Source organism: Sphingomonas flavalba, assembly GCF_004796535.1.
GTDB classification, from domain to species: Bacteria; Pseudomonadota; Alphaproteobacteria; order Sphingomonadales; family Sphingomonadaceae; genus Sphingomonas_L; species Sphingomonas_L flavalba.
In genome coordinates this window covers 111,893-167,128 of record NZ_SPHY01000004.1, presented here as the reverse complement: position 1 = coordinate 167,128, position 55,236 = coordinate 111,893, and the positions used below count along the sequence as shown (strand labels likewise).

At 67.2% G+C, this 55,236-nt stretch carries 53 protein-coding genes and 1 other RNA gene (2 of these 54 only partly in view); 32 read left to right on the top strand and 22 right to left on the bottom strand.

What is annotated here, in order from left to right; translation table 11 throughout:
* Positions 1–425: the 3' portion of a PEPxxWA-CTERM sorting domain-containing protein gene (locus tag E4A53_RS06200; RefSeq protein ID WP_136162224.1), read on the top strand. It extends 277 nt beyond the left edge of the window; 425 of the gene's 702 nt are visible here — the last part of the coding sequence; its start codon lies beyond the left edge, outside the window; the stop codon is at positions 423–425.
* A 192-nt stretch (positions 426–617) separates the two neighbouring features.
* On the opposite strand, the gene E4A53_RS06195 is transcribed toward E4A53_RS06200, so the two are convergent.
* Positions 618–1,271: an alpha/beta hydrolase gene (locus E4A53_RS06195; protein WP_136162223.1), complete on the bottom strand. Its 654-nt coding sequence runs from the start codon at positions 1,269–1,271 to the stop codon at positions 618–620.
* A 104-nt stretch (positions 1,272–1,375) separates the two neighbouring features.
* Here E4A53_RS06195 and E4A53_RS06190 point away from each other — a divergent pair, with 104 nt between their 5' ends.
* The 3 genes from E4A53_RS06190 to E4A53_RS06180 are packed head-to-tail and all read left to right on the top strand — an operon-like array spanning position 1,376 to position 3,899.
* Complete coding sequence (locus E4A53_RS06190) at positions 1,376–2,452, top strand: cysteine desulfurase family protein (protein WP_136162222.1); 1,077 nt, start codon at positions 1,376–1,378, stop codon at positions 2,450–2,452.
* A 2-nt stretch (positions 2,453–2,454) separates the two neighbouring features.
* Positions 2,455–3,567 (top strand): cysteine desulfurase family protein, encoded by a 1,113-nt coding sequence (locus tag E4A53_RS06185; RefSeq protein WP_136162286.1) that lies wholly within the window; start codon positions 2,455–2,457, stop codon positions 3,565–3,567.
* Positions 3,564–3,899, top strand: coding sequence for a 2Fe-2S iron-sulfur cluster-binding protein (locus E4A53_RS06180; protein ID WP_136162221.1), 336 nt, complete (start codon positions 3,564–3,566; stop codon positions 3,897–3,899). Before E4A53_RS06185 ends, E4A53_RS06180 begins: the two co-directional genes overlap by 4 nt.
* A 59-nt stretch (positions 3,900–3,958) precedes the next feature.
* Here E4A53_RS06180 and E4A53_RS06175 read toward each other — a convergent pair whose 3' ends face one another.
* Entirely contained in the window at positions 3,959–4,693 is a 735-nt protein-coding gene (locus tag E4A53_RS06175; RefSeq protein ID WP_136162220.1) for a DUF1194 domain-containing protein, read from the bottom strand.
* A gap of 173 nt (positions 4,694–4,866) precedes the next feature.
* Between E4A53_RS06175 and ffs the strand changes: the two genes are divergently transcribed.
* The 4 genes from ffs (at position 4,867) to E4A53_RS06155 (ending at position 8,238) form a co-directional block, all read left to right on the top strand.
* An RNA gene (gene ffs, locus E4A53_RS06170) (signal recognition particle sRNA small type) lies at positions 4,867–4,964 on the top strand.
* A 97-nt stretch (positions 4,965–5,061) separates the two neighbouring features.
* The gene (locus tag E4A53_RS06165) at positions 5,062–6,663 is read left to right on the top strand and encodes a DNA polymerase III subunit gamma/tau (protein ID WP_136162219.1); all 1,602 of its coding nucleotides are present in this window, start codon (positions 5,062–5,064) and stop codon (positions 6,661–6,663) included.
* A 1-nt stretch (position 6,664) separates the two neighbouring features.
* Positions 6,665–6,997, top strand: a complete 333-nt coding sequence (locus tag E4A53_RS06160) for a YbaB/EbfC family nucleoid-associated protein (RefSeq protein WP_136162218.1) — start codon at positions 6,665–6,667, stop codon at positions 6,995–6,997.
* 86 nt (positions 6,998–7,083) lie between these two features.
* Complete coding sequence (locus tag E4A53_RS06155; RefSeq protein WP_136162217.1) at positions 7,084–8,238, top strand: glycosyltransferase; 1,155 nt, start codon at positions 7,084–7,086, stop codon at positions 8,236–8,238.
* Here E4A53_RS06155 and E4A53_RS06150 read toward each other — a convergent pair.
* The 5 genes from E4A53_RS06150 to E4A53_RS06130 all read right to left on the bottom strand — a co-directional run bounded on the left by E4A53_RS06150 (position 8,203) and on the right by E4A53_RS06130 (position 12,422).
* Entirely contained in the window at positions 8,203–9,192 is a 990-nt protein-coding gene (locus tag E4A53_RS06150; RefSeq protein ID WP_136162216.1) for a glycosyltransferase family 2 protein, read from the bottom strand. The two genes, E4A53_RS06155 and E4A53_RS06150, sit on opposite strands and share 36 nt — an antisense overlap.
* A gap of 40 nt (positions 9,193–9,232) precedes the next feature.
* Positions 9,233–10,723 carry a B12-binding domain-containing radical SAM protein gene (locus tag E4A53_RS06145; protein ID WP_136162215.1) on the bottom strand — a complete coding sequence of 497 codons (1,491 nt, stop codon included), beginning with the start codon at positions 10,721–10,723 and terminating at the stop codon, positions 9,233–9,235.
* Positions 10,724–11,026: 303 nt separating this feature from the next.
* Complete coding sequence (gene mtgA, locus E4A53_RS06140) at positions 11,027–11,737, bottom strand: monofunctional biosynthetic peptidoglycan transglycosylase (RefSeq protein WP_136162214.1); 711 nt, start codon at positions 11,735–11,737, stop codon at positions 11,027–11,029.
* 211 nt (positions 11,738–11,948) lie between these two features.
* Positions 11,949–12,119: a Flp family type IVb pilin gene (locus E4A53_RS06135; RefSeq protein ID WP_136162213.1), complete on the bottom strand. Its 171-nt coding sequence runs from the start codon at positions 12,117–12,119 to the stop codon at positions 11,949–11,951.
* Between the two features lie 132 nt (positions 12,120–12,251).
* Entirely contained in the window at positions 12,252–12,422 is a 171-nt protein-coding gene (locus E4A53_RS06130) for a Flp family type IVb pilin (protein ID WP_136162212.1), read from the bottom strand.
* Positions 12,423–12,490: 68 nt separating this feature from the next.
* On the opposite strand from E4A53_RS06130, the gene E4A53_RS06125 reads away from it, so the two are divergent.
* Entirely contained in the window at positions 12,491–12,913 is a 423-nt protein-coding gene (locus E4A53_RS06125; RefSeq protein ID WP_420822608.1) for a (deoxy)nucleoside triphosphate pyrophosphohydrolase, read from the top strand.
* Positions 12,914–12,936: 23 nt separating this feature from the next.
* Positions 12,937–13,374: a nucleoside deaminase gene (locus tag E4A53_RS06120; protein ID WP_136162285.1), complete on the top strand. Its 438-nt coding sequence runs from the start codon at positions 12,937–12,939 to the stop codon at positions 13,372–13,374.
* A 62-nt stretch (positions 13,375–13,436) separates the two neighbouring features.
* Here the strand turns inward: E4A53_RS06120 and E4A53_RS06115 are convergent, their stop codons facing one another.
* Positions 13,437–14,117 carry a YiaD family glycine zipper/OmpA-like lipoprotein gene (locus tag E4A53_RS06115; protein ID WP_136162210.1) on the bottom strand — a complete coding sequence of 227 codons (681 nt, stop codon included), beginning with the start codon at positions 14,115–14,117 and terminating at the stop codon, positions 13,437–13,439.
* A 128-nt stretch (positions 14,118–14,245) separates the two neighbouring features.
* Between E4A53_RS06115 and E4A53_RS06110 the strand changes: the two genes are divergently transcribed.
* Complete coding sequence (locus E4A53_RS06110) at positions 14,246–15,550, top strand: hemolysin family protein (protein ID WP_136162209.1); 1,305 nt, start codon at positions 14,246–14,248, stop codon at positions 15,548–15,550.
* A gap of 196 nt (positions 15,551–15,746) precedes the next feature.
* On the opposite strand, the gene E4A53_RS06105 is transcribed toward E4A53_RS06110, so the two are convergent.
* Entirely contained in the window at positions 15,747–16,391 is a 645-nt protein-coding gene (locus E4A53_RS06105) for a hypothetical protein (RefSeq protein ID WP_420822607.1), read from the bottom strand.
* A 142-nt stretch (positions 16,392–16,533) separates the two neighbouring features.
* Here E4A53_RS06105 and E4A53_RS06100 point away from each other — a divergent pair, with 142 nt between their 5' ends.
* Positions 16,534–17,451 (top strand): FkbM family methyltransferase, encoded by a 918-nt coding sequence (locus E4A53_RS06100; protein ID WP_168694320.1) that lies wholly within the window; start codon positions 16,534–16,536, stop codon positions 17,449–17,451.
* A gap of 111 nt (positions 17,452–17,562) precedes the next feature.
* On the opposite strand, the gene purD is transcribed toward E4A53_RS06100, so the two are convergent.
* Positions 17,563–18,825, bottom strand: a complete 1,263-nt coding sequence (purD, locus tag E4A53_RS06095) for a phosphoribosylamine--glycine ligase (RefSeq protein WP_136162206.1) — start codon at positions 18,823–18,825, stop codon at positions 17,563–17,565.
* Here purD and xseA point away from each other — a divergent pair.
* From xseA to E4A53_RS06080, 3 genes are read left to right on the top strand one after another with little or no spacing between them, the layout of a single operon-like run.
* Positions 18,824–20,203, top strand: a complete 1,380-nt coding sequence (gene xseA / locus E4A53_RS06090; protein ID WP_136162205.1) for an exodeoxyribonuclease VII large subunit — start codon at positions 18,824–18,826, stop codon at positions 20,201–20,203. The genes purD and xseA overlap by 2 nt on opposite strands.
* A gap of 13 nt (positions 20,204–20,216) precedes the next feature.
* A complete protein-coding gene (locus E4A53_RS06085; RefSeq protein WP_136162204.1) occupies positions 20,217–20,414 on the top strand; it encodes a DUF2093 domain-containing protein in 198 nt (65 codons plus the stop codon).
* A complete protein-coding gene (locus tag E4A53_RS06080; RefSeq protein WP_136162203.1) occupies positions 20,411–21,313 on the top strand; it encodes a M23 family metallopeptidase in 903 nt (300 codons plus the stop codon). The genes E4A53_RS06085 and E4A53_RS06080 overlap by 4 nt, the downstream gene beginning before the upstream one ends.
* Before the next feature lie 10 nt (positions 21,314–21,323).
* Here the strand turns inward: E4A53_RS06080 and E4A53_RS06075 are convergent, their stop codons facing one another.
* Entirely contained in the window at positions 21,324–21,863 is a 540-nt protein-coding gene (locus E4A53_RS06075; protein WP_136162202.1) for a hypothetical protein, read from the bottom strand.
* 321 nt (positions 21,864–22,184) lie between these two features.
* On the opposite strand from E4A53_RS06075, the gene E4A53_RS06070 reads away from it, so the two are divergent.
* Positions 22,185–25,184 carry a TonB-dependent receptor domain-containing protein gene (locus tag E4A53_RS06070; RefSeq protein WP_420822606.1) on the top strand — a complete coding sequence of 1,000 codons (3,000 nt, stop codon included), beginning with the start codon at positions 22,185–22,187 and terminating at the stop codon, positions 25,182–25,184.
* A gap of 223 nt (positions 25,185–25,407) precedes the next feature.
* On the opposite strand, the gene E4A53_RS06065 is transcribed toward E4A53_RS06070, so the two are convergent.
* Complete coding sequence (locus tag E4A53_RS06065) at positions 25,408–26,355, bottom strand: hypothetical protein (RefSeq protein WP_239018156.1); 948 nt, start codon at positions 26,353–26,355, stop codon at positions 25,408–25,410.
* Between the two features lie 164 nt (positions 26,356–26,519).
* On the opposite strand from E4A53_RS06065, the gene E4A53_RS06060 reads away from it, so the two are divergent.
* The 7 genes from E4A53_RS06060 (at position 26,520) to E4A53_RS06030 (ending at position 35,877) form a co-directional block, all read left to right on the top strand.
* Positions 26,520–27,809, top strand: a complete 1,290-nt coding sequence (locus E4A53_RS06060) for an aspartyl/asparaginyl beta-hydroxylase domain-containing protein (RefSeq protein ID WP_136162200.1) — start codon at positions 26,520–26,522, stop codon at positions 27,807–27,809.
* Between the two features lie 52 nt (positions 27,810–27,861).
* A complete protein-coding gene (locus E4A53_RS06055) occupies positions 27,862–28,092 on the top strand; it encodes a hypothetical protein (protein ID WP_239018155.1) in 231 nt (76 codons plus the stop codon).
* A gap of 227 nt (positions 28,093–28,319) precedes the next feature.
* Complete coding sequence (locus tag E4A53_RS06050; protein ID WP_136162199.1) at positions 28,320–28,934, top strand: TetR/AcrR family transcriptional regulator; 615 nt, start codon at positions 28,320–28,322, stop codon at positions 28,932–28,934.
* A gap of 374 nt (positions 28,935–29,308) precedes the next feature.
* Positions 29,309–30,583, top strand: coding sequence for an efflux RND transporter periplasmic adaptor subunit (locus tag E4A53_RS06045; protein ID WP_239018154.1), 1,275 nt, complete (start codon positions 29,309–29,311; stop codon positions 30,581–30,583).
* A gap of 24 nt (positions 30,584–30,607) precedes the next feature.
* Positions 30,608–33,793 carry an efflux RND transporter permease subunit gene (locus tag E4A53_RS06040; protein WP_136162198.1) on the top strand — a complete coding sequence of 1,062 codons (3,186 nt, stop codon included), beginning with the start codon at positions 30,608–30,610 and terminating at the stop codon, positions 33,791–33,793.
* A gap of 14 nt (positions 33,794–33,807) precedes the next feature.
* Complete coding sequence (locus E4A53_RS06035; protein ID WP_136162197.1) at positions 33,808–35,223, top strand: efflux transporter outer membrane subunit; 1,416 nt, start codon at positions 33,808–33,810, stop codon at positions 35,221–35,223.
* Positions 35,224–35,274: 51 nt separating this feature from the next.
* Positions 35,275–35,877 carry a peptidylprolyl isomerase gene (locus E4A53_RS06030; RefSeq protein WP_136162196.1) on the top strand — a complete coding sequence of 201 codons (603 nt, stop codon included), beginning with the start codon at positions 35,275–35,277 and terminating at the stop codon, positions 35,875–35,877.
* Between the two features lie 64 nt (positions 35,878–35,941).
* Here the strand turns inward: E4A53_RS06030 and E4A53_RS06025 are convergent, their stop codons facing one another.
* On the bottom strand, positions 35,942–36,841 hold the full coding sequence (locus E4A53_RS06025; protein ID WP_136162195.1) for a diacylglycerol/lipid kinase family protein: 900 nt from the start codon (positions 36,839–36,841) through the stop codon (positions 35,942–35,944).
* A 238-nt stretch (positions 36,842–37,079) separates the two neighbouring features.
* Here E4A53_RS06025 and hemB point away from each other — a divergent pair, with 238 nt between their 5' ends.
* The 4 genes from hemB to E4A53_RS06005 are packed head-to-tail and all read left to right on the top strand — an operon-like array spanning position 37,080 to position 41,463.
* Positions 37,080–38,075 (top strand): porphobilinogen synthase, encoded by a 996-nt coding sequence (hemB, locus tag E4A53_RS06020; RefSeq protein WP_136162194.1) that lies wholly within the window; start codon positions 37,080–37,082, stop codon positions 38,073–38,075.
* Entirely contained in the window at positions 38,075–40,357 is a 2,283-nt protein-coding gene (locus tag E4A53_RS06015) for a fused MFS/spermidine synthase (RefSeq protein WP_136162193.1), read from the top strand. The genes hemB and E4A53_RS06015 overlap by 1 nt, the downstream gene beginning before the upstream one ends.
* Complete coding sequence (locus E4A53_RS06010; RefSeq protein ID WP_338054976.1) at positions 40,354–40,890, top strand: GNAT family N-acetyltransferase; 537 nt, start codon at positions 40,354–40,356, stop codon at positions 40,888–40,890. The genes E4A53_RS06015 and E4A53_RS06010 overlap by 4 nt, the downstream gene beginning before the upstream one ends.
* A 21-nt stretch (positions 40,891–40,911) precedes the next feature.
* Positions 40,912–41,463: a gamma carbonic anhydrase family protein gene (locus tag E4A53_RS06005; RefSeq protein ID WP_136162192.1), complete on the top strand. Its 552-nt coding sequence runs from the start codon at positions 40,912–40,914 to the stop codon at positions 41,461–41,463.
* Between the two features lie 21 nt (positions 41,464–41,484).
* Here the strand turns inward: E4A53_RS06005 and E4A53_RS06000 are convergent, their stop codons facing one another.
* Genes E4A53_RS06000 through E4A53_RS05985 form a run of 4 tightly spaced genes read right to left on the bottom strand, consistent with a single transcriptional unit; the run spans position 41,485 to position 43,258 of the window.
* Complete coding sequence (locus E4A53_RS06000; protein ID WP_136162191.1) at positions 41,485–42,033, bottom strand: VOC family protein; 549 nt, start codon at positions 42,031–42,033, stop codon at positions 41,485–41,487.
* A 26-nt stretch (positions 42,034–42,059) separates the two neighbouring features.
* On the bottom strand, positions 42,060–42,611 hold the full coding sequence (locus tag E4A53_RS05995) for a nuclear transport factor 2 family protein (protein WP_136162190.1): 552 nt from the start codon (positions 42,609–42,611) through the stop codon (positions 42,060–42,062).
* Between the two features lie 54 nt (positions 42,612–42,665).
* Positions 42,666–42,962: a putative quinol monooxygenase gene (locus E4A53_RS05990; protein WP_136162189.1), complete on the bottom strand. Its 297-nt coding sequence runs from the start codon at positions 42,960–42,962 to the stop codon at positions 42,666–42,668.
* Complete coding sequence (locus tag E4A53_RS05985) at positions 42,959–43,258, bottom strand: putative quinol monooxygenase (RefSeq protein WP_136162188.1); 300 nt, start codon at positions 43,256–43,258, stop codon at positions 42,959–42,961. The genes E4A53_RS05990 and E4A53_RS05985 overlap by 4 nt, the downstream gene beginning before the upstream one ends.
* A gap of 331 nt (positions 43,259–43,589) precedes the next feature.
* Between E4A53_RS05985 and E4A53_RS05980 the strand changes: the two genes are divergently transcribed.
* Complete coding sequence (locus tag E4A53_RS05980; protein WP_239018153.1) at positions 43,590–45,989, top strand: TonB-dependent receptor; 2,400 nt, start codon at positions 43,590–43,592, stop codon at positions 45,987–45,989.
* Positions 45,990–46,063: 74 nt separating this feature from the next.
* Here E4A53_RS05980 and E4A53_RS05975 read toward each other — a convergent pair whose 3' ends face one another.
* On the bottom strand, positions 46,064–46,630 hold the full coding sequence (locus E4A53_RS05975; RefSeq protein ID WP_136162186.1) for a carboxymuconolactone decarboxylase family protein: 567 nt from the start codon (positions 46,628–46,630) through the stop codon (positions 46,064–46,066).
* Positions 46,631–46,820: 190 nt separating this feature from the next.
* On the opposite strand from E4A53_RS05975, the gene E4A53_RS05970 reads away from it, so the two are divergent.
* Positions 46,821–48,926 (top strand): PQQ-dependent dehydrogenase, methanol/ethanol family, encoded by a 2,106-nt coding sequence (locus tag E4A53_RS05970; protein WP_136162185.1) that lies wholly within the window; start codon positions 46,821–46,823, stop codon positions 48,924–48,926.
* A gap of 29 nt (positions 48,927–48,955) precedes the next feature.
* Here the strand turns inward: E4A53_RS05970 and E4A53_RS05965 are convergent, their stop codons facing one another.
* Positions 48,956–49,489 carry a VOC family protein gene (locus tag E4A53_RS05965; RefSeq protein WP_136162184.1) on the bottom strand — a complete coding sequence of 178 codons (534 nt, stop codon included), beginning with the start codon at positions 49,487–49,489 and terminating at the stop codon, positions 48,956–48,958.
* A 156-nt stretch (positions 49,490–49,645) separates the two neighbouring features.
* On the opposite strand from E4A53_RS05965, the gene E4A53_RS05960 reads away from it, so the two are divergent.
* Together E4A53_RS05960 and E4A53_RS05955 are read left to right on the top strand one after the other, a co-directional pair.
* Positions 49,646–51,004: an aromatic ring-hydroxylating oxygenase subunit alpha gene (locus tag E4A53_RS05960; RefSeq protein ID WP_136162183.1), complete on the top strand. Its 1,359-nt coding sequence runs from the start codon at positions 49,646–49,648 to the stop codon at positions 51,002–51,004.
* Entirely contained in the window at positions 51,001–52,347 is a 1,347-nt protein-coding gene (locus tag E4A53_RS05955) for an aromatic ring-hydroxylating oxygenase subunit alpha (RefSeq protein ID WP_136162182.1), read from the top strand. Before E4A53_RS05960 ends, E4A53_RS05955 begins: the two co-directional genes overlap by 4 nt.
* 69 nt (positions 52,348–52,416) lie before the next feature.
* Here the strand turns inward: E4A53_RS05955 and E4A53_RS05950 are convergent, their stop codons facing one another.
* Positions 52,417–53,175 carry an SDR family oxidoreductase gene (locus tag E4A53_RS05950; RefSeq protein ID WP_136162181.1) on the bottom strand — a complete coding sequence of 253 codons (759 nt, stop codon included), beginning with the start codon at positions 53,173–53,175 and terminating at the stop codon, positions 52,417–52,419.
* A gap of 317 nt (positions 53,176–53,492) precedes the next feature.
* Between E4A53_RS05950 and E4A53_RS05945 the strand changes: the two genes are divergently transcribed.
* Positions 53,493–53,807 (top strand): Rieske (2Fe-2S) protein, encoded by a 315-nt coding sequence (locus E4A53_RS05945; RefSeq protein WP_136162180.1) that lies wholly within the window; start codon positions 53,493–53,495, stop codon positions 53,805–53,807.
* A 4-nt stretch (positions 53,808–53,811) separates the two neighbouring features.
* Here E4A53_RS05945 and E4A53_RS05940 read toward each other — a convergent pair whose 3' ends face one another.
* Positions 53,812–54,477, bottom strand: coding sequence for a TetR/AcrR family transcriptional regulator (locus E4A53_RS05940; RefSeq protein ID WP_136162179.1), 666 nt, complete (start codon positions 54,475–54,477; stop codon positions 53,812–53,814).
* Positions 54,478–54,586: 109 nt separating this feature from the next.
* On the bottom strand, positions 54,587–55,236 hold the final stretch of the coding sequence (locus tag E4A53_RS05935; protein WP_239018152.1) for a class I adenylate-forming enzyme family protein. It continues 943 nt past the right edge of the window; only the last 650 of its 1,593 coding nucleotides appear in the window; its start codon lies beyond the right edge, outside the window; its stop codon occupies positions 54,587–54,589.

Below are 55,236 nucleotides of genomic sequence, written 5' to 3'. Positions count from 1 at the left end.
GCGGCCCGCTTGAGCTCGATTTCGATTTCCAGGCCGAATATGACCTGACAACGCTGCATTTCTGGAACTACCTGACCAACCAGTACAGCGTCGATACGATCGTGTTCACCTTCTACGACGCCGCTCGCAACCAGGTCGGCACGCTGACGGAATCGCCGCGCCTCGGCCGCAACGGCGCGAGCGGGCCGATCATCCCGGAAGATTATACGCTGAACTTCCCGTCGCGGGTCCGCTACGTCAACGCGGTGCTGAGCGGCAGCAACGGAGAGGTCGATTTCAACAATATCGGCTTCACCGCCCAGCTTTCGCCGCCGGTCATCGGCGGCGTGCCGGAACCGGCGACCTGGGCGATGCTGGTCGCCGGCTTCGGCATGATCGGTGCCGGGATGCGGAAACGGACACGCACCCCCGTCACCTGCGCCTGAAGGCCGGCGATACGGGCGCCGCCGGTTCGTGGGGGACCGGCGGCGCCCTTTTTCTGTTGCTGAAGCCTGTCCGCTTGAAGCGGAATTCGGCACCGGCCCTCTCCCCCACCCGGCCTCCCATTTCAGGATACTGTCGTTGGGAGGCCGGGTGGGGGAGAGGGCCGGTGCCGCCTGAAGCGGACAGGCTCTAAATCACTTGATCGGCGAATCCGGCGCCAACCGCATGTCGAGGTAATTGTCGACGCTGCGCATCAGGTCGGGCATCTCGTGCTCGAAGAAATGGTTGGCGCGCGGGATCACGTCGTGATGGATGGTGATGTGGCGCTGGGTCCGTAGCTTGTCGACCAGCTTCTGCGTCGCCGACGGCGTCACCACCTCGTCCGCCTCGCCCTGGATGATGATGCCCGATGACGGGCAGGGGGCGAGGAAGGTGAAATCATACATATTGGCGGGCGGCGCGATCGAGATGAAGCCGCGCACCTCCGGCCGCCGCATCAGCAACTGCATGCCGATCCACGCGCCGAAGCTGAAGCCGCCGATCCATGTCGTCTGCGCCTCCGGGTGAAAGCTCTGTACCCAGTCGAGCGCGGCGGCGGCATCGGACAACTCGCCGATGCCGTTGTCGAAACTGCCCTGGCTCTTGCCGACGCCGCGGAAGTTGAACCGCAGCGTCGCGAAGCCGCGCCGGACGAACGTCTGGTACAGCGCCTGGACGATGTGGTTGTTCATCGTCCCGCTCGACGGGTGGGGGTGGAGGATCATCGCCACCGGCGCGCGCGGGCGCGGCGGTGGGCTGAAACGGCCTTCGAGGCGGCCTTCGGGGCCGGGGATGATGACTTCGGGCATCGCACCTGCTGAACGAAAAAGGACAGAATGGCGCCGCGCGGGTGGCGCGGGGGAGAAAGCCTATATAATTGTGGGGGTGAAATTCGCAATCTTTGGGAACCGCCTTGACCACCCGCCTCTATCTCGATCACGCCGCGACGACGCCGGTGACCGCGCCGGCGGCCGCCGCCTATGCGGAGGGGGTCGCGCACTGGGCCAATCCCTCGTCCCCGCATGGCGAGGGTCGGGCGGCCCGCGCCGCGCTGGAGGCTGCCCGCGCGCGGATCAAGGCGGCGCTCGACTGGAGTGGCGAACTGATCTTCACCAGCGGCGCCAGCGAGGCGATCCATATCGCGCTGACCCGCACCGACGCCGATGCGCGGCTGGTCTCCGGGGTGGAGCATGATGCCGTCCACCGGGTGGTGCCGCAGGCGTTCTTCCTGCCGGTGCAGGCCGACGGCACCGTCGCCCGCGATGCGCTGGTCGGCCGGCTCGGCGCGCTCGGCGCGAAGCGGCCGCTGGTTGCGATCCAGGCGGTCAACAGCGAGACCGGCGTTGTCCAGCCGCTCGCTGATCTGGCGCCGGCGGTGCGCGCCGCCGGCGGCCTGCTGTTCGCCGACTGCGCCCAGTCGGCCGGCAAGCTGGCCTTGCCGCCCGCCGACCTGATCGCGCTGTCCGGGCACAAATTCGGCGCCCCGCCGGGGATCGGCGCGCTGCTGGTAAGCGATTTCGCGCTGCTCAGCCCAAGCGGCGGGCAGGAGCAGGGCTATCGCCCCGGCACGGAGAATCTGCCCGGCGCGCTGGCGATGGCTGCGGCGCTGGAGGCGCCGCGCGGCTGGATCGACCGCGCCCGCGACCTGCGCGCCCATCTCGACGGCGCGGTCGAGGCGGCGGGCGGCCAGGCGGTGGCGCGGCGCGGCGAACGCTCGCCGGCGATCGCCTCCTACCGGATGCCGGGTGTCGCCGCTTCCGCCCAGCTAATCCAGTTCGACCTTGCCGGCATCGCGGTGTCCGCCGGCAGCGCCTGCTCGTCCGGCACGCTGAAGCCGAGCCATGTGCTGGCCGCGATGGGTTGGGACGAAGCGGCGTCGCGCGAGGTGATCCGGGTCAGCTTCGGCCCCGACACCAGCCGCGCCGACGTCTACCGCTTCCTTGAACAATGGAAGCGGATCGCCGCCGACGCCCGCGCCCGCGCGGCATGACCATGCCCATCTATCTCGACTATCAGGCGACAACCCCGCTGGCGCCGGAAGCGCGGGCGGCGATGCTGCCCTGGCTCGGCGAGGCGTTCGGCAACCCGCATTCGGCGCACCGCATGGGCCGGGCGGCGCGTGCGGCCGTGGAGGCGGCGCGCGATGCCGTCCACGCCGCGCTGGCCCTGCCCGGCGGCCGGCTGCTGTTCACTGGCGGCGCGACGGAGGCGATCAACACCGCGTTGAAGGGCGCCGCCGCCACCGCCGCCCCGGGGCGCCGCCGCATCGTCACGGTCGCGACCGAACATGCCGCCGTGCTCGACAGTGTCACCTGGCTCGGCGGGCAGGGGTTTGAACCGGTGCTGCTCGGTGTCGACGCCGCCGGGCTGGTCTCGCTCGACGAAGCGCGGCGGGCGATCGATGAACACACCGCCATTGTCGCGGTGATGCTGGTCAACAACGAGATCGGGGTGCTTCAGCCCGTCGCGGCGCTGGCGGAGCTGGCCCGCGCCGCCGGGGCGTTGTTCCTGTGCGACGCGGTGCAGGGCTTCGGCCGGGTGCCGGTGCCGGCCGCCGACATGGTCGCCGTCTCCGCCCACAAAGTCCACGGGCCGAAGGGCATCGGCGCGCTGTGGATCGCCGACGGGGTGGAGATCGCGCCGCTGATCCACGGCGGCGGGCAGGAATATGGCCTGCGCTCCGGCACGCTGGCCCCGGCGCTGTGCGCCGGCTTCGGCGCCGCCGCCGGGCTGCTGCGCGCCCATGCGGCGCACGACCGGGCGCATGTTGCCGAACTCTGGGCGCTGGCCCTGGCCGCGCTGCCCGGCTGGACGCTGAACGGCGATGCGGAGCGGCGCTACCACGGCAATCTCAACATCCGCCGTGACGGGGTGGATTCCGCGCGGCTGATCTCGGCGGTGCGCGATGTCGCCTTTTCCGCCGGCTCCGCCTGTGCCAGCGGTTCGGGCCGGCCCAGCCATGTGCTGCGCGCGCTCGGGCTGGACAACCGGCAGGCGCGCGCCAGCATCCGCCTCGGCTTCGGGCGCTACACGTCGCCGGAGGAACTGGCCCGGGCGCTGGCGTTGATCGATGCCGCCGCCACGGCGCAGCGGGTGGCGGCGTGACCCGCGTCCGCTTCGTCAGCGCCGACGGCCGCTCGGCGCGGGAGGTGGAGGCGCCGCCCGGCGCCCGGCTGCTCGACATCGCCCAGGCGGACGGCCAGCCGCTGGAGGGGACCTGCGAGGGCCAGATGGCCTGTTCGACCTGTCACGTCATCGTCGACGCGGCCGATTTCGCGAAGCTGCCGCCGGCAACCGAGATGGAGGAGGATATGCTCGACCTCGCTGCCGGGGCGACGCGGACCAGCCGGCTCGCCTGCCAGATCCACCTCGACGCCGGCCTGGCGGACCTCACCGTCCGCATCCCGGCGGAAAGCCGCAACATGCAGGGCCGCTGACAAGGAAAAGCGGCCGTGCCCCCTGCCGAAGCGGGGGCACGGCCGCCATCAGGCCCGGCTCAGGCGAAGGTGACCGCGGTGGTCATCCGGCGCCGGCGCATCGCGCCGCCGATCAGGCCGAAACCGGCGATCAGCATCGCCCAGGTCGTCGGCTCCGGCACGCCGCCGGTCACTTCGCGGACGATCTTCTTGCGCAGCGCCGCTTCGAAATCCTCGAAGTTGTTGGCCTGCAGCGAGAAGGCGCCGGTGCCGGCGATCACGTTGCTGCAATTCGCGCCGTTGCCGATGCCGATGCAGTTGACCTGCTCGATGCCGGCCGCGATCGCGGCGTTGCGGGCGTTGGCCAGGTTGCCGATGTTGTTGGCACCGTCGGTCGACACGTCGATCAGCTGGCGATCAGAGGAGATGCTGTTGCTGAAGATGTCGTTGGTCGCGGTGGTGATCGCGCCGGCGATGTTGGTGTTGCCGGCGGGGCGGACCATGGCCTGGACGGCGGCGATCAGCGCGCCGTGGTTGGCGGCGGTGATCTCGGCGAAGCTGAACACGGTCTGGACGTTCGACGAGAACAGATAGACGCCGATCGCGACCGACCCGTCGCGCGGCAGCACGCTCAGATCGCTCAGCACGCTGACATAGGCATCGCGCTGCAGCGCGAAATTGCTGGCCGAGATGCTGCCCGAACCGTCGATGGCGAGGGCCAGCTCAAGGGTCGCGGCACTGGCCGGGACGGCGGAAACGCCAACGGCAAGCGCGGCGGCCATCGCCGTGCGGCGAAGGAATTTACTCGAAGACATACGTATTCCCCTAAATTGGTGTGCTTGGACGATTGGGCGGGGCGACCTTGGCTCTCGTTAACTTTTCGTTAGCTTTTGTTCATGTTTTTGTATTGTACAGGCGCGACATTCTGCGGTGCACGGGTCCCATCCTGGGACAGCTTGCGCCGGCGCGCGGGAGCCTCCATATGGCGGCTGGGAGTCGGGCGGACGGCGCCGTCGCCAACCCGGTCAGGTCCGGAAGGAAGCAGCCGCAACGATTTCGTGTCGGGTCGTTCCGGCTCCCACCTGCCCCCCTCTTATACATCCATCCCGTCGCGGCCGTGCCGTGCCGCGTCCACACAAGCCGCCGCTTCCACACAGGGGAATCAGACTCTAAGGGTTCCCGGATGGCCGAATCCCAACCCTATCGCGTCCTCGCGCGCAAATATCGCCCGCAGACCTTCGCCGAGCTGATCGGCCAGGACGCGATGGTGCAGACGTTGGGCAACGCCATCCGCAACGGCCGGCTGGCCCATGCCTTCCTACTCACCGGTGTGCGCGGCGTTGGAAAGACGTCGACGGCGCGGCTGATCGCCAAGGCGCTGAACTGCGTCGGGCCGGACGGGCAGGGCGGGCCGACGATCGACCCGTGCGGCCAGTGCGAACCGTGCCGGGCGATCGCCGAGGGCCGGCATATCGACGTGATCGAGATGGACGCCGCCAGCCACACTGGCATCGACGACATCCGCGAGATCATCGAGGCGGCGCGCTATGCGGCGGTCTCCGCCCGCTACAAGATCTACATCATCGACGAGGTCCATATGCTGTCGAAGGCGGCGTTCAACGGCCTGCTCAAGACGCTTGAGGAGCCGCCGGCCCACGTCAAGTTCCTGTTCGCGACGACGGAGGTCAACAAGGTGCCGGTGACGGTGCTGTCGCGCTGCCAGCGCTTCGACCTGCGCCGGATCAGCGCCGACCAGCTCGCCGCCCATTTCGGCCGGGTGGCGGGGGCGGAAGGCGTGCCGGCGGAGCCGGAGGCGCTGGCGCTGATCGCGCGGGCGGCGGAAGGGTCGGCGCGCGACGGCCTGTCGATCCTCGACCAGGCGATCGCCCATGCCGGAACGGAGGGCAGCGGCATGGTCGCCGCCGCGCAGGTGCGCGATATGCTCGGCCTGTCCGATCGCGGCGCGATCCGCCGGCTGTTCGCGGTGCTGCTCGCCGGCCAGGCGACGGAGGCGCTCGCCGCGCTGCGCGCCCAGCACGACATGGGGGTGGAACCGGCGGCGGTGCTGCGCGCGCTGCTTGAAATCGTCCACGGCGTCACCCTGCGCCGGGTCGGCACGCCCGGCGACCCTGCCCAGTCGGACGAGGAACGCCAGGCCTATGCCGATTGGGCGGCCGGCCTGTCCTTCGCCGCGCTCCACCGGCTGTGGCAGTTGCTGCTCAAGGGCCATGACGAAACCGTCCGCGCCGCGCTGCCGCTGGAAACGGCGGAAATGGCGCTGCTCCGGGTCATACATGCTTCCGGCCTGCCCGATCCCGGCGCGCTGGCGGAACGGCTGGCCGGTGCGGCCCCCGCGGCGCCGGCCGCGTCATCCGTGCCGCCACCGGCGCCGGAGGACGCGCCGGCCGCGCGGTTTCCCGCTGACTTCCGCGCGCTGGTCGACCTCGTCGAACGCGGCGGCCGCCGCCAGTTGGCGCTGCAGCTGCATGATTGCGTCGGGCTGCAGCGCTATGCGCCGCCGGTGCTTGCGATCCGCCCGGCGCGGCCGCTGCCCAGCGATTTCAACCGCGAGCTCGCCGCCGCGCTGAAGGCGGCGACCGGTGCCGACTGGACGATCACCACCGACGACGGGGCGGCCGAACCGACCCTGCTCGACCAGCAGCGCGCGGCCGAAACCGCCGCGCGCGATGCGATTCTTGCGGCGCCGCTGGTCCGCGCGGCGCTGGATGCCTTTCCAGACGCCGAGCTGATCGACTACAGGCCGCCCGACGCCAGGAGTGCATGACATGGATATCGAAAAGATGATGCGGGCCGCGCAGGAAGCGGCCGAAACCATCCAGACGCAGATGAACGAGGCGCAGGCCCGGCTCGACACGATCGAGGTGGAAGGCGCGTCGGGCGGCGGCCTGGTCAAGGTCCGCGCCAGCGCCAAGGGCCGGATCATCGGCCTGGCGATCGACGACTCCCTGCTCGCCGTGTCGGAAAAGCAGATGCTGGAAGACCTGGTCGTCGCCGCCTTCAACGACGCGCGCGCCAAGGCCGATGCCGTCTCCAACGACGAGATGAGTAAGCTGAAAGGCGGCCTCCCCCTGCCGCCGGGCTTCAAGCTGCCGTTCTGATCGCGGCAATGTTGCGGCATGCCCACGCCGGCTCGCGTGAGCGTACGCGACCTGCCGCATCGGGATAACCAGATCGCCGAAGTGCCATGCATATCCTGGTCATCACGACGATATTGCCGGCCGGGCAGGCAAATGGCGGAGAAGTCTGGACGCAAGCGGTCATCGACGGCTTGCGGCGCAATGGTGCCGACGTTCAAGTCATCGGCTTCGATCGCAGCACCGCGTCCCGGGGGCAGGGGGAGATAGGTCTCGGCATACACCCGATCGAGACACGGCAAGCGCCGTTGCGGGCATTGTGGTGGGGGCTGCGCGCACTTGTTGGCCGCCCCTATACCGTAGAGAAGTGGTATTCGCGCCACTATGTGCGCCGCATTGCCGCGCTGATCCGTGAACGGCGCTGGGATCTTGTGATCATCGACCATGCACAAATGGGTTGGGCTGCTCGTGTAATTGGCGAGACGCCGTTCATTCACCTTTCCCATCAGGAGGAAAGCGCCGTCTTCGCGGCGCTCGCACAGGCCGTGTATGGCATCCCGCGCTGGCTCTACGCGCGTGAGGCAAGGATGATGGCGCGTGTCGAAGGCGCGTTGGTCCGCGCAGCGCTTGAAACCTGGTGTCTCAGTGCGACGGATGAAGCGGCTCTGACACGCCATGGAGCGGGGAAGGTACGGGTGTTGCCGCCGCTCGCCCGACCCGGTTGCGAGGGTCCGCCAGCCGCCGAGGCACCTTGTTCGGACGTAGTGCTGCTTGGGAACTGGCGCTGGGAACCGAATGCGATGGCTCTTCGCTGGTTTTTGGAACAGGTTTGCCCGCGCTTGCCGCCGGGCTGGCGTATCGATGTCGGCGGCGCGGTGGATACTCGTCGGCAACCGGCGCCGCCGGGGGTCCGCTTTTTCGGGCCGGTCGCCGATGTCTCCGCATTTTTTCGTCGCGGTCGCTGTGTGGCGGTGCCCTCGCTGGCAGTGGCCGGCGCCAATCTGAAGCTGCTCGATGCGATCGCGTCCGGGCGGCCAGTGGTGGCTTCGCGACAGGCGATCGCACTGATCGGCGCCGTCCCCGCCGACGTGTGGGAAGCGGACGATGCGATAGAGTTTGCGGCCGCCTTGCTCATGCCGCGTCCGCCCAAACTGGCGGATAGGCGGCGGTGGCTGGCCGGCCGGCAGGTTGCTTTGGACACAGGTATCGCCGCGGCGCTTGCCTCGCTATCAACCAGTCAACGGCCGGCCGATCACGCCGCGTGACCAAAGCGCCCGGCGCGTCCATACGAGCTTCCACACTTCTCGCTGCGCGGCTGCGTCTTGGCACCGTCGCGCAGCCACGGCGTAGCGCCAATAGCGCAGCAGGCTCCCGCCTATCATCATTCTCGCTGCCAACGCTCCGCTGATCGCCCCCGATTGGCGACGGATCAGCTCCAGCCGGGCGCTCCATAAATAGGTGAGCATGTCCTCGGAGCGGCTGCTCGCACCGCTGAGATGCGTGACCGTCGCGTGCGGTGTGAACCGTGGCCTGGCTCCGTTCAGGCGCGCCCGAAAGCACAGGTCGGCATCCTCGCCATACAGGAAGAAGCTGTCGTCGAATCGGCCGACAGAGTCGAAAAATGTCTTGCCGATCAGCAGGAAGCAACCGGAGATAATGGCAACCTCGCGGACGCTGTCCCGCTGCCATCCGCCATAGGATTCAACGTTGAACAACCGACTGTTGCGGAAAAGGGCGGTGAGCCCGAAACTGATGCAGAATATGCTCCACAGCGTTGGTGCGGCCCAGCAGCAAGCGAGGTTTGCCGATCCATCGAGATTGATTGTCCGACCGCCCCACAGCCGGGCTTCCGGATAGGCGAGGGCGAAGGCGACGAGCGTGTCAATGGCACCGGCCGAAACGATGGTGTCGGTATTGAGGAACAGCAGGAATTCGCCCCGTGCCACGGCTGCGCCACTGTTAGCACCGCCCGCGAAGCCGAGATTGGTTTCCGTTCTTACCACGCGAACCGTCGGATAGCCTGCGCGGACGGCCGCTGCCGTCCCGTCGACCGATCCGTTGTCGACGAGTACAATCTCATGGTCGATCGTCGCGGGCGACGCGGCGATCGATGCCAGGCATTCCATCGTCAGCGCGCATGTGTTCCAGCTGACCAGGACGAGCGAGACCAAGGGCGTTGCCACGATTCCGTCACGCGCTGTAGCGGCGGCGTCCGTCATTGTCGCGCGATGCCAGTTGCGTGTCGCCTTTCAAACGGCATCACATCATCCCGTCAAACATCTGGGCCTCCGAGCGAAGCCTCCGCCGGTTGATCGCGAAGACCGCGCGCAGCACCTTCGCTTTCGCGCGTCGATAGGCCGCACCTTCCGCGCCATGATTAGCATAGCGTACGCGGCCGAGCGTCCGTTGATGGCCCAATACGGCAAGGTCTGGCAGTGCCCCATTATGCACGGCATGCCAGATGGGCGTATTCTCAAGGATCGAAAAATCGTTGAACCGCACCCGGTCAAGATACGGCTGATGCGCCTCAAGAAAACTCGCTGTCTGCTCCAGATCATCGGCGGTTTCGCCCGGATAGCCTTTGAACATCGTGCACCGGACCGAAATGCCGGCCTCGTGCGCTTCGCGGATGAATGCCGAATTCGCGGCCACCAAAGCCCCTTTGTCCATCAGATCGAGCATATGCTGGCTGCCACTTTCCAGGCCGAAACTCACGCGGCGCATGCCGCTTGCCGCGGCGGCGCGCAAATCCTGCCGGGAAAGGCCGTTGTCGGCGCGAGTATCGACGTGCACGGTGCCGATCCATTGGGCACCGGGCGCCGCCTCCTGGATATGCTCCGCAATTCCACGGAAAAGTGGGGGATTGCTGTTCAGCTTGAGATCGAGAAACGTGAAGTTCGCCGTCGCGTAGCGACGGGACTGCTCGCGTAGCTCATGCAGGACCGACTCCAGGCTGCGGGTTCGATATGTGCGCCCGTTCACCGACACGACATCGCTGCAAAAATTGCACTTTCCCCATTGGCAACCCCGCCCGGTCATGACCGGGATGATTGGCACCCGATAGCGATCCCAGGGGAAATCCGAGAAATCAGGCACCGGAGAAAGGTCGAGCGCCCGGAAGGGGGCAGCGGCACCGCTGCTGCGCCCGTCGGGCAGCGTCACGCCGTCGAAACGCAGCAGGTCTTCGTCGGTGCCGATCGCTTCCACCAGTTCGGGAACAACCAGATCGGCTTCGCCGCCATAGATCGCCGTCAGCCCGGGGATCGTTCGCCAGGCCTCGGCCACCTCGTTCAAATTGAAGGCTGGCCCGCCGAGCAGCATCGGAATCTTCGCTTTCAGCGCGAGCTTTCCGATCTGAACGATCGTCTGATAATGTTGCAGGTAGGCCGACAGCATCAGAAGATCAGGCTTCGCTTCCAGCGCCTTTCCAACCTCTCGCAATACTCTTGCATGGGGCCGTTGCCGAAAATGGTAGCGGGCGGAACGCAGCAAGTCGCGCGGTATCCGCCACGCCGGTGATGTCGACAAATGAATCCGCCGCATCATGTGGTCCGGCCACCACTCGCGTCGTTCCCGCTCGTGCGTGGGAATATCGCAGGCGAGCGGTACCAGAAGGGAGACATCGTGGCCGGCTTTCCGTAGCGCCGCGATGAGAATGCCGACGGCAAGGGTAGGGAAAGTAGCGAAATTGTTGAGATCGACGACGAAAATTCGATAGCGAGTTCGGCTGTCGGTCAGCGCCGGCGTCATCTGTCCGGGCGATACGGATACTCGCGCGTTGACGGCCTGCCGCGTAGGGCTCGAAAAGGGTCGCGTCTCATCCGATTCGAATTTCACGAGAATCGCCTGGAATCGATCATGTTCCGACCATATCCAGATGTTTCAGCGGGGGCGAGGGCGGGCGCCCGCCAAAGTCGGGAAGCCATCTCGATTTGGCAAAGAAAGCTATCCTCGTTCGCGGAGTGGCGCGCCACTGTCTGCCTTTCGGGTTGGCGCTCAAGCGATTGCCTTGTATCCGCGCCAGCGGCGGATAGCCCGCAATGACGGAGGCGCTCAGCGTACGCAGCTATCCAGGCCGTCGCGCCGGACGATGCCGACGCGGCGGGAAATCGCGTTGCCGTAGCGGCGGGTATAGCCGGTCGGCGTGGCGCCCGGCCGCTTCTTGGGCAGCGGCAGCACCGCGGCGATCCGGCTCGCCTCGGTTACGCTCAGCCGTGTCGCGTTATGGCCGAAATAGCGCTGCGCCCCGGCGTTGACGCCATAGGTGGCGATACCGGTCTCGGCGATGTTCAGATAGACTTCCATGATCCGCTGCTTGCCCCAGATCGTCTCGATCAGCAGGGTGAACCATGCCTCCAGCCCCTTGCGGAAGAAGCCGCCGCCCTGCCACAGAAAGGCGTTCTTCGCCGTCTGCTGGCTGATCGTCGATCCGCCGCGCAGCACATGGCCGCCGCGCGCGTTGCGCTTCATCGCCGCGGCGATCGCGTCGACGTCGAAGCCGTGGTGGCTGCAGAATTTGGCATCCTCGGCGGCGATCGCGGCGCGCGCCATGTTCGGGTCGGTTCGCGCCAGGCTCAGCCAATCCTTGGTGACGCTGCGCCCGCCCAGCACGTCGCCCATCATCGTGACGGTGAACGGCGGCGGCACGAAACGATAGGCGGTGACCCAGAGCAGGCTCAGCCCGACGAACCACAGCACCGCCTTCAGCAGCAGGCGGAGGATGCGGGCGGGAACGGATTTTCGGGAGCGGGAGCGCGCGGCCATCGCCGGGCCTTAGCGCGCCGCGCGACGAATATGAACAGCCCCGTCGTCGTCTTGGCGCAAGCCAGGATCCCGGCGGGGACCCGCTTCGTGTCGGGGATGCCGGTGTCCGCCGGCAGGACGGGCGCGGCGTCGGCCCACGCAAAACGGGGCGCCGGATCGTTCCGACGCCCCGTCCTGCCGATTGGCGCGGGTTCTGGCGAACCCGGCGAAATCAGTTGCTCTTCGCCATCTCGGTGGTGGCCTTCGTGAACGTCAGGTTCAACTGGCTGCCGAGGCTGGTCATCGCGGTGATCGCGGCGATCGCGATCAGGGCGGCGATCAGGCCGTATTCGATGGCGGTCGCGCCCTTCTTGTTGGCGAGAATGTTGCGGATAAGCTTCATAACCGATCTCCTTGGTCGAAAGTGACTGTCACCCGGCGGCTTCAAAATCGATTCCAAGCCGCAATGAAGCCTCTAGAGGGGAGCTGGTTGAGAAAAACTTAAGCGCCGCAAGTAAACACCATTAATAAATGGTTACCCGGTGGCGAACTTTGCGGCGACGCGCGCCCATATGTCGATGGACGTACCGGCGAATGCCGTAAGCGACCCAAGAATGCCGAGCGAAATCAGCGCGGCGACTAGGCCGTATTCAATCGCGGTCGCACCACGCAGGTCGCGGGCGACGCGTCCGACAAGTCCACGCATGGTGGTATCCGATCATATGCTGTTCCAAAGCGCCACGACGCTATGGCCCGGGGCGTTAAAAAAGCCTTATGAGCGCCGGCATGGAAAGCGGAACGGATCAACTTCTGGTGGTCGCGGCGGCGCTGGTCGACGCCGACGGCCGCGTCCTCGTCCAGCAGCGGCCGGAGGGCAAGGCGATGGCCGGGCTGTGGGAATTCCCCGGCGGCAAGGTCGAGCCGGGCGAAACCCCGGAAGCGGCGCTGATCCGCGAGCTGGCGGAGGAGCTTGGCATCGCCACCGATCAGGCCTGCCTCGCCCCCGCCGCCTTCGCCAGCGCGCCGCTCGGCGGCCGCCACCTGATCCTGCTGCTCTATGTCTGCCGCAAATGGCGCGGCATACCGGAGCCGCGCGAGGCGCCGGCGCTGAAATGGGTGCGCCCGCTCGCCCTGCACGGTCTGGCGATGCCGCCGGCGGACAAGCCGCTGATCGGCCTGCTCGACGCGCTGCTGTGAACGGCTTTCCCCTGCCCGAACCGATGCGGATCGCGCTTGCGCTGGCGGGGGAGGCGGGCGCGGCGGGGGAGGTGCCGGTCGGCGCCGTCGTGGTGCATGACGGCGCAGTCGTCGGCCGCGGCGCCAATGCCACCCGCCGGCTGAACGACCCGACCGCCCATGCCGAGATCCTCGCGATCCGCGCTGCCGCCGCCCATCTGGGCGCGGAGCGGCTGACCGATTGCGCGCTTTATGTGACGCTGGAGCCCTGCGCGATGTGCGCCGGCGCGATCGCCCATGCGCGGATCGCCCGGCTTTACTACGCCGCGCCCGATCCGAAGGGCGGCGCGGTGGAGCATGGCGGCCGAATCTTCGCCCAGCCGACCTGCCACCACCGGCCGGATGTCTACCCCGGCATCGGCGAGGCGGAGGCGGCGGCCCTGCTCCGGGATTTCTTCGCCAGCCGCCGCGCCGGCCGTTAGCCTCCGCCGTCATCCCGGCGCATGCCGGGATCTTGCGGGCCGCCCCCGCCCGGACCGGAAACCTACCGCCGGCTATCCTCGGCGCGCAGCGGTTCGACGCGGATCTCGACGCGGCGGTTGGCGGCGCGGCCCTCGGCGGTGTCGTTGCTGGCGATCGGCTGGCTCTCGCCGAAGCCGCGCGTGCCGATCCGCGCCGGGTTGACCCCGCGCATGCCGAGATAGTCGGCAACCGCGCGCGCCCGCCGTTCGGACAGCGCCTGATTATAAGCGTCGCTGCCCTGCGAATCGGTGTGGCCGTAGACGTCGACCAGCGTTGAATCATAGCGGGCCAGCGTATCCGCCACCTGGTCCAGCGTGGCGCGGAAGCGCGGCTCGATCGCCGACTGATCGGTGGCGAAGGTGACGTTGGACGGCATGTCGAGCACCAGGCTGTCGCCGTCGCGGCGCACCTCCACGTCGGTGCCGGCGGTGCGGGCGCGCAGCTCGCGCTCCTGCCGGTCCATATAGGTGCCGACGCCGGCACCAGCGACCGCACCGATGCCGGCGCCAAGCACTTTCTCGGTCCGGTCGTGGCGGCCGCCGACGATGTCGCCGAGCAGATAGCCGCCCAGCGCGCCGCCGATCGCGCCGATCCCGGCCTTCGACATGCGGCGCTGGCCGGTATCCGGGTCGGTGGTGCAGGCGGCGGTGGTCGCGGCCAGCGCGGCCGCGGCGATGATGCGGGTAAAGGATGATGCGAGCATGTGGCGTCCCCGTAACGATATGGTTTGAACCTCAACCGCCCGCGTCCTGATCGGTTCCCGCTGAACCGGCGATGATCGCATGGTTGTGAAACGGACAGTTTCGCGGCAAAGGGGATTTCGACCGCACCATGCAGCCGCTCTCCCCCTTCCCCTGGCTCGACGTCGCGATCATCCTCGCGCTGATCGCGCTCAACGGCCTGTTCGCCATGTCGGAACTGGCGATCGTTTCCGCCCGCCGCCCCCGGCTGCAGGCGATGGAAAAGGCCGGCCGCCCCGGCGCCCGCGCCGCGCTGGCCCTCGCCGCCGATCCGGGCAAGTTCCTGTCAACGGTGCAGATCGGCATCACCCTGATCGGCATCGTCGCCGGCGCCTATTCCGGGGCCAGCCTCGGCGGGCCGGTGGGGGACCGGATCGCCCGGCTCGGCGTCGATCCGGCGCATGCCCGCACCATCGGCTTCGCGCTGGTCATCGGCCTGACCACCTATGCGTCGCTGATCGTCGGCGAACTGGTGCCGAAGCAATTCGCCCTGCGCGCGCCGGAGCCGATCGCCGTGCTGATGGCCAAGCCGATGCTGTGGCTGGCGCGGCTGACCGCGCCGATCGTCTGGCTGCTCGACCGCAGCAGCAGCCTGATCTTCCGGCTGATCGGCCTGAAACGGGAACGCGACGCGCGGGTGACGGCGGAGGAACTGCAGCTGATCGTTGCGGAAGCCAGCCGTTCCGGCGTGATCGAGGAAAGCGAGCGCGCGATCATTTCTGGCGTCGTCCGCCTCGCCGACCGGCCGGTGCGCGAAGTGATGACGCCGCGCAACCAGATCGACTGGATCGACGTCAATGCCGATGCGGCGACCGTGGCGGCGCGGCTGGCGGAAACGCCGCACACCCGCCTGCCGGTCGCCGATGGATCGGTCGACGAGGTCGTCGGCGTGCTTCAAAGCCGTGACGTGATGGCGGCGCTGGTCGCCGGCCGTCCGCTCGACCTGCGCGCGCTGATGCGCCCGGTCCAGGCGGTGCCGGACCAGCTCGACGCGATGGACGCGCTGGAGGCGCTGCGCGCGGCGGAAGTGCCGATGGTCGTCGTCCACGACGAATATGGCCATCTCGACGGCATACTGACCCCGGCCGACCTGCTGATCGCGATCGCCGGCGAATTCGTGTCGGACCGTGACGAGGGCACCGACCCCGATCTGGTCGAGCGCGAGGACGGCAGCCTGCTCGTCTCCGGCGCGATGTATGCCGATACCCTCGCCGAACGGCTGGACATCGCCCTGCCGGACGACCGCGATTATGCGACCGTCGCCGGCTTCGCCCTGTCGGTTCTGCGCCACCTGCCCACCGTCGGCGAAGATTTCGTCGAACAGGGCTGGCGCTTCGAAATCGTCGATATGGACGGCCGCAAGATCGACAAGCTGCTGGTCACCGCCCAACCCTGACCGGGCTCTCTCCCGTCACTCCTTCCCGCTTCCGTCGCCATCCCGACGAAAGTCGGGATCTTGCGGGCTGTCCTCGCTCGGCGCCGGAGATCCCGGACGGGCGGGGCGGGACACGACGAGGGAAGGCGCTGGGGAACCGGCGCGTGCTGTCCCCTCGGCGCCTGCCGAACGTTGTCCCGCCGGTCTTCGCCGCCGCTTAGAGCTTGCCGAACTTCGCCTCGAAACCGGCGGTGTCGCCCTTGGCCAGATAGCCGGCCTGCTCGACCCATTTGTCGCGCGCGGCGCGGCCCTTGAACGCGCCCAACTGGGCGTCGATGCGGGCGAGGTCGGCATCGCTCCAGCCGGCGATCTGCTCGAAGCGGCTGACGCCCAGCTCGTTCAGCAGCACCGCCAGCTTCGGGCCGACGCCCTTCAGCAGCAGCAAGTCGTCCGGCTTGGCCGACGCGGCGGGCTTGGCGGCGGGCGCCGCCTTCGGCTTCGCGGCGGCTTTCGGTTTCGCGGCCGGCTTTGGCGCGGCGGGTGCCTTCGCCGCCGGTGCCTTGGCGGCGGCCTTGGGTTTGGCCGGGGCGGCAGGCTTCGCTGGCGCCTTGGCGGCCGGCGCAGGTGTCGGTTTCACTGGCGCGGCCGGCGCAGGCGCGGCTTCCGCCGGGGCGGGCGCGCTGGCCAGCGGCTGCGGCGCGGCCGGCGGCGGGGTGGCCGCACGTTCCAGCGACGTTGGTGCCGGCGCTTCCGGCGCCTTCGGCGCGTCGGGCGCGGCGCCGGTGCGGGTATCGATGCTCTTGCTCCGGCCGAGCAGCCACCACAGGCCGACGGCGATCACCAGCAGGACAAGCAGTATCAAAGGCCAATTGGCGGACATGGCATTCCCCCTTGCGATTCCGCGCCGAACCCTAAGCCGAAACCGCCCCGTTGCAACCCTTGCAAGCCTGTGCCACGCTTTTCTGCGCCGCTCGGAAGGGGGCGCACGCGAAGGGAAATTCGGAATGGAAGCATCGGACCGGGGGCCGCCGCCCGCGCAGGACTTGATCTGCCTCATCGCCCGCAACCGCCTGGGCACCTATTGCATACCCGCTGCTTCCCCCTTGCGGCAATGCGCGCGCGTCGTCGCCGGGGGCGGCGTCTACGAACCCCGGACGATCGACTTTCTCTGCCGGCATGCCGGCGCCGGCGACATCGTCCATGCCGGCGCGTTCTTCGGCGATTTCCTGCCCGCCGTGGCGCGGGCGCTCGCCCCCGGCGCCCGGCTCTGGGCGTTCGAGCCGGTCCACGTCAATTACGTCTGCGCGGCGATCACCGGCCAGTTGAACGGGCTGGACAATGTCGTGCTGACCCATGCCGGGCTGGGCGACGCGCCGAGCGAGGCGCAGATCGCCACCCACGACGCGATCGGCCAGCTGCTCGGCGAATTGAGCTATATCCAGACCGGCGCTCCGTCGCACGACGTCGGCGCCGGCGAAGCGATCCGGATCGTGCGGATCGACGATATCGTCCCCGCCGATCGGCAGGTCAGCGTCGTCCAGCTCGACGTCGAGGGATTCGAGGAACCGGCGCTCGCCGGCGCGCTCGCCACCATCCGCCGCTGCAAGCCGATCATCCTGCTGGAAAACCTGCCGTCGGCGGAATGGATCGCCGCCAATCTGACTCCGCTCGGCTACCGGCTGCGGCGCGGTGTCCATGCCAATGCGGTCTATTCGGTCACGCCGATCTCGTCGCTGTGGCAGGGGTTGCGCTGGCAGTTGCGCGGTCTTGCCCGCACCGTGATTCCCAATCCGGTGCGGCGGCGGCTGCGCCGGGTGCAGGCGGCGCTGAAGGCGCGCGGCGGCAGCATGCCGGTCGCCGCCGCGCCGGCCGGCGCGACGGTCGACGGCGTCGCCTATCGGCTGGTGCCGCCCGCGGGCTAGACTCTGACGCCATTGGATTGCCTCGCTTCGTCATTGCGAGCGGAGCGAAGCAATCCAGGGCGCGCCCTCCAGATTGCTGTGTCGCTGCGCTCCTCGCAATGACGATCCGTCCTAGTCGCCGGCCTCGCGCGCCACTTCGCGCCAGCCGATGTCGCTGCGGCAGAAGCCGGTCGGGAAACGGATCGCGGCGACGGCGCGATAGGCGGCGTCGCGCGCCGCGCCGACGCTGGCGCCGGTCGCGGTAACCGCCAGCACCCGCCCGCCGTTCGCGACCAGCCCGCCGTCGCCGCCCTTGGCGGTACCGGCGTGGAACAGGATCGCGCCGGTCGCCTCGGCGGCGTCCAGCCCGGCGATGCCGCCGCCCTTCTCCGGCGTGCCGGGGTAGCCGTTCGCCGCCATCACCACGGTCAGCGCGGCTTCCGGGTTGAATGCCGGCACCGGCGCTTCGGCCAGCCGCTCCTCGGCGGTTGCCAGCATCAGCTCCAGCAGGTCGCCGGCGAAGCGCGGCATCAGCACTTGCGCCTCCGGGTCGCCGAAGCGGACATTGTATTCGATCAGCTTCGGGCCGTCGGCGGTCAGCATCAGTCCGGCATAGAGCACGCCCGAATAGGGGGTGCCCGCCGCCGCCATCGCCCGGACCGTCGGTTCGACGATCTCGGCCATCGCCCGTGCCTCCAGCGCCGGGGTCAGCACCGGCGCCGGGCTGTAGGCGCCCATGCCGCCGGTGTTGGGGCCGGTGTCGCCGTCGCCGACCCGCTTGTGATCCTGCGCCGCGCCGAACGGCACCACCGTCACTCCGTCGCTGATCGCGAACAGGCTGGCTTCCTCACCTTCCAGGAATTCTTCCAGAACCAGCGGGCCGCCGGCCAGCGCGCGGACCGCCGCTTCCGCCTCGGCGCGGGTGGTGGCGATGACCACGCCCTTGCCCGCCGCCAGCCCGTCGGCCTTGACCACAACCGGCAGGCCGAAGCGGTCGAGCGCGGCCAGCGCTTCGTCGGTCGAATCGGTGCTGAGGTAGGCGGCGGTCGGGATGCCGGCGCTGGCGCACAGCGCTTTGGTGAAGCCTTTCGATCCTTCCAGCCGCGCCGCCGCCCTGCCGGGGCCGAACACAGGCACACCGGCAGCGCGCAGGCTGTCGGCCAGCCCGTCGACCAGCGGCGCCTCCGGCCCGACGACGACCAGGCCGATCGCGCGGGCGTGGGCGAAGGCGATCACCGCCGCATGATCGGTCGCGTCCAACGCAACGCATTCGGCGTGCCGCGCTATTCCCGGGTTGCCCGGCGCCGCGTACAGCTTGCCGAGCAACGGCGATTGCGCCAGTTTCCACGCCAGCGCATGTTCGCGCCCGCCCGATCCCAGCAGCAGGACATTCATGACCGATACCCCTTCCTTCGACGCCGCCGGCCGGCTCGTAGCCGAGGAAGGCTTTGGCGACAACGCGCTGGCGCTGACCGTCACCGAATTGTCCGGCGCGCTGAAACGCATGGTCGAGGACCGGTTCGGCCATGTCCGCCTGCGCGGTGAGATTTCGGGGTGGAAACGCGCTGCGTCGGGCCATGCCTATCTGGCGCTGAAGGATGACAAGGCGCTGATCGACGCGGTGATCTGGAAAGGCACCGCCGCCCATCTGGCCTTCACCCCGCAGGACGGGATCGAGGTGATCGCGACCGGCAAGCTGACCACCTATCCCGGCCGCTCCAAATACCAGATCGTCGTCGAGAAGATGGAGTTGGCCGGCGAAGGCGCGCTGATGCTGCTGTTGGAAAAGCTGAAGGCCCAGTTGGCCGGGGAAGGGCTTTTCCAACCGGAGCGCAAGCGTAGCTTGCCGTTCCTCCCCGGTGTGATTGGGGTGATAACCTCACCGACAGGCTCGGTGATCCGTGACATCCTCCACCGCCTCGCCGACCGTTGCCCCAGCCGCGTCGTGCTGTGGCCGGTCGCCGTTCAGGGTGTCGGCGCCGCCGAGCAGGTCGCCGCCGCCGTCCGGGGGTTCGACGCGCTTGCCCCCGGCGGCCCGGTGCCGCGCCCCGACCTGGTCATCGTCGCCCGCGGCGGCGGCTCGATCGAGGATCTGTGGGCGTTCAACGAGGAAGCCGTCGTCCGCGCCATCGCCGCCTGCACCATCCCGACGATCTCCGCCGTCGGCCATGAAACCGACACCACCCTCGCCGACTACGCCGCCGACATGCGCGCGCCGACCCCGACCGCCGCCGCCGAGATCGCCGTCCCGGTCCGCGCCGAACTGCTCGCCGGCTTGCGCGAGCGCGGCGCCCGCATGGAACGCTGCGCCCGCCGCTACCACGAGCGTGGCGCCGAGCGGCTGGCGGCGCTCGCCCGGCTGCTGCCCACCCCGGCGCTGCTGCTCGATCCGCAACGCCTTCGCGCCGCCGACCTCGGCGAGCGGCTGCGGCGCGGCCTCAGCCACCGCCTTGCCGATGCGCGCGGCGACCTGGCCCGCGCTGGCGGCGCGCTCCGCCCCGGCCTGCTCCGCGCCGGGCTGGACCGCGCGGCGCATCGACTGGCCGCCGTGTGGCGCGTCGCCCAAACCCTGAACCCGGACAATGTCCTGTCGCGCGGCTATGCCTGGGTCGCGGCCCGCCCGTCCGGCGCCGTCGTCACCGGCGCAGCCGCCGCCCGCTCCGCCGCCGCGCTCAGCCTCCACTTCGCCGACGGCAGTGTGGATGTCCGGGTTGAGCGCTCCGGCGGGCGTGCCTATGTCCGGGACAAGCCCGACCAGCCGACCCTGTTATAGGAGTGATGAAGCGATGTTGATGTCCCAGGGCCGCCCGGCGCGACTGCAATACATGCCGAACGGCTTCCGCATGATTGCCAGCGGCGACCATGTGGTCTGCGCGGTCAGCGGCGAACGCATTCCGCTCGACATGCTGCGCTACTGGTCGGTCGAGCGGCAGGAGCCATATGCTTCGCCGGAGATCGCGACGCAGGCGATGCTCGCACGATGAGGGATGCGCGGCGGCGCGCGGCCGTCCTGCTTTCGCCTTTCGTCATCGCCGGCTGCACGGCCATTCCCCAGGCCGCGCCGGAACCGCCGCCACCCGTCCCGGTGATTGAGGCGGTTCGCGATACCCGGCCGCCGCCGCCGGCGGCCTTCTCGTTCGAAGGGGCGTTCGTCCAGGGCGGGCTGGTGGTTGGCACCGCGCCCACCGGAACGATCCGACTAGTACTCGATGGCCAGCCGGTCGCCGTTTCCGCCGACGGGCGCTTCGTCATCGGTTTCGATCGCGATGCCGCCCCGGGGGCGATGCTGGTCGCGACGCTGGCCGACGGTCGCACGCACAGCGAGCGGTTGGCGGTCGCGCCTGGCGCCTGGGCCATCGAGCGGGTCGATATCGCCCGCAGCGCCGGCACGCCAAGCGAGGCATTCCGGAAATTGCGCGCACCGGAACTGGCGCGGATCAACGCCGCCCGCCGTATCAATGCAACCAGCGACGGCTGGCGGCAGCGCTTCCTGTGGCCGGTGCGCGGGCGGATCAGCGGTGTGTTCGGTTCGCAACGCATCTATCGTGGCGAGCCGGGCGCCTATCATTCCGGCGTCGATGTCGCGCCGGGCGGATCGGGCGCGACCGTCGTCGCCCCGGCGGACGGCGTCGTCGTTCTGGCGACGGAAAAGCCGTTCACCCTCGAAGGCAATCTGGTGATCATCGATCACGGCATGAGCTTGAACAGCGCCTTCCTCCACCTGGCGCGGATTGACGTGAAGGAAGGGCAAAGCGTCCGCCGCGGCGACCCGATCGGCACCGTCGGCATGACCGGCCGCGCCACTGGCCCCCACCTCCACTGGTCGATGAAATGGCGCGCCGCCCGCATCGACCCCCAACCCCTCGCAGGCCCGATGCCGTAGCCTTGGGCCGTCAGTTCTCCCGCTTCACGCGTACGCTCCGCCCGCCTTCCGGGGTCAGGATGTAGCTGCCGAAGGCACCTCGCTTCACGGTGACCTTGGCGCCTGCCTTGGGTTGGCGCCCGGTAAGCGGTTCCGTCGTTACCCAGGTCCCGCTTTCGGCCAGGACGAACCGCCATTTCCCGTACTGAAGCGGTTGCGCTTCGCTGATCGTGGATTCGATTTCGGTCAGGCCTTCGCCTTCGCCGCCGAACAACTCGGACAGGCCGGCGGCTGCGAAGCCGAACACGCCGCGCTCCGCCTTTTTGACCGTCATTTGATCGACAATTGATATGCTCTTGCTGTCGCGCGCCTGGCGCATTGCCGCCACGTTCCGATCGAAGCAGGCAAGCCGCTCCGTTGGCTCCGCCACGTCCTGGCAGCGCAACAGTTGCTCAATCACATCAGGAGATGCCTGGCGTGCTTCGGCCGCCGGCGGGTTGGCCGAAAGCGCCGGAGCGGCGCCGATCGCCAGGATTGCCGGCAGGGCAACGACAGACCGTACCATATTCATATGATTACAATCCTATTCTGCGGTGGACCCTTGCTCGTAGCCAATGGTCCATCCTCAACGATGCGGGCGACGAGCCCTACCACGCTTTGCCGGCGAAGCCATTACCAGCCGGCTTTGCGTGCGCGAGGACGCACTGTGGTAATTCTGTGACACTGATGCCGGAACCCGCCGACGAGCCGCGTCCTTCGGTTTACAAACGTCGGGGTGCAGTGCAACTCGTACGACATATCGCGCAGGGGGGCTCCGAGACCGGTACTTCTTGGCGATCAGCAATTCGGAGCGGCGTGCCGCTCTGCATCACTCCAGAAAGGGACCTGGGCTGTGAATAGAATCGACAAACTTAAGAGTCTGAAGGCTGGTGCTGCGCCGGTCGTAATGGGCATCGCGCTGCTGGCGGGGCCGGCGTTTGCGCAAGATCAGAGCCCTGCCGATGCGCAGGAAATCGTCGTTACTGGCACGCTGATCAGCAACCCGAACCTGGCGCGTTCCGCGCCGGTCAACGTCACGACCTCGGACGAGATCGAGCTCAAGCAGTCGAACGTCGCCGAAGAAATTCTGCGCGAGATTCCCGGCGTCGTTCCGAGCATCGGTTCGGCGGTCAACAACGGCAACGGCGGTGCGTCGTTCGTCAACCTGCGCGGCCTTGGCTCTAACCGCAATATCGTCCTGCTTGACGGTGTGCGTCTGGTCCCGGCCGAACTGCAGGGCCGCTTCGACCTCAACAACATTCCGCTGGCGCTGATCGACCGCGTCGACGTGCTGACCGGCGGTTCGAGCACTACCTACGGTGCCGACGCCATCTCCGGCGTCGTCAACTTCGTCACCAAGCAGGATTTCGCCGGGCTCGAAATCAACGGGTCGGAACAACTGACCGGGAAGGGCGACGGTAACGTCTTCCGTCTCGACGTGACGATCGGCGCGAATTTCGACGACGGCCGCGGCAACGCCGTGTTCAGCGTTGGCTATCAGCAGGCCGATCCCGTGTATCAGGGCGATCGTAAGTTCTCGGCGGATCAGCTCGATTCGTTCAGCGGCGATGCCGGTGGTTCGGGTACGTCCACCCCGTCGCGGTTCAGCAACGTCAATACAAGTGGTCTTTCGGACGAAAACGGGACCCGCCAGGTCACGGCCGACGGTACGGGCTTCCGCACGAGCTCGGCGTTCGATGCCTTCAACTTCAACCCCTACAACATCTTCCAGACGCCGTTCGAGCGCTTCAACATCTACGGTGCCGGCCGCTACCAGGTCAGTGACGCCGTTGAAGTATACACGCGGGGCCTCTTCTCGAAGAACACCGTCAGCACGATCATCGCACCGTCCGGTACGTTCGGTCTGACCGTGAACATCCCGCTCAGCAACCCGTACATGACGGCGGCGCAGCGTAATGGGTTCTGCGCGTTCGATACGTCGCCGGCGGTGCGTGATGACGACGGCAATATCGTTTCCGATGCTTATGTTCCGCTTTTCTCGCAGGCTGAGTGTGATGCGGCGGCGGTGGCTACGGATCCGAACGATCCGAACTATCGCACCGTCGCAACCAACTTGTCGCGTCGTGCGACGGAGTTCGGTCCGCGTATCAGCGATTTCACCACCACTTTCTTCGACTATCGTCTCGGCGCGAAGGGTGCGATCACCGATACGATCAACTGGGACCTGTTCGGATCTTACGGCGAAAGCCAGAACATCCAGATCCAGCGCGGCTATTGGCTGAATTCGCGCGTGCGTGAGGCTCTGCTCGCGACCAATCCGGATACCTGCCTCAGCGGTAACGCGGATTGTGTTCCGCTCAATATCTTCGGGCCCGACGGCTCGATCACGTCTGAGATGAACCAGTCGCTTTCGGCCAACAGCCAGGTTTCGACCCAGGTTGAAATGTCGCAGGTGCGCGGCATGATCAGTGGAGATTTCGGCTGGTCGATCCCCTGGGCAGACAATGCGGTGGCTTTCGCTGTTGGCGGCGAGTACCGCAACTATCACGCAACGCAGGAATCCGATCTGCTGTCGCAGTCGGGCGATCTTGGCGGCGCGGGCGGTGCTGCTCCGAATATCGACGGCGGCTATCACGTCTACGAAGCGATCGGCGAAATCGTCGTGCCGCTGATCCAGGGCAAGCCGTTCTTCGAGGATCTGACCCTGGAAGCCGGCATCCGCTACTCGAAATATTCCGTCGATGCGCCGGGCGATCCGTCTTACAAGACGACGACGTGGAAGGCGGGCGGTAGCTGGTCCCCCGGCGCGGGCGTCAAGATCCGCGGCAATTATGCGCATGCGGTGCGCGCGCCCAACATCTTCGAACTGTTCTCGCCAACGAACGTCGGGCTGACGAACCTGTCCGACGATCCTTGCGCCAATCTGCGTGACGACGGTACCCCGATACCGGGTCGGCCGGTTCCGACCGGTGTGCTGCGTGACGTCTGTATCGCTCAGGGCGCGCCGGCAGGAACGATCGGACAGATTGCCGTTCCGACGGCCGGTCAGGCGAACGCGACTTTCGCGGGTAACGTCAATCTGAAGCCGGAAACGTCGAACAGCTACACTGTGGGTGTCGTGTGGCAGCCGGATTTCGCGCCGGGCTTCAACATCAGTGTCGACTATTACAACATCAAGATCACCAATGCGATCACGACGCCGAGCCCGGCTGACGGCATCAATGCCTGCTTCGACAGCCCGAGTGTCACCAACCCGGCGTGTCTCGTCATCCAGCGTTCGGGCGGGCCTGCCGGCAACGGCAGCCTGAGTGGTGAATCGTCCGAAGTTCCGGGCCTGTTCCTGCCGTTCTCGAACCTCGGCCGGCTGTCCACCGACGGTATCGACGTCGTGCTGAACTACAAGCGCGACCTCGGCTTCGCCGACTGGGCGATTGGCGTGGTCGGAAACTGGACCGGCAGCTCGAAGTTCCAGGCGTCGCCGACGTCGGTGAACCGCGAATGCGTCGGTTATTACAGCACCAGTTGTACGTCGCCGCAGCCGAAGATTCAGTGGAGCGTGCGCAACACCCTGTCGTTCAGCGACATCGATGTTTCGCTGCTGTGGCGCCACATCGGCTCGATGAAGCAGGAGCCGCTCGATGTGATCGACTCCGGCCCGGCGTTCGGCAGCTTCGGCCATATCGGCGCGAAGGACTATTTCGACCTGTCGACCCGTTTCGGCCTGGTCGAGAATGTGTTCATCACGCTGACCGTGAACAACCTGCTCGACAAGAAGCCGCCGATCGTCGGCAACACGATCGGTTCGACGTCGTTCAACAGCGGCAACACCTTCCCTTCGACGTATGACGCGTTGGGTCGTCGTTTCTCGGTCGGTGCGAAACTGAAGTTCTGATCGACGTAGCTTGGACGGAATGGGGCGGGTCTCTCGGGGCCCGCCCTTTTCGTATGGGCGCGGAAGATGTTGGAGAGCCGGGCTCGGTGCGTGCTCGTGGCGCATAGAGCGGCGCTTCCGGAATATGCGGCCGCGCGCATGACAGCAGGGATCGCCAGCCTCAGGGCTCTCAGGAAGGGCTCGGGTTAGGGCTCCGCGCCCAGTGCTGTCGACGGAACTGGGGCTAAGAGATCAGGCGGGCTCCCAGCGCCGCCGAAAGGCCGGCGTTGGTGGACACGGCCGCGGCCCACTGTTCAACTTTGTCTATTTCGTCGCCATGCACTTTGGCGGCGTCCAGTTGATCCGCTCTACGTTCCTGGCCGGTGAAGTTTTCGCCGGATTTCGAATGCCGGCTGAACGCGGGGCCCGCACAAATCGCGGCGATCCCGTCGTCGTCGATCGGGAGCCGGAACAGTGTCGTCAGCGCGGCCAAGGCGTCGGCTGGTCTGGCAAGCAGGGTGTCGCTGTCCAGCGTGGCCACGCGATTGGCGCCGAACTTGCGGACAAGCCTATGGAACAAATGATGCTGATTGAGCCAGCCGATCGCCGCCACTTGCAGGTCGGTCAATCCGAAATAGTCTTCGTTGGAGAATCCGAGATTTGCGAAGTTGTCTTTCATCTGGCCGATGAGCAGCTTGCGGACCCAGAGGCGGCCCCACATGTCCTTGCGTGCGATGGAGCGGAGATAGGATGACAGCGGCGCGTACAGAAAAAGCGCCCGTGATTCAGGACGCATGGTCAACATCGCGTCAGCCATGCCGTTGACGGTATTGGATGGCTTGATGACAACCCCTTCGCCTGGGCCGAACGGGCGCGCGAGCAACAGCAGCGCGTCATGTAGCCGCTCGCTGACCTGGCGCGCCTCTCCGCCACGCCGCCGCCATCCGACCAGATCGTTCAGAATGACGGGCTCTTTCAGGCCCATCGCCATGCCGTCGACATCCATCGCCCGCGCCAGCAAGGTGGAACAGCAATAAGCCGAGTGAAAAATGAAGTGCGGAGAAACATTCGATGGATTGTGCGCCAGAATGTCCGCTCGGCGAATGACGCGCGGTCTATCTTCCGGCAGATAGTCGTCGGTAAGGAAAGTAACGGAGCGGTGCAGTTCGCGCGGTACGTGCCGGAAATGCACGGTGTCGCCGACAGGGTCATAACGATGCGGAAGCCAGGCAGCGTCCCGGGCGACGGATTCAACGGATGTCGGAGGGGCTGGCACCCGCTTCTATTGGCCTAAGACTGATTATTGCACAATCCCGCCGTGTTGCGGGGGCTGGGTTTATCAACTAACGATATGCAATGACACAGGCGGAGATCAACGCCCTTCTCGTTGAGGGAGCGAGTGCCCAGAGGCGCGGCGATCACGACAAGGCGAAAAATCAGTATCGCGCCGTGCTCGACAGAGGCGGCGAGCACCCGGCGGCGTTGAATGCGCTGGGGATCATCGCCCTCGGCGAAGGCGATGTCGTGGCCGCCGGGCATTATTTTGAGCGCGCGATCGCGACTGACGACAAGGCGCCTGAATTGTGGTTGAATTTGGCGAAGGCACGGCGCCTCGCCAATGACAATGCCGCCGAGGAGCGATGCCTCGAGCGCGCACTGGCGATGGACCAGCGCAACTTCATGGCGAATGTTCGCATGGCCGAGCTTCATGAACGAAGCGGCGACCTTGGGCGAGCGATGTTTCGATGGTCGGGCGTTTTGGCGCTCGCCGAGGGGATGGAGCGGCGCGATGCCGCGCTCGAAAAATTGCTGGATCATGCGCGGTCGTTTGCGACCGGATATTCGGAGCGGCTGGCGGACATACTTTCTGGCCGGTTGGAAGATAGCCGCAAGGCCGTTCTCGATGCTGACCGGCGACGGTTCGACGCGTGCGTGGACCGGATATTGGGGCGTCGCCGGATTTACGTGAACGAATGTCACGGCCTGCACTATCCGTTTCTGCCCGCGGATGAATTCTTCGACAGGCGTCACTTTCCGTGGATGGAGGCCTTTGAGAGTCACGCGGACGCCATCCGCGAAGAGTTTGTCGCCTTGCTTGATGCGGGGCTTCCGGGCGCGCGCCCGTATGTGCAGATGGAGGCTGGCGCACCGCGCAACAAGTGGAGCGCGCTCGATCGCTCCGAACGCTGGAGTGCCTGGTTCCTCTGGCATCACGGCGTTCGCCAGGCGGTCGCGGCGGAGAGGTGCGCGAAGACGCTGGCTGCCCTCGAGGCCGTGCCGTTATCGGATCTGCCAGGGCGGTCGCCGACGGCGTTCTTCTCCATTCTGCATCCGCATACCCGCATCCCGCCACACACCGGCGTGACCAACGCGCGTGCAATCGTCCACCTCCCGCTGATCGTGCCGCCGGGGTGCGGATTCCGGGTTGGCGGGGAAACCCGGGCATGGGAGGCGGGCGTGGCCTTCGCGTTCGATGACACGATTGAACACGAAGCGTGGAACGACAGCGACGAACCGCGCGCAGTCCTGATATTCGATGTATGGAACCCCCATATTGTCGAAGCAGAGCGCGCCCTGTTGCGGGCACTGTTTCAAGCGCTGCGGGATAGCGAGCTAAGCCCCTACGCCGATGCCGACGTGGGTTGATTTTCCTTGGATTTGCCGTTACTTTACGTCCCGTTTCGCGGAAGGTTCGAGAATGTTCATCTTGTCCATGATGCTGGCCATATCCGCTCCCGTGGCTGTTGCGGATGACAAGCCGGCAGAAAACAAGAAAATTTGTCGTACATATCAAGTCACCGGTTCGCTCGTTCGGACGCGGCGTGTTTGCTATACGGCGAAGGAATGGACGCGTATTCGCGCGGACGAGCGGGATGCCGCCGAGCGGTATATCATGGATAACGCCGGCAAGCCGTCGCTGAGCAATTAGGCCTGCTGGTCGATAGTCGGGCTGCGGGGGCGCTCTCTGAAGCGCGGGCACATCGCCGCTCGTCCGCATTTTGGGTGGGAAGGCAATCGCGCTTTTCCTACTGCGCGCCTTGATTCGCCCGATCTTATATTCTTTCAGCTGCCGGCCCCATTGCATTGTGGTGCGTGTTCTTTGGCCGCTGCCCTACAGGTTGCAGGGGCTGGCGCGTCTACTATATACCGATCGGTATGGAAGGTCTGACAGCCCTGGCCCCCGCGAAGGGGCGACCGCGAGAGTTCGACATCGACGTGGCGCTGGCGGCTGCGTTGCGCGTGTTCTGGCAGCGCGGTTATGAAGGCGCCTCGCTCAGCGACCTGACCAGCGAAATGGGGATCACCCGGCCCAGCCTTTACGCCGCTTTCGGCAACAAGGAGATGCTGTTCCGCAAGGCGTTCGACCTCTACGAGCGCGAGAAAATGGCCTATATGAAGACCGCGCTCGACGCGCCGACCGCGCGCGGGGTTGCCGAGCGGCTGCTGCGGAGCGCCGTCGATATCCATTGCGGCACGGACGATCCGCGCGGATGCCTGGGCGTGATCAGCTCGCTCGCCTGCGGGCAGGAAGCGGAATCGATACGAGCCGAGGTCATCGCCCGGCGCGTTTCGGCCGAAGCGGCGCTGATCGCCCGTTTCGAGCGCGCGCTTGCCGAAGGCGATTTCCCCACCGGCGTCGAGCCGGGGGCGCTCGCCCACTATCTGATCGCCATTCTGCAGGGTATGGCGGTGCAGGCTGGGGTCGGCGCGAGCCGCGTTCAGCTGGAACAACTGGTCGAGACGAGCCTGATCGTCTGGCCGGGCCGATAATGCGCTGCTCGTAGAAAATAAATGGGGCAGGATGAGATTGCGGCGGTTGACGCGGCGCAATATCAATATATGTACCGATCGGTATTGAATTGAGCCGGCGCGGAGGATTCATCCGCAATGGCCGGAGAGAGCAGGTCGCGCGAGTGACCGATTAAACTATTGGCAGGCATTGCCGTTCCGTCGAGCGGGATGGCTTGCCTTGGCGCGGTCGGGTGCTTGCATGCGTCCTGGCCGGGCTTCGTTGGTTCTTCGGGTGGGTGGGCGATCATGGCGCCCACGGCGCCGTGCCGGATCGAAAGGAATGACATGGTCCGCATCAGTTTCCGTCAAGGCGCTCGGCCCCGTTGCGTGGCTGCGCCTTCGAGCGCGCTGACATGAACATGCAGGGCCCGGTCGTCCGTACCGATGACGATCCGTCGCCCGCCGGGCTGCGCGAGCGGTTCGCCGGGCTGGCGCCGTGGCAACGCGGCGGTCTGGCGCTGATCGTCATCGCGCTGCTTGTCGCCGCCGCTGTCATGCTGTTCGACCGGCCAGAAGCGACGGCCGCGCAGGCACCGCCAAACGTGACGGTCGCGCAGCCGTTGGTCCGCGAGGTCAGCGAATGGGACGACTATGTCGGCCGTTTCGCGCCGAGCCGCACGGTGGAAATCCGCCCGCGCGTTTCCGGCGCGGTCACCGCCGTCCACTTCCGCGACGGTGCGATCGTCCGCAAGGGCCAGTTGCTGTTCACCATCGATCCGCGGCCGTTCGCCGCCGCGCTGGCGGAGGCGCGGGCCAATGTCGCCAGCGCGCGCAGCGCCGTGGCGCTGGCCCAGGCCGATCTGGGGCGCGCGACCCGGCTGATCGCCGACGAGGCGGTTTCCGCTGGTGAGGTTGATGCACTGCGCGCCCGCGTGCGTGCGTCGGAAGCGGCGCTGGCTGCGGCAGAGGCGCGCGCCCGTTCCCGTGCCCTCGACATGGAATTCACCCAGGTGCGCGCGCCGATTGCCGGCCGTATTTCCGATCGCCGGGTCGATGCCGGCAATCTGGTCGCCGGCGGCGAGGGCACCGGCGGCACGCTGCTGACCACGGTCAACGCGCTCGACCCGATCTATTTCACCTTCGACGCCTCCGAAGCGCTGTTCCTGAAGGCGCGGCGCAACAGCGATTCCGGCGGCGCGCCCGCGGTCGTCGAGATCCGGCTGCAGGACGAGCCCGACTATCGCTGGAAGGGCACGCTCGACTTCACCGACAACGGGCTCGATCCCCGCTCCGGCACCATTCGCGGGCGGGCGGTGCTTGACAACCCGGGCTATTTCCTGACCCCGGGCATGTTCGGCAACATGCGGCTGGGCAGCAGCGGCACCGTCCGCGCGCTGCTGGTGCCGGATGCCGCCGTGCAGACCGATCAGGCGCGCAGGACGGTGCTGGTCGTCGGCGGCGACAACAGCGTCGCGACGCGTACCGTTCAGGTCGGCGCCGTGGTCGACGGCCTGCGTGTCATCCGCAACGGCTTGAAGCCGGGCGAGCGCGTCATCATCGCCGGCATGCAGTCGGCGATCCCCGGCCAGAAGGTGACGCCGAAGGCCGGGCGGATCGCGCCGCAGGCGGAAGCGGCGGTGCCGGTGTCCGTGCCCGTCGCCGCGCAGGCAACGCTGGTCGCCAATTAGTTTTGCTCTTGTTGGGAGGAAGGCATGCGCCTTTCCCGCTTCTTCATCGACCGGCCGATCTTCGCGGCGGTCATCGCGGTCATCATCGCGCTGGTCGGCGGCCTGGCCTATCTGGCACTGCCGGTCGCGCAATATCCGGACATCGTCCCGCCGACGGTGACGGTCAGCGCGACCTATCCCGGCGCCTCCGCCGAGACGCTGGCGGAAACCGTCGCCGCGCCGATCGAGCAGCAGATCAACGGCGTCGACAACATGCTCTATCAGTCGTCGCAGTCGACCGGCGACGGGCGGGTGACGATCACCGTCACCTTCAAGCAGGGAACCGACCTCGATACCGCGCAGGTGCTGGTCCAGAACCGCGTCGCGGTCGCGCTGCCGCTGCTGCCGGAAGAAGTGCGGCGCCAGGGCGTGGTGACGCTGAAGGCGTCGCCCAACTTCCTGATGGTCGTCAACATCGTTTCGCCCGACGGCTCGCTCGACCAGCAGTATCTGTCCAACTACGCCTTGACCCAGATCCGTGACGTCCTGGCGCGGGTCGACGGCGTCGGCGACGTCCAGCTGTTCGGCGCGCGCGATTATGCGATGCGGGTGTGGATCGACCCCGGCCGGGCCGCCGCGCTCGATCTGACCGCCGGCGACATCGTTGCCGCCTTGCGCGCCCAGAACGTGCAGGTTGCGGCCGGTACGCTCGGCCAGCCGCCCTATTCGACCGGCAGCGCGTTCCAGCTGAACGTCGAAACGCAGGGCCGGCTGTCCGATCCGCAGCAGTTCGCGAACATCGTCATCCGCACCGACGCGGCGGGGCGGCAGGTGCGCGTGTCGGATGTCGCGCGTGTCGAACTGGGCGCCGCCGATTACAGCAACAACGGCTATCTGGACGGCAAGCCGTCGGTGGTGCTGGCGCTGCTCCAGCGGCCGGGCACCAACGCGCTGACCACGTCGGACGCGGTCAAGGCGACGATGAACGATCTGGCGACGCGCTTCCCGCAGGGCCTGGAATACCGGATCATCTACAACCCCACCGATTTCATCGCGGAATCGATCAGCGCGGTGAAGGCGACGCTGTTCGAGGCGCTGGTGCTGGTCGTCGTCGTCATCCTCGTCTTCCTGCAAAGCTGGCGGGCGTCGATCATCCCGATCATCGCGATTCCGGTGTCGCTGATCGGCACTTTCGCGGTGCTCGCATCGCTAGGTTATTCGCTGAACACCCTGTCGCTGTTCGGGCTGGTGCTGGCGATCGGCACCGTCGTCGACGACGCGATCGTCGTCGTCGAGAATGTCGAGCGCAACCTTGAGCACGGCCTGCGTCCGCTGGAAGCGGCGCGCGCGTCGATGGATGAGGTGGCGGCGGCGCTGGTCGCGATCGTGCTGGTTCTGTGCGCGGTGTTCGTGCCGACCCTGTTCCTGACCGGGATTTCGGGCGAATTCTATCGCCAGTTTGCGGTCACCATCTCGACCGCGACGGTCATTTCGCTGGTCATGTCGCTGACGCTGACACCGGCGTTGGCCGCGCTGCTGCTGAAGCCGCGCGAGGAGGGGGAGGACGGCGCCGGGCAGGCGGCTGGCTGGCGGCGGATGCTCGCGGCCGCTGGCGCGCGTTTCAATGACGGCCTCAACCGCCTAAGCGCCTGGTATGCGGATACCACCCGGCGCCTGGTGCAGATGCCGAAGCGGGTGATGATCGTTTACGCCGGGCTGATCGCGGTTACCGGCGGCGTGTTCTGGGTCACTCCGTCGGGCTTCATCCCGGCGCAGGATCAGGGCTATCTGATGGCGGTGATGCAGTTGCCGCCGGGCGCGTCGCTGGAGCGGACCGACGCGGTCGTCCGCAAGGTCGCCGAACGGTTGCAGACCCAGCCGGGGATTCGCGGGTCGGTGGCGTTCGCCGGCTTCGATGGCGCGTCGCAGACGATGGCACCCAATACCGCAACCGCCTTCTTCCCGTTCAAGACGTTCGACGAACGCAAGGGGCTGGGGGTCAGTTACGAGCAGATCATCGACAATGTCCGCGGCGCGGTGGCGGACATAGACGAGGCGCGGGTGCTGGTCATCCCGCCGCCGCTGATCCAGGGCATGGGCTCGGCCGGCGGCTACCGGATGATCGTGCAGGATCGTAGCGGTCGCGGCTATCCGGAGCTGGCCCAGGCGAGCAACGCGCTGATCGACCGTGCACGGGAAACGCCGGGTCTGACTCAGATCTTCACCTTCTTCGACACCAACACGCCGCGCGTCTACGCCGATATCGACCGCCGCAAGGCGGAGATGTTGGGCGTGCCGCCCGACCGGGTGTTCGAGGCGTTGCAGGTCTATCTCGGTTCGGCCTATATCAACGACTTCAATCTGCTCGGCCGCACATGGCGGGTGACCGCGCAGGCCGACGCGCCGTTCCGCGCCTCGATCGCCGACATCGCCAATCTGCAGACGCGCTCGGATTCCGGGGCGATGGTGCCGATCGGCGCGGTTGCGACCTTCGCCGACAGGGCCGGGCCGTACCGCGTCGTCCGCTACAACCTGTTCCCGGCGGTCGAGATCGACGGCGATACCGCGCCCGGCTACTCGTCCGGCCAGTCGCTGACGACGATGGAGCAACTGGCGGACAGCGTGCTGCCGCGCGGCTACGGCCATGAATGGACCGGCATCGCCTATCAGCAGAAGGCGGCGGGCAACACCGCCGGCGTCGTCTTCGCGATGGCGGTGCTGTTCGTGTTCCTGGTGCTGGCGGCGCAGTACGAAAGCCTGACGCTGCCGCTCGCCATCATCATGATCGTGCCGATGTGCCTGCTGGCGGCGATGGTCGGCGTCAACCTGCGCGGGATGGACAACAACATCCTGACCCAGATCGGCCTTGTCGTGCTGATTGCGCTCGCCGCGAAGAACGCGATCCTGATCGTCGAGTTCGCCAAGCAGGCGGAGGAACGCGACGGCCTGTCGGTCACCGAGGCGGCGGTGCGCGCGGCGCAGACCCGGCTGCGGCCGATCCTGATGACCAGCTTCGCCTTCATCCTCGGCACGCTGCCGCTGGTCATCGCCAGCGGCGCCGGGGCGGAGCTGCGGCAGGCGCTGGGCACCGCCGTGTTCTTCGGGATGATCGGCGTCACCGGCTTCGGCCTGGCGTTCACCCCGACTTTCTACGTCGTGTGCCGGGCGATCGGCGACCGGCTGGCGCGCCGGCGGCCGTCGGCGGCGGACCGGCTGCAGCCGGCCGAATAGGAAGGCGCGTAGCGATGAAACCAGTCCAGTTCCTCCCGATCGCCTCCGCGCTGGCGTTGGCGGCCTGTGCCGCCGGCCCGGATTACGTCGCGCCGGCGCCGCCCCCGGCAGCGGCCGGCGCCTTCACCGCCGCCGGTCCCGACGTGACGACGGCTGAAGCGGGCGCCGGTCCGTGGTGGAAGCTCTACGACGATCCCGTGCTTGACGGCCTGGTCGCCGACGCGCTTGCCGCCAATACCGACATCCGCGTCGCCGTCGCCCGCCTCGACCGCGCCCGCGCCGCATTGCGCGAGGCGGGGGCGGATCGGCTGCCGCGCACCGGTATCGATGCCGGCGCCAATTACGGCCGGCTGCCGGCAGGGCAGCGCGCGCCCGGCGCCCCGCGCGAGGACTGGCAGGTCGACGGCGGATTGAGCGTCGCCTACGAAGTCGACCTGTTCGGCCGCGTCACCCGCAACATAGAGGCCGGGCGCGGCGATGTCGGCGCGGCGGCGGCCGATGCCGATGCCGCGCGGGTGACGATCGTGTCCGACACCATCGCCGCCTACGTCGACGCGGCGGCGGCGGCGGAACAACTGAAGGTCGCGACCGAGATCGTCGAATTGCTCGACCGTTCGGTCACGCTGACCACCAAACGGTTCGAAGCGGGCCGGGCGAACAAGCTGGACGTCGCGCGCCTCGCCGCGCTGCGCGACCAGCGCAAGGCGGATATCCCGCCGCTCGTCGCCCGGCGCCAGGCAGCGCTGTTCGCGCTGGCGACGCTGACCGGGCGGGCCCCGGCGGAGCTGCCGGACACCGCCTCCGCGCGCGCCACCACGCCGCGCGTCGTGCAGCCGATCCCGGTCGGCGACGGCGCGGCATTGCTGGCGCGGCGGCCGGACGTGCGAGCGGCGGAGCGCCGGCTTGCCGCCGCGACCGCCCGGATCGGCGTCGCCACCGCCGCTCTCTACCCACGGATCAGCCTGGGCGGATCGGTCGGGTCTACCGGCACCGGCTTTGGGGATAGTTTCGGCGCCGGGCCGCTGCGCTGGCTGCTCGGGCCGCTGATTAGCTGGACCTTCCCCAACCAGACGGCGGAGCGTGCCCGCATCGCCGCCGCCCGCGCCGACGAGCAGGCGGCTCTCGCCACGTTCGACGGCACGGTGCTGCGCGCGCTGCAGGAGACGGAGACGGCGCTATCGGCCTACACGCAGGCGATCGAGCGGCGGCGGGCGCTGGCGTCCGCGCGCGACGCGGCGGCGACGGCGGCGCGCATCGTCCGCGCCCGTCAGCGCGAGGGCACGGTCGATTTCCTTGAAGTGCTGGATGCGGAACGCACCTTCGCCGCGACCGAGGCGGACGTCGCGGCGTCGGACGCCGGCATTGCCGCCGCGCAGATCGCGCTGTTCCGCGCGCTCGGCGGTGGCTGGCAGGTGCCCGCCGCACAGTAGCGGCATGGGGCGGCGGTTGCCTTCCGGCGTCTCCGCCGCCAGTTTGCCGCGATGATTCGCATTTTCGCCTCCCTCGCCCTGCTCCTGCTCGCCCCGATGCCGGCGGCTGTCGCCGCGCCGCCCGCGCCGGCCCGCGTCGTCTTGGAAACCACTGCCGGGCCGATCACCATCGAGCTGGCGACCAGGCAGGCGCCGATCACGACGCGCAACTTCCTCGCCTATGTCGACCAGAAGAAGCTCGACGGCACCAGCTTCTATCGCGCCGCCCGCACGCCGCGGACCAAGGGGCTCGGCTTTATCCAGGGCGGCATCCGTCACACGATCAGCCGCGCGCTGCCGCCGATCGCGCACGAGCCGACCAGCAAGACCGGCCTCAAGCATCTTGACGGTACGATCTCGATGGCGCGGACACGGCCGGGCAGCGCGATGGGCGATTTCTTCATCACCGTCGGCCCGATGCCGTCGATGGACGCCAAGCCGGGCGGGCCGGGCGACAATCTGGGCTACGCCGCGTTCGGCCGGGTGGTGTCGGGCATGCCGGTCGTCCGCAAGATTCTGGCTGCGCCGACCGTCGCCCAGAAAGGCAAGAGCGCGATGGTCGGCCAGATGATCGCCGACCCGATCCGCATCACCTCGGCGCGGCGGGTGCGTTAGAGCCGGCTCGCAAGAGATGCAGTCAGCGCTCCTGCGAAGGCAGGAGCCCACGCACCTTGGCGGATCACGCCTGGGACGACGCAGGCGCCGCTACCTCGATAATCGCGCGGGCGACCCTTGCCGTCACCGGAGTGCGCGCCAGTACCTCGCCGTCGATCGAGATCGGCAAGGGCGGGTCGGTCGCAATGCGGAAGGCCGGGCCGCGGAATTCACGCACCGTCCGCTTGCGCGCCTGCAACCGCAGCACGCTCGCCGCCCAACTGGCGAGCAGCCGGCGGCTGGCATTGCCGACGACGACCTGGATGACGATCTCGCCGCTGTCCGGCTCCGCGCTTTCGACCAGTTCGGTGCCGCCATGATAGCCGCCATTGGCGATGCGGACCTCCACCGCGTCCAGCGTTTGCGCCGCCTCACCCTCGCCGATGGTGATGCCGAACGGGCGGAATCCCAGGAATTTCCAGCCGGCCCACGCCAGATAGCCGGCGCGTCCCAGCCAGCGTTTCAGCCCGTTCGGCACGGTTTCGGCGATCATCGGTGCCAGGCCGATCGCGGCGCAGTTGGCGAAATAATCGCCGTCGATCATGCCCAGGTCGATGCGTCGCCTTTCGCCGCCGGCGATCACCGCGACCGCCCCGTCCAGGTCGAGCGGAATGCCAAGCGTGCGGGCGAAGCTGTTGGCGGTGCCGAGCGGCAGCAGCGCGAACACCGTCGCGGTGCCGACGAAATCGTCGACGCTCATCGACAGCGATCCGTCGCCGCCGCCGACGATCAGCATCGGCGGTTTGTCGGCCAGCGCCTTGCGGATCGTCGGCCCCAGCCGTTTCGGATCGCGGACGGCGTGTGCGGCACTGAGGGTGATGCCGGCGGCGGCCAGCTTGTCCCGCGCCGCGCCGAACAGCGCGCGGCCACGCCGCGACTGCGCGTTGACGACAAGAACGGCCTGCCGGGGAAGGGGGTGTGTCATCGCGCCTGAACGCACGACGGTCATAACGGATGCACAACGCATTTCGCGTATGACGCATCTTGGGCGCGGGGGTGGTTTCGGCTAGGACGGAGCGACATTCAGAAGATGGCGAGCCGAAAATGGTGGTTTTTCGTGACCCGGAGCGCAGCGTCCCGATCGCACGTGAGCACCGGAAGCGCGAGAAGCCGCCATTTTCGGCTCGCCATCTTCTGAATGGCGATCCGTCCTAGGGGAAGACATGCCTTTCGCGTCCTATCCGGCCCTCCGCCTCCGGCGAACCCGCTACACCGCCTGGAGCCGCGCGCTCCATGCCGAAACCCGCATCGCGCCCAGCGATTTCATCTGGCCGCTGTTCGTGATGGAGGGGCAGGGGATCGAAGAACCGATCGCGACCTTGCCCGGCGTGTCGCGCTGGTCGGTCGACGGCATCGTCGCGCGCGGGCGCGAGGCGGCGGCGCTGGGCATCCCCTGCGTTGCGCTGTTCCCCTACACCCCCGCAGGGCTGCGGACGGAGGACGGGCGCGAGGCGCTGAACCCGGACAACCTGATGTGCCGCGCCACCCGTGCGTTGAAGGATGCGGTGCCGGACATCGGTGTGCTGACCGACGTTGCGCTCGATCCTTATACCAGCCACGGCCAGGACGGGCTGGTCGACGCGGCCGGCAACGTCCTCAATGACGAGACGATGGCGGTGCTGGCCGATCAGGCGCTGGTTCTGGCGGCGGCGGGTGCCGACATCATCGCCCCGTCCGACATGATGGACGGCCGCGTCGGTGCGATCCGGGACGCGCTGGAAAGCGGCGGTCATGCCAACGTCCAGATCATGGCCTATTCGGCAAAATACGCGAGTGCCTTTTATGGCCCGTTCCGCGACGCGGTCGGCTCGCGCGGGCTGCTGAAGGGCAACAAGCGGGGCTACCAGATGGATCATGCCAACAGCGACGAAGCGCTGCGCGAGGTGGCGCTCGACCTGGCGGAGGGGGCGGACAGCGTCATGGTCAAGCCGGGCCTGCCCTATCTCGACATCATCCGCCGGGTGAAGGACGCGTTCCGGGTGCCGGTGTTCGCCTATCAGGTGTCGGGCGAGTATGCGATGATCGAGGCGGCGGCCGCTGCCGGCGCCGGGGACCGCGACGCGCTGGTGCTGGAAACGCTGACCGCGCTGAAACGGGCCGGTTGCGCCGGCGTCCTCACCTACCACGCCGCCCACGCGGCGCGGCTGATCGGCGGCTGATGGCCAGCGCGGCCGCCCCGATCGACGGCCGTTCGATCGACACCGACGACGCACGCTGGCGCGGGCCGCTGTTCGTCATCACCATTTTCGTCGGCAGCTTCCTGCTGTTCCTGGTCCAGCCGATGATCGCCCGCATGGCGCTGCCCCGGCTGGGCGGGGCGCCGGCGGTGTGGAACAGCGCGATGCTGGTCTATCAGGCGCTGCTGCTCGGCGGCTATGCCTACGCGCACCTGCTCGGCCGGCTGCATGTGATGCGCCAGGCGCTGGTCCATGCCGCGCTGCTCTGCGCGGCGGCGCTGTGGCTGCCGATTGGGCTCGCCGCGGTCTATCCATCGGCGACCGCAAACCCGGCGCTTTGGGTGCCGTGGCTGCTGCTGGTGTCGATCGGCCCGTTGTTCTTCGCCGTGTCCGCGCAGGCGCCGCTGATCCAGCGCTGGTACAGCGCGGCAAGCGGCGGGCGCGACCCCTATGCGCTCTACGCAGCGTCGAACCTTGGCAGCTTCACCGGGTTGCTCGCCTATCCGCTGTTCGTCGAACCGGGCTTCGCGCTGGCCGCGCAGAGCCGGCTGTGGAGCATCGGCTACGGCGTGCTGATCCTGCTGGTCATCGGCTGCGCGACGCTGCTGCCCCGCCATGATCCGGCCCGGCCGGCCGCTGCCCGCCCATCGGAGCCGCCGCCGCTGCGCCGGCAGCTCTACTGGGTGTTGCTCGCCTTCGTACCGTCGGGGTTGATGTTGTCGACGACGACGTACATCACCACCGACATCGTCGCGATGCCGCTGCTGTGGGTGCTGCCGCTCGGCCTGTATCTGCTCAGTTTCTCGGTCGCCTTCTCGACGCGCGGCGGCGTCGCGCGGACGATCACCTTTATCGCGCCTTTCACCTTGCTGATCTGCGGCGCGGTCGCGATCCGCAACAACCCGGCCCAGCCCTTCTTCTCGATGGCGGTCGGCCTGCTGCTGCTGTTCGTCGTCGCTGTCGCCCTGCATGCGGAGATGTACCGCACCCGCCCGGCGCCGGAACGGCTGACCGGGTTCTATCTGGCGATGTCGTTCGGCGGGGCGCTTGGCGGGCTGTTCGCTGGGCTGTTCGCGCCGTTGCTGTTCGATTGGACCTACGAACACCCGTTGCTGCTGCTGCTCGCCGGTTGCGTGGTGCCGATGCGGGCGTTGACGCCGGCGCTCCAGCGGGTGTGGAACTACGATCGGCGCGCGACGCTGCTGACCGCCGTCGCCGTTGCGCTGGTGCTGCTGCTCGCCGTCGTCGGTCTTGCCGGCCCGGCCTGGCTGAGCGGCAATGCGGCGATGATCACGGCGGTCGGCATCGGCCTGATCGGCATGCTGGCGGTTGGTCGTCGGGTGCCGTTCGTCGCCTGCCTGCTGGCGATCGGCCTGGTGCTCGGCGTCTGGCATTCCTTTGAGCTGAGCGCTCGGCCGGGGGCGCGGACGCGCAGCTATTTCGGCATCTACACGGTGCGCGACCTGCCGGCGGAGGGCCTGCGCTCGCTCGCGCACGGGACGACCCAGCACGGCGTGGAGATCACCGTGCCGGGGCGGGAGACGGAACCGACCGCCTATTACGGCCGCCGGTCGGGCATCGGGCAGGCGATGCAGGCGCTGCCCGCGCTTGCCGGGGCCGACGCCAGCGTCGGCGTCGTCGGGCTGGGGACCGGGACGCTCGCCTGCTATGCGCGCCCCGGCCAGAGCTGGCGGTTCTTCGAGATCGATCCGGCGGTGCTGCGGATCGCCCGCGATGACGGCGCCTTCCATTTCCTCGGCCGCTGCCTGCCGCATGTGCCGGTGATCATCGGCGATGCCCGGTTGACGCTCGCCGCCCGGCCGGAAGGACAATTCAACCTGCTCGCGCTCGACGCCTTCTCGTCCGACGTGGTGCCGATGCACCTACTGACCGTCGAGGCATTCGCCAATTATGCGCGGGTCGTCGCCCGCGACGGCTTGCTGCTGGTCCATATCTCCAACCGCTTTCTGGACCTGCGGCCGGTGATCGCCGGCGCGGCGGCCGAAGGCGGCTGGGCGGCCGCCGTCTACGACGACGAGGTCGATCGCGAGGCGCTCGACCAACGGCATCTGGCGAGTTCCGTCTGGGTGGCGATGTCGCGCAATCCCGCGACGCTTGCCCGGCTGACGGCGCTCGCCCCGGCCGGGGAGACCCACTGGCAGCCGCTTGCCGCGAAACCGGGCTTCGCACCGTGGACGGACGATTTCGCCAGCATCCTGCCGCTGCTCACCGCGGGGGCGCCCAAGGCAGACGCGGCGCGATGAGCGTGATGATCGAGACCGGGCGGATGCGCCTGCGCGGCTGGCGCGACGACGATGGCGACGCGTTCGTTGCCGCCACCAACACGCCGGAGGTGATGGCGCATCTCGGCGGTGTCGCGGACCCGGCGGTGCTGAAGGCGGCGGTGACGCGCCAGCAGGCGCTGCTCGCGGCGAACGGCTATTGCTTCTGGATCATCGAGCGGATCGACGACGGCGCCGTCCTGGGCTTCTGCGGCCTGAAGCCGGGAGAGGTCGGCCCGATCACCGACGAGGTCGAGATCGGCTGGCGGCTGCGCGCCGACGTCTGGGGCCAGGGCTATGCGCGCGAGGCGGCGGAGGCGACGCTGGCCTGGGCCTGGGCCAACCTCGATGCGCCGCGCGTCGTCGCGATCACCGTGCTCGGCAATGTCCGCAGCTGGGGCCTGATGAAGCGGCTCGGCATGCGGCGGCGCAAGGACCTGGACTTCGCCCACCCGCGCTTCCCGCCCGATCACCCGCTCAGCTGGCACATCTGTTATGCGATGGACCGGCCTTGAACAGATAAGGAAGCGCGCAAGGTGGAAGGGGTCAGCATCATTCCGTTCGGCGGCAAGACGCCGGTCGTCCATCCGAGCGCCTTCGTCGCGCCGGGCTGCCGGCTGATCGGCGATGTCGAGATCGGGGCAGAGGCCAGCATCTGGTACAATTGCGTGCTGCGCGGCGATGTGAACCGGATCCGGATCGGCGCGCGCACCAACATCCAGGACGGCACTGTCGTCCATGTCGATTCGCCGCTGGCGCCGGGGGACGCGGGGCAGCCGACGCTGATCGGCGATGACGTGCTGATCGGCCATATGGCGATGGTCCATGGCTGCGTGCTGGACGACGGCGCGTTCGTCGGCCTTGGCGCGACGATCATGAACGCCTGCCATATCGCGACCGGCGGCATGCTCGCCGCCGGTGCGTTGCTGACGCCGGGCAAGCGGATTGGCGCCGGAGAGCTGTGGACCGGCCGCCCGGCCAGGCTGGCGCGGATGCTGACCGAGGCCGAGATCGCCTTCAACCGCCTGGGCGTTGCCCACTATGTCGAAAACGCCCGCGCCCATCGCGCCGCCATCGCCGGGGGCTGATCGCCCCACCGCCGGCTCGGGTCAGGAGGCGGGCGCCGGCGCCATTTCGCGCAACAGCGTCGCCGGGTCGCCGTCCCATCGTTCCGCTGCCTTGCGCACGGCGGCGAAGAATGCGCGGATTGCCGGCTTGTCCTCGATGATCTCGGTCATGCAGCCGATCGCGCCGCTGGTGTCGACATAGGCGTACTGCATGTCGCCGAACAGGCCGTCCGCGGCAATCGCGTGCCCCTGGCCGGTCAGCCCTGACAGCGCAGCGGCAAAGTCGCCGGCGATGAACGCGACGTGATGGAAGCCGGTTGCCCCCGGCGCCACCAGGTCGCGGTAGGCGGAGGGGCTGTCGTCGAGCTGCTCGACCAGTTCGATCTGGACATCGCCGGACTGGGCGACGGCGGTCGAGAAGCGCGGTCCGCCCGGATGGCCACGGTAGCGCGGCCGGGTCAGCTTCAGGTCGCGATTGATGAGGAACGGGCCGACGCCCAGCGTCGCGTGCCAATGGCGCGCCGCCGCCTCCAGCTCGGGCACGACCCAGGCGTACTGGATGATGGCGGGGCGAAACGGAACGGGCAGCATGATCGGTATCCTGGTCGGTTGCGTTGTCAGCCGCGCCCGCGTGCGCGCTCGTAGGCGATCCAGCTAGGCAGGGATTCGGGGTAGTCGGCGGGCCTGGGTTCGGCATAGGCGCGGTTGCGGTCGGGTGCCCCCAATATGCCGGGATACTGGTTGACGGGCACATAGTAGAGGAAGTTGATCGTCCGGCTGGCGAACTTCCAGCCGGCGGCGCTGTTGCGGTAGACATCGTCGTAGCGCAGGGCGGCGACCATCATCGTGCCCGCGCGCCAGAGTTCGGCATGCCCGGAGACGCGGCCGGTCGCCTCGTTCCCGCCGCCGGCAAAATTGATCTCGATATCGTGCATGAAGTGGTGGCCGGCGCCCAGCACGGCGAACCGGCCGTCATACTGGGCCATGATCGCGTCGACGCCGGTCGCGTTCATCACCCCGTCGGCCGATTTCAGCACCGCGTCGTCGGTGAACAGCGCGCGGATTCCGTCGATGTCGCGATCGTCGATCGTGAAGCAGTAGCGCGCGACAAGCTGGCGGATCTGCGCTTCCGCTTCCAGCCGGGCGATGCGGTCTTCCACGCTGGCCATGCGCCTCTCCATCTGCCTGCGGTGCGACACGTTCCGGCACCGGGCATGGCGCCCTCAGGGCAGGGAACGATAGAAGGCGATCTGCATCTCTCCGTCCACACAGGCGAGGATCGGCGGCACCAGCCGGTCGTGGAAATCAATCTGCATATGGTGGTCGAAGGCGGCGTCGTCGCGGAAAGTGGCGACGACCTGAAACAGGTCCGGGTCGTCGTCCGACTGGAACAGTTCGTACACCAGCGCGTCCGGCTCCTGCGCCCGGACCAGCGCCTTCAGCTCCGCCTGCAGCGCGATCAGTTCGTCGCGCTTTTCCGGCTTTGCGCGCAATTGCGCGATGAAACTCTTGCCGCTCATGCGGTCGGTCCTTCCAGATCGTAAAGCAATTCGCGCTCATAGCCGCCGGCCATGCACTCGATCATCTCGGCGATCAGCGGCTTGCCGTGCTCCGTTTCCATGTGCGCCTTGTCGGCGGCCTCGTCGACGAAGGATTCGAACACGGCGAACAGGCCCGGTTCGGCCAGGCGGAAAAACTTGAAGGCCAGGGTGCCGGGTTCCCGGTCGACCAGTCCCTCCATCGTACGGGCGAGGCGGATAAATCGCGCCTCGCTCTCCGGTTTGATCCGAAAGCGCGACAGAAAGCTGTAGGCCATGCCGTCTCCTCATTCCGACCCGTAAGACCATCGATCCTCGCGTCGATCTGGCAACATTAAAAACAATCATGTCGGCTTATTCAAGCGCTAATATCGTTCCGGGCGCCGGCCACGCGGGGCGAATAGGCGGTACGGGGGTGGCGCAGCGCGGCATCGAATTAAAAACATTCTTGATTGATTGAAAAATTCAAAAAGCACGATAGGCTGCGTGAATGACGGAGCCGGATTCCAGGCTCCGCGTCGGGAAGAAGGGGAGGTTATGTCCAGGACAGATTGGCTGTTGAATTCCGCCTGCGCCGCGCTTGCGGCTGCCGCGGTCGCGCCTCCGGCCATGGCGCAAGTGGCGGCCGACCGGCCCGCCGGCGCTGTCGCCAGCAGCGGCGGCCTTGAGGAAATCGTCGTCACCGCGACGCGGCGCGAGACCCGCCTTCAGGACACGCCGATCGCGGTCAGCGCGATCGACCAGAGCCTGATCGAACAGGCGTCGCCACGCGACATCGGCGATCTTGCCGCTTTCGTGCCGAACTTCTCGGCGGCGACGATCGCCAATTTCAATGCCGCCTCCTTCGCCATGCGCGGTGTCGGCCAGACCAACATCATCGTCTATTTCGAGCCGCCGGTGGCGGTGCTGGTCGACGACTTCGTCGTTCCGTCGGTGCAGACCCAGTTGCTCGACACGTTCGATATCGCTCAGGTCGAGGTGCTGCGCGGCCCGCAGGGCACGCTGTTCGGCAAGAACACGACCGGCGGCGCGGTGACCGTGCGCACCAAGCGCCCGGAAATGAACGTCGTCGGCGTCGAAGGCCGTGCCCAGTACGGCAGCTTCGGCACCCGGCGCGTCCAGGGGGCGGCCAACGTCCCGATTCTGGAGGACGTGTTGGCGCTGCGGCTGGTCGCCGGGCATGAAAAGAGCCAGGGCTATTACCGCAACGGCGCCTGCTACGGGCCGGTGGCCGGTTTCTCGCCCAGCAAGTTCGATGGCGTCTCCGGCTGCCTCGACAACAGCCGGCTTGGCGGAAAGGACGTGTGGAGCGCCCGCGCGAAGCTGCTGTTCCAACCGAACAGCAAGATCAGCGCGCTGCTGCAATATGAATGGCTGCGCGATCGCTCCGATGCCGTGCCGTCGGTCAACGAGAATGGTCTGTTCGAGGGGCCGGGTGGCGCGGACGCGTTCCTGACGACATTGCTCGGCACCATCCGGCAGAATCCGAACAGCGCGGATCCGTTGAAAAACGCGGCGTCGACCAACCGCTTCGCCGGCCTGATTTCGATGCCGCTGGGGCAGCGCGTCAGTGTCGACGGCGTCTATCTGAACGTCGACATCGATGTCGGCGTCGGTACGCTGACCTCGGTGTCCGGCTATCGGTTCCAGCGGTCGCGCCTGCCGAACAGCTATGCCGGCGCGGTGGCGATCGCGCCGGATGGTGAGCCGCTGTCCTTCTTCGACGCCAATCGCGACGACGATCGCAAGACCTACCAGCAGGAAGTGCGCTTCGCGTCCGACTTCGGCGGTCCGTTCGACATGGTCGCCGGCGGTTTCTATCAAAAGGACAAGACGGAATTCTGCGTTGCCCAGCTGCTCGGCTTCCAGGATCTGCTGGGGCCGCCCACGCCTTATGGTCCGTGGAACCAGACGCCGTTTACGTTGTGCAATGCCCAGAAGGCGGAATCGAAGGCGCTGTTCGCCGAGGGCACGTTCAAGTTCACGCCGGAACTGACCCTGACCGCCGGCGCGCGTTACAGCTGGGACGACAAGACCTGGTGGGGGCGTCAGCAGACGTTCATCGCCAATCTTGGCACCCCGGTGCGCCCGGTCACGATCAACGAGCCGCTCGACTTGAGCGTGTTCAATTTCCCCGACAATGTCGTGTCGGTCGACATGCACAACCGCAAGCTGACCTATCGCGGCAGCCTCGGCTGGCAGGCGACGCCAAGCGTGTTTTTCTACGGCACGGTTTCGCGCGGCTACAAGGGCGGCGGCTTCAACGACCAGATCGGTGGTTTCGCGGCCTTCGGTGCCGACCTCGATGCTTTCCGGGAAGCGGCGAAGGCGACCAATCCGGAAATCGCCGACAGCTATGAAGCAGGCGTGAAAAGCGAGTTCTTCGATCGCCGCCTGCGCTTCAACCTGACCGGCTTCCACGTCAAATACAAGGATCTGCAAAAGCAGCTGAACGTGCCGATCGTCGTCAACGGCCTGCCCAATCAGGTGACGATGTTCGTCAACGCGGCCAGCGCGACGGTGAACGGGATCGAGCTCGAAACGTCGGCGACGCCGGTCGACGGGCTGACGCTGCGCGGCGTCCTTGGCTATCAGGACGCGAAATACAACAGGTACACCGCGCCCAATGCCGGCTATGATCTCGCGACCGCGCCGCTCGATCGCGCGCCGAAATGGCAGTGGACGCTCGACGCCACCTATGAGGTGCCGATCGGCGACGAATTCAAGCTGATCGCCAACGGCAACGCCGCCTATACCGGGCGCAACCTGTCGACCCAGGCGATCGATACGCCGTTCGGCAACACCTATCTGAACGCGCGTACGCTGCTGAACGCGTCACTGACGCTGGCGCAGGTCGATGACAAATATTTCGTCCGGGTGATCGGGCGGAACCTCACCGACAAGCGCTACCGCATCGCGTCGCAGAACGTCGCCGGGCTGTGGCTCAACACCCAGTTCGGGCCGCCGCGCTTCTACGGCGTCGAGGTCGGGATGAAGTTCGGGCAGTGACGGAACGCGCCGCCTGCGTCTGTGGCGCAGGCCGCGTCGGCGGCGGGGGGCGCGCGGGCCCTCCGCCGTCGCATTCACGCCGCCGGCTGCACCATGTCGGCCATGCACACCGTGTCGAGGCCAAGGACATGGGTGAAGCGGCCCATGGCCATCCAGCAGCCGATCGCCAGCGTCAACTCGACGATTTCGGCGTCGCTGTAGGCATCGTGCATCCGCCGCCAGAACCGGTCCTCGCCGGGCAGGTCGCGCGGGGCATCGGCCATGCGCTCCGCATATTCGATCGCCAGCTTCTCCTGCTCGCTGAACAGCGGCGACTGGCGCCAGTCGGCGACGTCGGCATAGAATGCCTCGTCGGGCCGCGCGCCGCCGCGCGCGACCAGCGATTGGGTCGGGTCGCCGCCGATCGACTCGAGATAGGCGTCAAGATGGTCGCCCGCCCGAAAATCCTGGCAGACGAGGCAGCCGTTGATCTGCGCCGTGCGATACCGCGCCGCTTCCGCCACCCGCAGCGGCAGGCGCAGCGACTGATAGACCGCTTGCACATAGGCGCCCGCCGCCGGCCCGATATCAGGCGCAAGGCGGGCCAGCGCATAACCAAGAGGGTCGGCGCCCTTCTCCACGGGAATCGAAATATTGGCCATTGTTCGCCTCCTCATGATCGTCCAGACTATAGGATAGCGATGAAGCATTAAAAGTATACGGAAAATAATCGTAATGTATATCTAGGTACAGATACCTATATTTATAGGTATATCTACTAGTATTAATCTTGTCATTGACATCGAATATGGAAAATATCGCGCCGATGCGACGCAACCGGGACAATCGATAATGGCCTCAGCCGCACAGCGCGCTCTGGCGGCGTGCGTCATTCTGGCGCTTGCCGGCTGCAACCGCTCCGCCCCCGCTGATAACACGGCGGCGGTCGCCGGTCCGCAGGGCTGGCTTGCCCAGCTGGACGACGGCAGCGACGGGCGCGACTGGCCCGGCTTCGGCCGCACTTACGGGGAGCAGCATTACAGTCCGCTCGACGAGGTGAATCCCGAAACCGTGTCGCGGCTCGGGCTTGTCTGGTCGCTCGACCTGCCGCCGGGCAATCCCGCGACGGGGCCGATCGCGGTCGATGGGATCCTTTACTTCGCTTCGGGCTACAGCGTCGCCCACGCGGTCGACGCCGCCACCGGCAGGCTGCTGTGGACATATGACCCGAAGGCGCCGGAGGCATCGGGGCACAAGCTGCGTCAGGGCTGGGGCAGCCGGGGCATCGCCTACTGGAACGGCAAGGTCTACATCGCCACCCAGGACGGCCGGCTGATTGCGCTCAACGCGAAGACCGGCAAGCCGGTGTGGACCGCGATGACGATGGGCAAGGACGACCAGCGCTTCATCAGCGGCCCGCCGCGTGTGTTCGACGGCATGGTGGTGATCGGCAATGGCGGCGCCGACGAAGCGGCGATCCGCGGCTACGCCACCGCCTATGACGCCGAGACCGGCGAGCAGAAATGGCGCTTCTTCACCGTGCCCGGCAACCCGGCCGACGGGTTCGAGACCGATGCGATGAAGATGTCCGCCAAAACCTGGTCCGGTGAGTGGTGGAAACATGGCGGCGGCGGCACCGTCTGGAACGCGATCACCTACGACAAGGACAGCGACACGCTCTACCTCGGCACCGGCAACGGCTCGCCGTGGAACCACAAGATTCGCAGCGCGGGGAAGGGCGACAACCTGTTCCTCTGCTCCATTCTCGCCCTCGACGCGAAAACCGGGGCGTACAAATGGCACTATCAGATCAACCCGGGCGAAAGCTGGGATTTCAACGCCGCGATGGACATGCAACTGGCCGACCTGACGATCGGCGGCAAGCAGCGCAAGGTGCTGATGACCGCGCCCAAGAACGGCTTCTTCTACGTGCTCGATCGCCTGACCGGGGAGCTGATCTCGGCCGAGCCGTTCGTCACCACCACCTGGGCGAAGCGGATCGATCTCAAGACCGGGCGCCCCGTCGAGGAACCGAACATCCGCTACGAGGATGGCCCGGCGACGTTCCGGCCCACGCCGGTCGGCGCGCATAGCTGGACGCCGATGGCCTACAGCCCGAAGACCGGCCTGGTCTATATCCCGGCGATCGACCTGGAGGCGACGTTCGACGATGCCGGCATCACCGCGGCCAACTGGCGGCGGACGCCCGGCATGGCGCTCGACTATGGCGTGCGGGTCGACATCCGGCCGCCGGCCGGTGCCAAGACGCTCAGCTACCTGGTCGCATGGGATCCGGTCACCCAGAAAGCCGCCTGGCGCCTGCCGACACCGGGGCATTTCAACGGCGGCGTCCTCGCCACCGGCGGCAACCTCGTTTTTCAGGGCCACCCGGATTCAAGCTTCACCGCCTATGACGGCACGTCCGGCAAGCCGCTGTGGAATTTCGATGCGAGGGCCCCGGTGGTCGCCCCGCCGATCAGCTACAGGGTCGGCGACCGCCAATATGTCACGGTCATCGCCGGCATGGGGACCAGCGCCGGCCTGTTCGGGCCGCTACTCGCCCAGTTCGGCATCGATTACCGCACGCAGAGCCGCCGGGTGCTGACCTTCGCGCTGGACGGCAAGGCGGTGCTGCCGGCCAAGACGCCTTATGTGGCGAAGGCGGCGCCCGATCCCGGCTTCCGGGCGGATGCGGCGGCGGCCGGGGCAGGCGAGGGGATCTTCAACATCCGCTGTGCGGTCTGCCATGGCGGCGGGGCGATTGCGGGCGGCACGGCGCCGGATCTGCGAACCTCCCTCGCGGTCATGTCGCCGGACATTTTCACCGGCATCGTGCGCGACGGCACGCTGGTTCCCGCCGGCATGCCGCGCTTCGAGGAGTTGACGGACAAGGAGCTCGCCGCCGTCCGCCAGTATCTGCGCACCCGCGCCGACGCCCTGCGCCGCGAACGGCCCTGACCTGACCGGGCGTCGGCGGCTCCGGGAATTCAGATCCGGCGCACCGGCTCCCTGCCGTCCCAGGCGTTGGCCGTCGCCTTGATGCCGTCGAACAGGTCGCGCATCGCCTGGGTCATCTCGATCAGCTCGACCATCGTGCCGGGGAACAGCACGTCGGTATCGAGATAGGCGAAGCGGGAGATCGGCAGGACACCTTCGGCCGCGACGCCGATGCCGGCGGCCCGCGCCGCCGCCATCTGCGCGTCGTAATCGGTGGCGACGGTGCCCAGATGGTGGACGCCCCGCCGCCCGGCGTCGAGGAACTCGCGATAGGTCGACGGGGCGGAGCCCGGCTGGATCAGCTCGATCATCGTCTCGCCGCTATAGGACAGCGCCGCCGCCGCCAGCAGGTCATAGTCGGCCGGCACCCGCTCGCCGCGCACCTCCAGCCATTCTGCCTGCAACGGCAGCGGGAACAGGAAGAACGGCCCCACCCCCATCGTCTTGACCATGTGGTCGATCGCGGCGTCGACGTCCTCGACAACATAGGCGATCTGGAAAACGGGTCCGAACAGGTGGCTCATGCTGCGCGTCCTCTCTCTCGGCCCGGCCGTTCCGGGTCCCTTCCGCCGCCGGATGTGAAGCGGCTTGCAAAACAGTCATGACTGTTTTTATTATGAGGGAGGCCACGTCAAGATGGACTCGCCGCCGGCGTCGGCGGCTCGAGAGGAGAGCGCAGCATGGCATTCGATTTTCGCTTGTGGGACATTCACGTTGGTGCGCCGCATCCGTTCAATGATCGCGCGCCGGTCATCGACAACGGCGCGACGCGGCCGTCGCCGGATCGGTACTACGACCCCGCTTTCGCCGCGCAGGAGTGGGAAAAGATATTCGCCCGCAGCTGGCTGATCGCCTGCCCGCTGTCCGACGTGCGCGAGCCCGGCGACTATGCGCGTTTCGACATCGGCATCGAAAGCTTCATCGTCGTCCATGGCGAGGATGGCGTCATCCGCGCCCACTACAACGTCTGCCCGCACCGCGGCAGCCAGCTTGTCATGGGCGATACCGGCTGCGCGTCCCAATTCACCTGCCCGTTCCACAGTTGGCAATTCGGGCTGGATGGCGAGAATATCCACGTTACCGACCGGGAAACCTTCCGGCCGGAGGTGTTGTGTCATGACGTCAACCTTACATCGGTGCGTTGCGAAGTCGCCGCCGGGCTGGTGTTCATCTCGATGGATCCGCACATTGAGCCGTTGAGGCAGTGGCTGGCGCCGATTCTGCCGCAGCTTGAGTTGTATGACATCGACAAGATGAACGTCATCCAGCATCGCAAGTCGGATTGGGGCGCCAACTGGAAAGGCGGCGTCGACGCTTTCGCGGAAATATACCATCTCCACGCCGTTCATCCGCAGACCCAGTGCCTGATGGACGATCGCACGCAGATCGACCTGTATCCGAACGGCTTCAGCCGTCAGTTTGTGCCCTTTGCCCAGCCAAGCCCGCGCTATGTCGATCAGGAAGGCGTCAATCCCGGGATCGCGATGATGCTGCGCGATGCCGGCATCGATCCTGCCACTTACAACGGCACCGCGCAGCAGACGCGCGAAGCGGTGCAGCAGGCGAAGCGCGCCCGCGCGGCGAAATTCGGGCTGGACTACGACAAGTTCAGCGACACTCAGTTGAGCGATTCGACGATCTACGGCGTGTTCCCGAACGCGCAGATTGGCTGCCATCCGGAGGCGGTGTTCCTCCACCGCTTCCTGCCGCACCCGACCGATCCGAACCGCTTCACCTACGATACCTGCATCCTCTACCGTCATGTCGACGCGCCCGGTTATGCGCCGCCGGCCTGGATGGGGTTGAGCGAGGAGATCGACGTGACCGGCGAGACCCGGCCGGATATCGTTCACACCGGTCTTGGCGAGCCGCCGGGGCTGGGCGAGGTGCTCGACCAGGATTCGGACCTGCTGCCGATCGTCCAGGCGGGGGCCCGGTCGCGCGGCTTCCGCGGCCCGCTCTGGGGTGAGCAGGAGGCGCGGCTGCGCCACTTCCATGCTGAGCTTGATCGTCGCATGGCGATGGGAGACGACGCATGAACTACGATCCGCGCGGCTGGGCCGTTCATGAGGGGTCGACCCATCCGTTCGACGCGCCGGCGCCGCATGTCGACAACGGCACCGAACGTCCCGATCCCCGGCGCTATACCGCGGCCGACGTGGCTGCGGCCGAATGGGAAAAGCTGTTCACCAGGACCTGGCTGCTCGCCGGCCCGGTCAGCGACGTGCGCGAGGCGGGTGACTGGATGCGCTTCGATATCGGCGTGGAAAGCTTCATCGTCGTCCGCAAGGAAGACGGCGGGCTGGCCGCCCATTACAACGTCTGCTCGCATCGCGGCAGCCAGCTCGTTCGTGACGATTTCGGATCGCAGGGGCGGTTCACCTGCCCGTTCCACAGCTGGCAGTTCGATCTCGACGGCACGAACATCCATGTCACCGATGCCGAGACCTTCAGACCGGAGGTGCTGTGTCACGGCACGGATCTGACCCCGGTCCGCGTCGACGAAGCGGCCGGGCTGGTGTTCATCTCGATGAGCGACGACGTGCCACCGCTCGCCGACTATCTCGGCGAGGTCCTGCCGATGCTGGAAACCTACCAGATCGACAAGATGAATGTCGTCCAGCACCGCCGCTCCGAATGGGCGGCCAACTGGAAAGGCGGCATCGACGCGTCCTACGAGAGCTATCATCTCCATGCGATCCATCCGCAGACGATGGGGATGCTCGACGACCGCACCCATATCGATCTCTACCCGAACGGCATGAGCCGGCAGTTCGTGCCGTTCGGCCAGCCGAACTCGCATTTCCCGGACCAGGAGGGGATCAACCCCGGTATCGCGGCCATGCTGGGCGACGCCGGGGTCGATCCGGCCACCTTCCAGGGCACCGCGCGGGAAAGCCGGGCGGCGATCGCGATGGCGAAGCGCGACCGCGCCGCCCGGCTCGGGCTGGACTATGAGCGGTTCAGCGATGCGCAGTTGACCGATTCTACTATTTTCGGGATCTTTCCGAACGCGCAGATCGGCTGCCATCCGGAGGCGGTGTTCCTGCATCGCTTCAAGCCGCACCCGACCGATCCGAACCGCTTCACCTACGAAACCAACATCCTCTACCGGCATGTCGACGTGCCCGGCTACGGGGCGCCGCTGTGGATGGGGCTGGCGTCCGATGTCGACCTGACCGGTGAGACCCGGCCCGAGGTCGTTCATACCGGTCTCGGCGAACCGCCGGGGATGGGTGAGGTGCTGGATCAGGACGCGGAGCTGCTGCCGGTGGTTCAGGCTGGCGCGCGCTCGCGCGGCTTCAAGGGGCCGCTCTGGGGTGAGCAGGAGGCGCGGCTGCGCCACTTCCACACCCATCTCGACAAATGGCTCGCCGCCTGACGACGGCTTATTGCCGCGCGACGACGGGGATGGCCGGCCAGCGGGCCGGCCATTCGCGTTTCCGGCTGTTCAGAACGGGCGGATCGTCACCGCATTGTCGATGACCAGCTCGGCGCCATTGACGAAGCGCGATTCGTCGGACGCCAGGAACAGCACCATCGCTGCCACATCCTCCGGCGCCCCGCTCTGCCCGGGCGGCAGCACGCCGGCGGGCACCGGCTTTTCCTGACCCGGCCGGCCTTCCGCCTGCTGCACCATCGGCGTCTCGATCGATCCGGGGTGAACGGAATTGCAGCGGATCTTGTAACCCTTTTGCTGGCACATCACCGCGATCGACTTGGTCATCGACCGCACCGCGCCCTTGGCGGCGGAATAGGCGAAGAAGATCGGATAGCCGAGCAGCGCGCCGGTCGACGACATGTTGATGATCGATCCGCCGTCGTTGCGGTTCATCAGCGGGATCGCATGTTTGCAACCCAGGAACACGCCGTCGTTCATGACCGCGTTGACCCAGCGATATTGCTCCAGCGTCGTCTCCTCGACGTCGGCGTTCAGCACCACCCCGGCGTTGTTCACCAATATGTCGAGTCGCCCGAATCGGGCGGCGATCGCGTTCATGGTCGCGATCCATCCGTCCTCGGACGCGACGTCGAGCGTCATCGCCACCGCGCCGTTGCCGATCCTGTCGGCGACGCGCTGGGCGGTCTCCAGCTTGATGTCGGTGACCACCACCGTTGCGCCCTCGCCGGCCAGCGCAGCGCAGTCCGCCGCCCCCAGCCCGGACCCGCCGCCGGTGACCAGCGCCACCTTGCCTTGCACCCGCCCCATGTCGTTCTCCTCCTTGCCTGCCACACAGCGCCTGCCACACAGCGCCTGCCAACCCGCGCCCGCCATCCCACGCCGGCCATCCAACGCCAGGCACTCTGCGCCTGCCATCCTGCGCCAGCCACTCTGAGCCTGCTACCTTGCGCCTGCTACCTTGCGCCCCCATCCTGCCGGATCGTGGCCGCTCTGCCGATCATACGCATAAAAATAGACATTCTCGATTGTTTTTTTTGTTCAGCTTACTAGTCATTGGCTTTTACGGCACAGGAGATTTGGGTGATAACCCACCAGGAAACACCGCGCCGGAGCGCCACCTTTCAATGACCCGCCATCGCGTCGCCGCGCTCGACGAAATCCCTGAAACCGGCAACAAGGCATTCGACGTCGACGGCCAGACGGTGCTGGTATCGCGTTCCGCCGCCGGCGTCTTCGCCACCGAGATCATCTGCACCCACGCCTACCAGTCGCTCGAAGGCGGCAAGGTCAAGGGCGCCTATCTGTTCTGCCCGGTCCATGGCGTCCGCTTCTGCCTCCGCGACGGCACGCCCGCCGGCAATCTGACCAAGAAGCCGATCAAGGTCTATGCGACCGAGATTGTCGATGGCCAGATCTTCGTCGATCTGCCGGACGGCTGACGCGTCATCCTGTGGTGGCGTTCACGATTTCGTCGTGCATCCGGGTCAGTTGCGCTTCCAGCACCTCCAGCACGGGCTCGACCATGGCGTCGTCGACTTCGTTGGTCAGCCGGCTGAGCGCCAGTCCCTCGATCGTTACCTTGGAGAGGGTCAGCGCGGCGAACAACGCTTTCTCATGGCCGCGCCACTCGGAATAGACTTCCGCGGCTTCACGGTACCACTGCTCGCGGTGCGCCCGGTTGAGCGGTTCCAGGATCGCGGCAAGCTCCGGGTCGGTTCGCGCGGCCAGCGCCAGTTCGTGCAGCGCGATGAAATTGGGGGAGCAGGCGCGGTTCCAGTAGTTGCGCATGATACCGCCGACCGTCGCCTCCGCGACCTCCTTGCTCCTTTGCAGCCCGCGCAACCGGCGATCGTACAGTTCGACCGCGACCGCTTCTATCAGCGCCATGCGGGTCTTGAAATGATGCAGCATGGATCCACGCGACATGCCCGCTTCCATCGCCGCGACGCTGGTGTTGGTCCGCGCGTAGCCCAGTTTGACAAGGCACTGGATCGTTGCGTTGATCAGCCGCGTCCGCGTCGCTTCGCTCTTCTGATGCTGGTGCGTACCTTCCCGCGACCGCGGTTGGCGACGGACGGCGCTCTTGGCGCGCGCCTGGAGGTTCCTCATGGCAGACCTTCGGCTTCATGTGCGGACACCTTGCCTCTCGAGCGCGGCGCCTGGCCTACATAGACCGCTGGTCCTGTTTGTGCATCCCGACGATGCGCCTTCATTTGGCTTATGCGGAAGCCTTGGTCTCCAATTCGTCTATCAAGCTCTGGCGAAGCCGAAACTTCTGGATTTTCGACGTCGACATTGGCCACTCCGTGACGACCCGGACATGGCGTGGAATCTTGAAGCTCGCGAGCTTGCCCTTGCAAAAGCCAATCAGTTCCGCCTCGGTCGGGCTTTCGCCTTCCACCAACTCCACGAAAGCGGCCGGGATTTCGACATAGCGGTTATCTGGCAGGCCGACGATCTGAGCGAGGCGAACGGCCGGGTGGCTTTGCAATATTGCTTCGATCTCTGCCGCAGCGACATTCTCGCCACCCACCTTCAGCATGTCCTTGGTGCGGCCATGAAACATGACTTGGCCATCTTCGTCGATGGACCCGATGTCGCCGGTGTGGAACCAACCATCGCGGATAACCTCGGCGGTTTTATCGGGCGCATTGTAATAGCCGCGCAGCATGTTGGGTCCGCGCAACACGATTTCGCCGCGGGTACCTGCGGGGCAATCAGTCCCGGTCTCGATATCGACGATGCGAATCTCCCATTCATCGAGCGCAACACCGCAACGGCCCGTGCGCTGCTCGTAACTGTCGTCGATTCGGCTGGTGGAAACGGTGCCTGCTGCCTCGGTCAGCCCATAGGTGCCCACTTGAGTCG

What these genes read in the sequence shown, in the direction of transcription:
- E4A53_RS06080 (WP_136162203.1), top strand. Translation starts at nt 20,411, where the DNA reads ATGAGGGATGCGCGGCGGCGCGCGGCCGTCCTGCTTTCGCCTTTCGTC.
- E4A53_RS06085 (WP_136162204.1), top strand. Translation starts at nt 20,217, where the DNA reads ATGTTGATGTCCCAGGGCCGCCCGGCGCGACTGCAATACATGCCGAAC.
- purD (WP_136162206.1), bottom strand. Translation starts at nt 18,825, where the DNA reads ATGAATGTCCTGCTGCTGGGATCGGGCGGGCGCGAACATGCGCTGGCG.
- E4A53_RS05940 (WP_136162179.1), bottom strand. Translation starts at nt 54,477, where the DNA reads ATGAGGAACCTCCAGGCGCGCGCCAAGAGCGCCGTCCGTCGCCAACCG.
- E4A53_RS06135 (WP_136162213.1), bottom strand. Translation starts at nt 12,119, where the DNA reads ATGAAGCTTATCCGCAACATTCTCGCCAACAAGAAGGGCGCGACCGCC.
- E4A53_RS06045 (WP_239018154.1), top strand. Translation starts at nt 29,309, where the DNA reads ATGAACATGCAGGGCCCGGTCGTCCGTACCGATGACGATCCGTCGCCC.
- E4A53_RS05980 (WP_239018153.1), top strand. Translation starts at nt 43,590, where the DNA reads ATGGCGCAAGTGGCGGCCGACCGGCCCGCCGGCGCTGTCGCCAGCAGC.
- E4A53_RS06075 (WP_136162202.1), bottom strand. Translation starts at nt 21,863, where the DNA reads ATGAATATGGTACGGTCTGTCGTTGCCCTGCCGGCAATCCTGGCGATC.
- E4A53_RS05965 (WP_136162184.1), bottom strand. Translation starts at nt 49,489, where the DNA reads ATGAGCCACCTGTTCGGACCCGTTTTCCAGATCGCCTATGTTGTCGAG.
- E4A53_RS06195 (WP_136162223.1), bottom strand. Translation starts at nt 1,271, where the DNA reads ATGCCCGAAGTCATCATCCCCGGCCCCGAAGGCCGCCTCGAAGGCCGT.
- E4A53_RS06060 (WP_136162200.1), top strand. Translation starts at nt 26,520, where the DNA reads ATGACACAGGCGGAGATCAACGCCCTTCTCGTTGAGGGAGCGAGTGCC.
- E4A53_RS06165 (WP_136162219.1), top strand. Translation starts at nt 5,062, where the DNA reads ATGGCCGAATCCCAACCCTATCGCGTCCTCGCGCGCAAATATCGCCCG.
- E4A53_RS06015 (WP_136162193.1), top strand. Translation starts at nt 38,075, where the DNA reads ATGGCCAGCGCGGCCGCCCCGATCGACGGCCGTTCGATCGACACCGAC.
- E4A53_RS06185 (WP_136162286.1), top strand. Translation starts at nt 2,455, where the DNA reads ATGCCCATCTATCTCGACTATCAGGCGACAACCCCGCTGGCGCCGGAA.
- E4A53_RS06125 (WP_420822608.1), top strand. Translation starts at nt 12,491, where the DNA reads ATGAGCGCCGGCATGGAAAGCGGAACGGATCAACTTCTGGTGGTCGCG.
- hemB (WP_136162194.1), top strand. Translation starts at nt 37,080, where the DNA reads ATGCCTTTCGCGTCCTATCCGGCCCTCCGCCTCCGGCGAACCCGCTAC.
- E4A53_RS05960 (WP_136162183.1), top strand. Translation starts at nt 49,646, where the DNA reads ATGGCATTCGATTTTCGCTTGTGGGACATTCACGTTGGTGCGCCGCAT.
- E4A53_RS06055 (WP_239018155.1), top strand. Translation starts at nt 27,862, where the DNA reads ATGTTCATCTTGTCCATGATGCTGGCCATATCCGCTCCCGTGGCTGTT.
- E4A53_RS05955 (WP_136162182.1), top strand. Translation starts at nt 51,001, where the DNA reads ATGAACTACGATCCGCGCGGCTGGGCCGTTCATGAGGGGTCGACCCAT.
- E4A53_RS05970 (WP_136162185.1), top strand. Translation starts at nt 46,821, where the DNA reads ATGGCCTCAGCCGCACAGCGCGCTCTGGCGGCGTGCGTCATTCTGGCG.
- E4A53_RS06175 (WP_136162220.1), bottom strand. Translation starts at nt 4,693, where the DNA reads ATGTCTTCGAGTAAATTCCTTCGCCGCACGGCGATGGCCGCCGCGCTT.
- E4A53_RS06150 (WP_136162216.1), bottom strand. Translation starts at nt 9,192, where the DNA reads ATGACGGACGCCGCCGCTACAGCGCGTGACGGAATCGTGGCAACGCCC.
- E4A53_RS06110 (WP_136162209.1), top strand. Translation starts at nt 14,246, where the DNA reads ATGCAGCCGCTCTCCCCCTTCCCCTGGCTCGACGTCGCGATCATCCTC.
- E4A53_RS05995 (WP_136162190.1), bottom strand. Translation starts at nt 42,611, where the DNA reads ATGGCCAGCGTGGAAGACCGCATCGCCCGGCTGGAAGCGGAAGCGCAG.
- E4A53_RS05950 (WP_136162181.1), bottom strand. Translation starts at nt 53,175, where the DNA reads ATGGGGCGGGTGCAAGGCAAGGTGGCGCTGGTCACCGGCGGCGGGTCC.
- mtgA (WP_136162214.1), bottom strand. Translation starts at nt 11,737, where the DNA reads ATGGCCGCGCGCTCCCGCTCCCGAAAATCCGTTCCCGCCCGCATCCTC.
- E4A53_RS05975 (WP_136162186.1), bottom strand. Translation starts at nt 46,630, where the DNA reads ATGGCCAATATTTCGATTCCCGTGGAGAAGGGCGCCGACCCTCTTGGT.
- E4A53_RS06120 (WP_136162285.1), top strand. Translation starts at nt 12,937, where the DNA reads ATGCGGATCGCGCTTGCGCTGGCGGGGGAGGCGGGCGCGGCGGGGGAG.
- E4A53_RS06040 (WP_136162198.1), top strand. Translation starts at nt 30,608, where the DNA reads ATGCGCCTTTCCCGCTTCTTCATCGACCGGCCGATCTTCGCGGCGGTC.
- E4A53_RS06000 (WP_136162191.1), bottom strand. Translation starts at nt 42,033, where the DNA reads ATGCTGCCCGTTCCGTTTCGCCCCGCCATCATCCAGTACGCCTGGGTC.
- E4A53_RS06160 (WP_136162218.1), top strand. Translation starts at nt 6,665, where the DNA reads ATGGATATCGAAAAGATGATGCGGGCCGCGCAGGAAGCGGCCGAAACC.
- E4A53_RS06050 (WP_136162199.1), top strand. Translation starts at nt 28,320, where the DNA reads ATGGAAGGTCTGACAGCCCTGGCCCCCGCGAAGGGGCGACCGCGAGAG.
- E4A53_RS06100 (WP_168694320.1), top strand. Translation starts at nt 16,534, where the DNA reads ATGGAAGCATCGGACCGGGGGCCGCCGCCCGCGCAGGACTTGATCTGC.
- E4A53_RS06145 (WP_136162215.1), bottom strand. Translation starts at nt 10,723, where the DNA reads ATGACGCCGGCGCTGACCGACAGCCGAACTCGCTATCGAATTTTCGTC.
- E4A53_RS06115 (WP_136162210.1), bottom strand. Translation starts at nt 14,117, where the DNA reads ATGCTCGCATCATCCTTTACCCGCATCATCGCCGCGGCCGCGCTGGCC.
- E4A53_RS06025 (WP_136162195.1), bottom strand. Translation starts at nt 36,841, where the DNA reads ATGACACACCCCCTTCCCCGGCAGGCCGTTCTTGTCGTCAACGCGCAG.
- E4A53_RS05945 (WP_136162180.1), top strand. Translation starts at nt 53,493, where the DNA reads ATGACCCGCCATCGCGTCGCCGCGCTCGACGAAATCCCTGAAACCGGC.
- E4A53_RS06155 (WP_136162217.1), top strand. Translation starts at nt 7,084, where the DNA reads ATGCATATCCTGGTCATCACGACGATATTGCCGGCCGGGCAGGCAAAT.
- E4A53_RS06130 (WP_136162212.1), bottom strand. Translation starts at nt 12,422, where the DNA reads ATGCGTGGACTTGTCGGACGCGTCGCCCGCGACCTGCGTGGTGCGACC.
- E4A53_RS05985 (WP_136162188.1), bottom strand. Translation starts at nt 43,258, where the DNA reads ATGGCCTACAGCTTTCTGTCGCGCTTTCGGATCAAACCGGAGAGCGAG.
- E4A53_RS06010 (WP_338054976.1), top strand. Translation starts at nt 40,354, where the DNA reads ATGAGCGTGATGATCGAGACCGGGCGGATGCGCCTGCGCGGCTGGCGC.
- E4A53_RS06030 (WP_136162196.1), top strand. Translation starts at nt 35,275, where the DNA reads ATGATTCGCATTTTCGCCTCCCTCGCCCTGCTCCTGCTCGCCCCGATG.
- xseA (WP_136162205.1), top strand. Translation starts at nt 18,824, where the DNA reads ATGACCGATACCCCTTCCTTCGACGCCGCCGGCCGGCTCGTAGCCGAG.
- E4A53_RS06035 (WP_136162197.1), top strand. Translation starts at nt 33,808, where the DNA reads ATGAAACCAGTCCAGTTCCTCCCGATCGCCTCCGCGCTGGCGTTGGCG.
- E4A53_RS05990 (WP_136162189.1), bottom strand. Translation starts at nt 42,962, where the DNA reads ATGAGCGGCAAGAGTTTCATCGCGCAATTGCGCGCAAAGCCGGAAAAG.